Source organism: Methylococcus sp. S1M, assembly GCF_051295855.1.
GTDB classification, from domain to species: Bacteria; Pseudomonadota; Gammaproteobacteria; order Methylococcales; family Methylococcaceae; genus Methylococcus; species Methylococcus capsulatus.
The window spans coordinates 56,035-112,936 of sequence record NZ_JBPDXO010000008.1 but is presented as its reverse complement, the minus strand read 5'-3'; the positions used below and the strand labels follow the sequence as shown (position 1 = coordinate 112,936).

The window sequence follows — 56,902 nt, the reverse complement described above, 5'->3', positions numbered from 1 at the left end:
AGCGCCCGCTGATCACGGTGGCCTGCAACGAAGACATGACGGCCTCGGACCTGGTCGGCCGCTTCCTGCTCGACGCCAGCGGCACGCGCTGGCAGGACGGCCCCCTCACCCTGGCCGCCCGCATCGGCGCCATCTGCTATCTCGACGAGGTCGTGGAGGCCCGCCAGGACACCACCGTGGTCATCCACCCCCTGACCGATCACCGCCGCACCCTGCCGCTGGACAAGAAAGGCGAGCTGGTGCATGCCCACCCGGATTTCCAGTTGGTGATTTCCTACAATCCCGGCTACCAGAACCTGCTGAAGGACCTCAAGCAATCGACCAAGCAGCGCTTCGGTGCGCTGGATTTCGGCTATCCCGAGACGGCTGTCGAGGTCGATGTGGTGTCACATGAGACCGGCATCGATCCCAAGATCGCCGAAAAGCTGGTGCAGATCGCCCACCGCGCCCGGAACCTCAAGGGCCACGGCCTGGACGAAGGCATCTCGACCCGCTTGCTGGTCTATGCCGGCCACCTCATCGCCAAGGGTATCGAGCCCAGAGCGGCCTGCATGATGACGCTCGTTCGCCCTCTCACCGACGACCCGGATATGCGCGATACCCTCGACGCCGCCGTAGCGACGTTTTTCTGACCCCGGCAGACGGCGTCCGCCGCCAAAAAATCCGTGCCGCCGCCCAACGGCGGAGTCGCTCGACGCGCCGCTTTCCACGACATTTCCTCGGCGACACGGTAGAAAACCGGCCTAGGGTGCAACCACTCGGCCTGACACATGTCATACGGGTGTGGCCGATGTCACGTACCCCCTCTCCACTACAGGATGTATTTGCCTGTTCCAGCTCTACCACCGTCGCCAGGACGGTCACCCGGCGTCATCGAACTTGGTGAGTCCAAGAAGGAGTCGAGCAAATGAACACAAGATTTCTTGCCCCCCTATCCGGGCTGGTCCTGCTGGCCGCCTTGGGGGAGGGAACCACGGCGCAGGCCGCCACGCTGCCCGCGCCGGTACCCAACGCGATCGTCAGCGCGTCTTCCTCCTGGGGCACCGCGAGCGATTCCTGGGCCGGATACACCGGCGCCCTGCAAATCTGGGTGCCCGACGCGGTCAGCGGCGGCTGGACCCTGACGTTCCAGTCGGCCGGCCTCGGCCGGCAGGCACAGGCCTCTTCCTTCTGGAACGCCAACGCCGTTTTCGACCCTGTCACCAACACGTTCACCCTCACGTCGCCTTCCTGGGGCGGCGACGTGGCGGCAAACAGCGTCCTTGACGTCGGCTTCAACGCCAGTGGCGCGTTCGACACCTCGGTCGATCTGGCCAACTGCAAATTCAACGGCCAGCCCTGTGTGATCTCGGCCATGACGTCCCAGTCGGCCCAGCAGACCCTGGCCAACCTGAAAGCCGGCTACCAGGGCGGTGGATCGGCCACGCCGACACCCGCACCTTCGGCGACACCGTCCCCGTCTGCAACACCGGTTCCGGTCGCAAGCCCGAAACTGGAAGTGCTGTTTTCCATCAGCAGCTCGTGGGATGGCGGCTACAGCGGCAACGTCGCAGTCAAGAACCTGTCCTCGAAGACTTTGAAGGCCGGAGCCGGCGGCTGGCAGGCCCCGCTGAAATTTCCCGATGCAGCCACTGCCCAGGACGTGTTCAAGAGCGGACCTTGGAACTTTTCTGTCAACATCGCCGGCGACGGTACCGCAACGCTCAAGCCGAAATCCTGGGCGGCGGCCCTGGCGCCCGGCGACGTGGCGGCAAGCGGCTTCAACGGCGGGTCGCCGGCCAATCTGCAGAAGGCAGCCGCTGCGGATTCCACGGTGACGGTGCTGTTCGCACCCTCGGTGCCGAATTCGAACCCGACGCCGACCCCGAATCCGACGGCCACCCCGGCCCCGACTCCGGTGCCGACCACCCCGCCGACCGGAGGCGCCGGCGGGCTGCTGTTCAGTCCCTACAAGGATGTCACCATCTCGATGAACTGGAACAGCAACGTCATGTCGACCGCGGTGACCGGCACGCCGTCGCCGCTCCTGAGCGTGCTGCCGGCCAAGGTACCCGCAGTGACCTGGGCCTTCGCGACCGGCGAGTGCGGCAAGGAGAACTGGGCCGGCATCCAGCCCGATGTCCTGGTCCAGGCCAACCTGCAAGCCTTCGTCGATGCCGGCATCGACTACGTCGTCTCGACCGGCGGCGCGGCGGGCGCTTTCACCTGTTCCAGCGAAGCCGGCATGCGGGCCTTCATCGACCGCTACGCATCGAGCCGCCTGGTGGGCATCGATTTCGACATCGAAGCCGGCCAGAGCCAGGCCGCCATCGCCAGCCTGGTCCGGCAGGTGGCCGCAGTGCAGTCGGACTACCCCAACCTGCGCTTCAGCTTCACCGTGGCCACCTTGGGATCGTCCAACGGAACCGTCACGTCGAACCCCTACGGCGACCTGAACGTCACGGGGTACAACGTGGTCAAGGCGGTGCAGCAGTATGGCATCGCCAACTACACGATCAACCTGATGGTGATGGACTACGGCGCCGCCAACGCCGGCAACTGCGTGGTCGTGAACGGCAAGTGCGACATGGGTCAGACCGCCATCCAGGCGGCCAAGAACCTGAAGGCCAGGTACGGCATTCCTTACGAGCGGATCGAGCTGACCCCGATGATCAGCGTGAACGACGTTTCCGACGAGCTGTTCTCGCTGCAGGACACCGACACCATGGTGCAATGGGCGCTCGCCAACGGCATCGCCGGCCTCCACTTCTGGTCGGCCGACCGCGACACGCCATGCAGCCAAACCTCGGCCTCGCCGACCTGCAGTTCGGTCCCCGGCGTGCCGGCCTGGGGCTACACCAACCGCTTCATCGGCGACCTGGGCCTGTAACGGCCAGCCACGGTTGAAACGATGTCCCAGGGGGAGCGGACGAAAATCCGCTCTCCCTTTTCATTTGCGGCGTCATGACCCAAGCCGGACGCCCTGTTCTCCGTCGCCGGCCTTGAAATTCCGCCGAGCGAAGACCGCTGAACGCCGATCGAGGTTTCCGGCTGCGGCCCGCATGCCTCCGCCCAATGAGGCTGGCCGGCAAGTCAGCAAAGGAATGTAGAATGGTCCGTTTTCACCCGGGGGAGGAATTTCCGTATGCCTCTCCCGCACTCCGGACTTTCGGCTGCGATTCGGAAATCAGCATTGAAAACGACGGCGACGACAGCGTTGGGTCCGGCCGGTGACGAACCGGCGGATTTCGCGCGGGTAAAAGGCGGCATCCGCCGGAGGCTGCTTTTCACCATGCTGGGACTCCTGGTGAGCGGGGTTTTCACGCTCACCGTGGTGGGACTGATCCTGCAGAAGCAGTCGCTGGAGAGTGAATTGGCCAAGCGCGTCGAGTTGATGCGGGCCAATCTGCTGGAACGCGGGACGGCGTTTTCCAAGCTCGTCGAAAACGAAGTCGAAAACGACGTCGCGGCGTTCAACTTCTCCCACATACAGGAAGTCCTGAGTCACTCCCCACAGCTGGACTACGCGATCCTCACCAACACCGAAGGCGTCGCCTTCGTCCACACCCGCTCCCCCGATCTGCAGCAGGAAAAACTCCAGGGCGAGGCCGACCGTTACGCCCTGCGGCAGACTGGCCTGACCCACCGGGAATATCCGGACCAGAACGCCATCGAATTCATCCTGCCCATCCATTTCGGAGCCAAGCCGTGGGGCGTGCTGCGGCTGGGGTTCTCGCTCGAAACGCTGCGGCAGGAAATCGCCAACTCCAGGGCGGAGATCGAAGCAGCGACCCGGCGTGTCGTTCTGCTCGGCACCGGCATCGCCGGCATTTTCATAGTCATTGGCTCGGGCATCGTCGTGCTGGTTTCCAATGCACTGTCGCGTCCGCTGATCCGGCTGACCCGCTCCGTGCGCGCCCTCGCGCGCGGCAACTACGACGACGCCGCCCACCTGCTGGAAACCGAGCTGCCGCAGCGTATGGGACATGCGGCGCCCACCGACGAGATCGGCATCCTCGCCGGTTCGTTCGTCCAGATGGCCGGCGAGATACGCCGCTCCCATGAACAGCTGGAGGAATACAACCGCACACTGGAAGATAAGGTCCGAGTCCGCACCGAGGAACTGGTGGAGGCCTATCGCAAGCAAAAGGAGCTGGAGAACGAAATCCTGCAGGAATCCCTGCGGCTGGCGCGGGACATCCAGATGGGCATGATGTCCACGGCCTTCCCCCGCTTCGCCAAGGGCAGCCCCGTGGACTTGTACGCCATGGTCGACCCCGCGCGCGAGGTCGGTGGGGATTTCTACGATTTCCTGTATTTGGACGGCCGTACCCTGCTGATCGCCATCGGCGACGTCTCCGGCAAGGGGATGGCCGCGGCCTTGTTCATGGTCAAGGTCAAGACGATGATCCGGGCCGTCACTTCCGCCCACGGCTCACCCCGCGAGATCCTGCAGGCTGTGAACCCCGAGCTATGCAGGGAAAACGACGTCGGCATGTTCGTCACGGTATTCCTGGCCACCCTGGATGTGGAAACGGGTCGGCTGGTGTACAGCTATGGCGGCCACAACCGGCCGGTTCTGTTGGGGCGGGACGGCAGCGTGGAGATGCTGACGGGCGACACCGCCGTCGCCTTGGGCGTTTTCGACGACATCGAGTTCAGCGAACAGGAACGGGTGCTGCAGCCGGGCGCCGCCCTGGTGATGTATACCGACGGAGTGAACGAGGCCATGAATGGCGAAAGCGAATTATTTGGCGATTCGCGCCTGCTGGCCGCGCTGCGAGGCAGGACACGCGAGGATGCCAGTGAACTCGTCGACGCGGTCATTTCTCGGGTACGCGCCCACGCCGGCACCGCCGAGCAATCCGACGACATCACACTGATCGCAGTGCGCCGGGCTCCGTCTGCCGGCGTGGCCGTTTGAGGCGGGTGGATGCGCCGTAGCGACCACAGGAACCGGCATCCGGCATGGGCGGCGGCGCTGTGGCTGGCCGCTGCTGGAGCGGCATCCGCAGCGCGGGCAGAACAAGCGCCGGGCGACGCCGATATGGAAGGCGAACTCAAGTTTCTCGAGGCCGAGCGCGACACCTTGGTCACGGCTTCACGCACCAAGGAGCGTACCGACGAATCCATCGCCACCAGCACCGTCATCACTCAAGACCAGATCAGGCGCATGGGCGCCAGGACGCTGTCCGACGCCTTGCGCATCGTGCCAGGCATCGGCATCACCCAGACCGAATTCGGCATCGGTGCCATCGACGTGCGCGGGGTGCGTACCTCCTTTTCCGACAAGGTGCTGATGCTGCTGAACGGCCATCCCCTGGACCAGGACATGGCCAATCCCGGCAGCACCTGGGTCTATGACGACCTGGCCGTCGACACCATCAAGCGCATCGAGGTGGTGCGCGGTTCGGCTTCCGCCCTCTACGGCGCCAACGCCATGATGGCGGTCATCAACATCATCACCGAGGACGCCAAGGACACCCACGGCGTCCGTGCCTCGGCAGGTTACGGCAACTACGACACCCAGCAGTACCGGCTTTCGGCCGGCCAGCGGTTCGACAACGGCGAGGCCGTGGTGCACTTCAACTACCGGGGTACCAACGGCCTGCCGCGCAACGCGGGAGGAACCCAACGGGCGGTGACAGGGCCGGAAAAACGCTACGACCTGGAATGGCAGCTGGGGTATGAGGGTTTCAAGCTGGACGGCCGCTATATCGGCAAACGGCTCGACCCTTACGTCAGCCCGTTCGATCTGAACGCGGTCACCCAGAACAACCAGTACGACAACTACTTTCTGCGCCTCAGCCGGGACTGGACCGTGCGCGAGGACTTGAGCCTCAGCACCCAGCTCTATTACGATTCCTTCGACAGCAGCTACACGGGCACCGCCGGTGCCGGCTCGCGTCTCAATCCGCTGATCGCCTCCTGGGGCGGCGGCTCGAACGATTCCCGCACCGGGGGCGAGGTGCAGGCCAATTACCGGGTTTCCCGCAACAACAGCCTGATCGGCGGCGTCGCGCTGGCTCGGGAAGCGTACGACAATCCGTCCTATCGCCAAACGGTACCCTACAATCCCGATTTCAATATCAAGGCCACCAGTTCCGACATGTCGCGCACGCGCTGGAGCGTCTATCTGCAGGACATGTGGGAGGTCTGGCACAGCCTGCACCTGAGTCTGGGCGCGCGCTACGATCACTACAGCGACTTCGGCGGCACCTTCAACCCGCGCATGGGCTTCAACTGGGAGTTCGTCCGCGATTACTCCCTGAAGTTCTCCTACGGCACCGCCTACCGCGCGCCGGTGCTGGGAGAAATGGACCCCTACACCAACGTTCTGGCCATCGGCAATCCCAACCTGGACCCGGAACGGGAGCAAACCTTCGAAACCGGCCTCGTGGCGCACCCCTTGCGCGGGCTCACCACCCAGGCGGTGTATTTCCACAGCCGCATCGCCGACATGATCGACGCGGTACGGTACTGTCCGGCGCCCGGCGCCTGTCCCAAGAGCGAGGTCTTCCCCAACTTCAAGCGGTACGAAAACCAGGGCACGCTCGTCACCGACGGGGTGGAATGGGAGGGGCGCTACGATTTCCAGGGAGCCGATCACGGCAGCTATCTGCTGGCCAATTACACCTACCAGAACCCGCTGCTGAACGGGCAGACTGCGCCGGCCGTGCCGCACAGCCGGGTGAACCTCATCGCCAACTGGCGCTTCGACCGCCACTGGAACGGCTTCGCCAACCTGCTTTACAACGGCGCGGTCGCGGGCGATTCCTCGGTGTCTCCGGCTTCGCCGGATCTCGGCAGCTACGCGCTGCTCAACCTCAGCGTCCTCAACCAGGGCCAGCTCGTCAACGGCCTGGACATGGGCCTGACCGTCTACAACCTGCTCGGCAAGCAATACGCCGATCCCGGCGACTTCTCGGTGCCGGGCCGGACCTTTTACGGCCACATGAGTCTGCGGTTCTAGTCATGGCAGCCGAATCCAAGCACCGTACCCGATGGCTCCGGCGGCGCGCGTGGACGGCGGCTGCATTGTGCTGTGCCGCGGCGACCGCGCCGGCCGAAGACGCGGTGTTTTTTTTCAATCCCGAGAGCAGCATCGACAGCTATGCCATGCTCAAGACCGCGTTCGACACCTACCTCGCCCCGCTCGGACCCTACGTATTCCAGCCCTTCAACGTCCGGGCGACTTTCGAGCAGGCATTGGGGCAGAATTCGCGCGGCGTCTACATGCTCTCCGGCTGGCATTACGGCGAGATCAAGGGCCGCCAATCCCTGGACGCCGTGCTGGTCGGGGTCTCCAAGGGCGCGTTCCTGCAGCGCAAGATTCTTTCCGCCAAGGACGTGGCCGACGTGTCTGCCCTTAAAGGCGTGACCGTCGCCGGGACCGGCAGCGAGGACTACCTGCGAACCCTGCTGAAGCAGACGCTGGGGCCGGAGCGTCACGCCCTGGTCGACAGCTTCAAGGTGCTGAGCGTGCCCAAGGACATCGACGCGCTCATGGCCGTGAGCTTCGGCATGGCACAGGCCGCGATTTCCTCCGAAGCCAGCCTGCAGAAGCTGGCCGCGATCAATCCCAAGCAGCACAGCCAGCTGAAACCCTTGGCACAGAGCGAGAAGGCCTTCCTGCTGATCGCCACGGTTCCCCGCTCGTTCCGGCAGGAAGGCGCGCCCCTGGTCGAGATATTGGAAGACATGGACAAAAAGCCCGAGGGCGTCACCAACCTCAAGCTCCTCGGACTGGACGGCTGGAAGCGCGTCGAAACGCTGGAAGCGCCTTATTCCACCCAATTGCGCGCGCCGTGACCGCCATGTGCCGACGACACCCGCTAACGAAATGGGGTTTGCTGCTGGGGGCTCTGCTGACGCCTGCCGCCGTAACAGGGCAGGAGCCCGCCGGCAAGATCGTCGTGCTCAACACGGCCCGTTCGGTCGACCGCTACCGTCTGACCGAGGAGGAGTTCCGCCGGCAGATGGGAGGGCAGACCATCATCGACGTCAACCTGGAGGAGTCGGATCTCGATGCGGCGGGCCTGAACGACCTGATAGCGCGCGAACACCCCGACTTGGTTTACAGCATCGGCTCCCAGGCCTTCCACCTGGCCGGCGCCGCCGCGGGCGGCGCGCCGCAACTGTTCTCATCCGTCATCAACTGGCAACGGTTCCCGCAGCGGGCCGGCGTTTACGGCATCGCCAACGAGCTGTCGCTGTCCCAGGAACTGTCGCTGCTGCGCTATCTGTTGCCGAAGGCGGTCCGGGTCGGCGTCCTGTTCGACCCGAAATTCAACCGCGAACGGATCGCCGAAGCCAAGGCCTATTCCAAGGATGTGGGATTGACGCTGGTGGAGAAGTCCATCGACAACCCGGTCAACGACGAGGTGGACGACGCCTTGCTGGAACTCCTGCCACAGATCGACATCCTCTGGCTCGTTTCCGATCCCGGCATCTTGACGGACCGGGACAGGGTGGAAGGCATCTTCCAGGCAGCGGACGAAGCCGGCAAGCCGGTCTACGCCTACAGCGAGGTATTCATCGGCTTCGGCGCCAGCCTGGTGGCGGCCCCGGACATTCCCACCATAGGCCGCCAGGCGGCCACCTTGGCCCAGTCCCTTTTGCGCAAGGAAGAACCGGCGGCAGCGGTGCAGTTTCCGGCCGGCTCCAACATCATCCTCGATGCCTGCCATCTGGCCAAACTGAATACCGAATACAACCCGGATGCCCTGGATTCGGTCAACCGCCTGCTCGAATGCCACTGAGCCGTTTCGAGCAGGGCCCTGGAGCATCGGGAGTGGGCCGCTCGCCGAGAGCGGTTGGCGTGATCTCGCTGCTCTCCCATGGCCCCCGTCAAGAAAGGCGATGTCATTGAAGGCACGCGCGGCACGGAAATACGAGGCGACGACGCCCCTTGGAGCCTTTGCTGTCCTCGCCCTTTCCAGTAAGCTGCCTGACAATGGTATCCGAGACCAGTGAGGCCCCCATGAGCTTGAACTTGAGCGACTACCAAGAACATCTCGAACGACTCGATCCTCGCGTCAAGGACACGCTGGAGGCGAGCTTCCACGAAGCCGCACGGGTCATGTCGCCGGGCGCCCTCAAGAACTACATCGAGGGCGCGCGGGCCTTGTCGGAACTCGGGCGCGGCGCAGAGCTGGTGCTGGCCTATGTCCAGCAGATGCCGCTGGTGTGCAAGGAGGTCGGCGACGAGGTGATCGCGGACGTCGTCAGCGGCGTGATGAAACTGGCGTCCATGGTCAGCGGGGCGGTGATCGAGCGGCTGTTCGACAGCCTTCCCACCGCAGCCCGGCGGCTGGGCGACGGCGAGCTTTTGCGGCAGTACCTCGGCCTGATCCACCAGCTTTCCGCCAAGGCACCGCGGGGCCTGCGACCGATGCTGGACCACCTCGACCCGCTGTTCGACAAACTGACCCTGGGGGGACTGCGGCGCTGGGCATTGTGGGGCGCTCAGGCCCATGCCCGCGACTTCGAGACCCTGGCAAAATACTTCGCCCTGGAGACTGCCGACAGCCTGGCGGTGCTACAGCAGGAGCGGCGCGGCACCCTGTTCGTCGACACCCAGCGCAAGCTCAACTTCTACCTGCGCGCGCTGTGGGGCCGGGATTTCTACCTGCGCCCCACCTCTGGCGATTTCGAGACGCGCGAAGGCTACAAACCGTACATCGAACACGGGGTGATCTTCGTGCCCGATGCGTACGACGACTTCGGCCCGGTATCGGGCAAGGAACTCTACCGGGCAACCGCCGCCCATGCCGCCGCCCACCTGGCTTACACCATCCGCCCGCTGTCCGCGGAGCAACTGACGCCGGTGCAGATGTTCCTGATCGGTCTGTTCGAGGACGCCCGCGTCGAGGCGCTGGCGATCCGCGAATTCCCCGGGCTCAAACAGCTCTGGGCGCCTTTGTTCGAAGCCGCCCTCGGCAGCGACCGCAACGCCGACCCGATGGTACTCTGGCTGGAGCGGCTGGCTCACGCTCTGCTCGATGAACGGATAGGAGCCGACGATCCGATCGTGGCCGAGCTGCGCGAATCCTTCCATGCCGCGCTGGCCAAGGATCCGGCCGACAACCGGCTGAGCTGGGACCTGGGCGTCACCCTCTCCAACCGCCTCAAGGACCGGTGGGGCCTGCCCTCGCTGCGCGTCCTGGAAAGCTTCGGCGTGCCGTACCGGGACGACAACCGCTTCCTCTGGACCTTCGGCGAGACCGAATGGGCCGAGGCCGACCACATCGCCGCCGGCCAGCGCCAGGTACGCAGGAAGGTATCCCTGATGGAGATGATCGACGAGATCGATTGCGAACTGGCCGGGGACGACGCCCAGGAAATCTGGACCCTGGAAACACCGTTCTATCTCGATCAGGAAGGCTGCACCATCAACGAACTGGAAGGCAAGGAACCGGTCAGCGACCCTTACCACTATCCGGAATGGGACTACCAGGTCCAGTTGCACCGCCCCAACTGGGCCACCGTGCTGGAGCGGCGCCAGGCCAAGGACGACCCGGCTCTCGTCGAACGGGTCCTGCTCGAATACAAGCCCGTCGCCAGCCGCCTCAAGCACATCATCGACGCCCTGCAGCCGCAGGGTGTGATCCGCCAACGGCGGCGGGAAGACGGCGACGAGATCGACCTGAACGCCGCCATCCGGGCCATGATCGACATCCGCATGGGCGAGATGCCCGACCCCCGCATCAACATCCGCACGATCCGCAAGACCCGCGACCTCGCGGTACTGCTGCTGCTCGACTTGTCGGAATCCACCAACGAAACCTTGCCCGGCAGCGATCGGCCAATCATTCAGCTGGCACGCGAGGCCTGCACCCTGCTGGCCTGGGCCATCGACGGCATCGGCGATCCCTTCGCCATCCACGGCTTCGCCTCCGACGGCCGCCACGACGTGCAGTACTACCGCTTCAAGGATTTCGACCAGCCTTTCGACGACCAGGCCAAGTCCCGTATCGCCGGGATGAAGGGCGGGCTGTCCACCCGGATGGGCGCCGCCATGCGGCATGCCGCGCACCATCTGCGACATCGGCCCCAGCAGAGGAAATTGCTGCTCCTGGTCAGCGACGGCGAACCGGCCGACATCGACGAGCGCGACCCGCAGTATCTCCGCCTCGACACCAAGAAGGCAGTCGAGGAACTGGCCTCCTCGGGCATCATGACCTACTGCCTGACGCTGGACCCGGATGCCGACGCTTACGTCTCCCGGATTTTCGGCCCCAACCGCTATACGGTCGTGGACCGCGTCCAGCGCCTGCCCGAACGGCTGCCCATGCTGTTCGCCGGCCTGACGGCCTGAAAAAAACCCCGGCGCGGCGAAGCCGACGACTCCATCGTTCGGATCGAGATCATTTGAGAGCGAAAAACAATGGAAGTTCTAGTAAATTACTCTCGCCACGCATGGCTGATCGCGGACCGGGCCGGTCAAACGCCCGCGGAATGAAACCTGCCGACCAAAGAAAAGAATAATGGAACCGCTCAAACACCCGCCATACGGCATCCCTTCTCGTCCCTTCCGCCCGGACCGTTGCGGCGCCGAGTGAAACCAGCGACTGCCGGTCCCGGGCCATGTCCAAGGGGATGCGGACACGCCCACTGGCATAGATCACGCGGACCGGATGGCCCGCGAAGCCAGGCGTGCGCCCACCGAAACCTCTCAGTGGCAGCCCCATGTTCTTCAATTACCGCGGCTTTCTGAAAGCCCTGCGCCTGGCGTTGTTCCAGCGGCCCTTCCGGCTCAGACGCTGGTTCTACGTGCTGCTTTTTTCCGCCTTGTACCTCGCCTTCGTGGCTTTCGTGGCGCTCGGCCGCCTGCTGGATCACGTCTTTTTCCCCGGCTTCAGAAAAACCAGCGTCGAACGGCCGGTATTCGTGATCGCCCCGCCCCGGAGCGGGACCTCCTTCCTGCAGCGTGTGCTCTGCGCGGACGAGCAGCGCTTCGTGCACTGGAAGATGTACCAGACCATTTTTCCGAGCATCTGTTTTCAGGCCGTCTTCAACGGTCTGGCCTGGATCGACACCAAGTGCGGCGGCGTGATCCGGTGCCTGATGCAAGGCTGTGAGCGGAAGTGGTTCGGCGGCTGGGACGAGATGCACCGGATGCGCCTGGACCAGCCGGAGGAAGACCAGGCGCTGTTCCTCTACGCGTTCGCTTCCGAGGCGATCTTCATGCTGTTTCCTTTCGTGGAGCCGCTTTGGGAGGTGGGCTTTCCCGATGCCCTTCCGCCGGCATCCCGCCGCAAGCTGATGGCCTATTACCGTTCCTGCATGCAGCGCCATGTCTACGCCAACGGCGGCGGGCGCACCCTGCTGGTCAAGTCGACCCATGCTTCGGGCGCCATCGAGTCGATCGCAGAGGAGTTTCCGGATGCCCGATTCATCACCATCGTTCGTCACCCGGACGAAGCCATCCCGTCCCACGTCAGCCTGTTCGTTCCGGTCTGGCAGACCCATTCGCCGGAAATCGAAAGGGACGGGGCCGAGTCGAAAGCCTACGCCGCCCTGGCAGTCGAATGGTACCGGCATCTGGACCGGTTCCGCGCGCGGGTGGAGCCCGCCAATTATTACTGCATCGACTACCGCGATCTCCGGGCCGATCCGGGCCGCACGGTCGCCGCCCTTTACCGCCACTTCGGCTGGAACGTGACCGGATCCTACCGGGCGGTGCTGCAGGACTTCACCGAGCGGCAGCGCACCTTCCAGAGCACCCATCGCTATTCGCTGGAGGAATTCGGGCTGTCGAAACAGTGGATACGCCAGGAGCTGGGGCCGGTGATCGAAAGCCACGGCCTGGACGGAGAGGAGACCTCCAGCCAGAAGCCGCAGACGGAAAGCCTAGGGCAGACGCTTGTTCCAGGCGGGCACCGGCGATCCTCGGCGTTCGGCCAGCAAGCGGTAATACGCGGCATGCAGGAGCCCCAGGAGGATCAGGGCGAGCCCGTCGGCCACCACCACCGCCACCGCCTGCGTGCCGGCGAAGCTCTCGACGGCGACGATGATGGCCAGGGCGATGTTGCGGTTGGCTGTGCCGAATGCGATCACTCGCCTGCCCTGTGAGTCCGGCCCGCCGAAGGCGTAGCCCAGCCAGAACGACAGTTCTCCCGCCAGAACGAAGGCCAGCAGGGGTTTCCACCCGGTCGCGAGGAGGGTCCCGGATTCGATCCAGGTCACGAATGCCAGGGACACGGCTCCCGCCGCCTCCGCCAGGATATCCAGAGGCCGGACCAGATGGCCGGCCAAGCCGGGGAGTCCGAACCTGAGCGCCATGCCTGCGATGAGCGGCATGCTGACGGTGCAGAACAGCACCGCCAGAAGATTCGGATAATTGAACCTGAGCGTGGCGCCACCGCCCAGCGCCGCGAAACCGGCATCGAAAGCCAGCGGCGTGAGGACAATGGCGAACACGGGAAAAATCGCGGTCAAACCGGCCGCCAGCGCCAGATCGCCCCGCGCCATCTTAACGAAGACCGGCACAACCGGGGCGAAGGGTGCGGCGGCCAGCAAGAGCATCCCGGCCGCATATTCCGGCGGAAGAGCGAAGCCACGCGCCAGACCATAAGCCAGGAGGGGAACCGCGATGAAATTGAGCGGCAGTACGACGGACCAACGGCAGCCTCGAATCGCCGACACGACGGCTGCGACTTCGAGCCGCAGACCGACCGCCAGCAGCAGCCCTCCCAGGGAAGCCATGGTCAGGCCGCGGATCAGAAACTCAGGCTGTATCGGAAGAGTTTGGGGCACGGAAGATGAGAGGAAAAGGCAGAATCTGGCACCGTCTTTCCTGGCGGCTGGAATACCATTTCAATCGACGGCGGAACGAACACGCTAAAAGAATTTGAATATGAAACGCGCGCGAAGCCTATTAGATGGGGGTTTTCGGACCCACGGCCGACATACTTTCTTTTGGACGGCCAAAAGAAAGTACGCAAAGAAAAACCGCCCGGAGGCCGCGAAAGCTTCCTGCGCTTCTCGCTTTCGACGAGGGGCCATCGAAGGGGCTCCTGCCCCTCCATGGACGAGCCGCTTCCTTGCGGCTCCCCTTCGGGCTGTCCTCGCCGAAAGCTGCGATGCTCGGCGCGGCCTAACGGGATAGCTCAAAAAGGAGGCACGTTTTGATCACGCGAAAAATACGCCTGCGGACCCGCATCGACCGCCTGTTGTCCGTCTGGTTCTATTTTTCGATGCGCCATGCCGTGGCGGTGATCGCTTTTTCGATCCTCGCCGCCATAGCCGCCGTAAACTACACGATCCACAACCTCCGCATCAACACCTATCCCGGCAATGTGCTGTCGGACGAACTGCCGTGGCGTCAGGACAAACTGGCCTACGAAAGGGCCTTCCCGCAGTTCCGCGATTCCATCGTCATCGTCCTCGACGCTCCGACGCCGGACCAGGCGCGGGATGCGGCGGCCAGGCTCTATCACCGGCTGCGCGAGGATTCCGCCCAGTTCGAATGGGTGTTCTATCCACCGGAAAGCGGGTTCTTCCGCGAGAACGGCCTGCTGTTCGACGACGCCGCGGACCTGGAAAAAATGTCCGATCACCTGGCCAGGGTACAGCCATTCCTGGCGGAGGTGTCCGCCGACCGGAGCCTCCGCGGGGTGTTCTCGCTCCTGGAGCGGGCCCTGCGCACCGGCGAGGACAAGGACATCGATTTCGCCGCCGTGTTCGGCCGCCTCGCCGCGGCGCTCCGCGGCTATCTGGACGGCGCCGGAACGCCCCTGTCCTGGATCGAACTGATGGCCGGCGAGGACGCCAAGCCCGCCGACAGGCGCGTGCTGCTGGAGGTCATGCCGCGGATCGAATACAGCTCGCTGGCGCCCGGCGAAAATCTCATGGCGGCGATCCGCCAGACCGGCAAGGAACTGCGCCTGGAAGAAAGCGGCGTCGCGATGCGGCTCACCGGTGCCGCCGCCCTGTCCGTGGACGAACTCAAGAGCGCCAGCATCGGCGCCCAGATGGCGAGCCTCGGTTCGTTCCTGGGAGTCAGCCTGGTCATGCTGATCGGGTTGCGGTCGCTGTGGCTGGTGCTGGCGGTGCAGATCGGCCTGGTGCTCGGACTGATCTTCACCGCTGCCTTCGCCGCCCTGGCGCTCGGCCAGCTCAATCTGATCTCGGTCGCCTTCTCCGTCATGTACATCGGCATCGGCGCCGATTACGCCATTTATCTGAGCCTGCGCTACCGCGAGCTGGCCTGCCGCTCGCACAACCATCGCAGCGCCCTGAAACGCGCCGTCCGCCACGTCGGCGGATCGCTGGAAATCGGCACCCTGACCACCGCCGTCGGCTTCTTCTGCTTCGTACCCACCAGCTACCGGGGGGTCGCCGAGCTGGGGATCATTTCCGGCGCCGGCATGTTCATCAGCCTGCTGGTGACACTCGCCATCCTCCCGGCTTTCCTCGGCCTCCGACGCCCTTCACGTTACCTCGGCCCCCATGCGGGGCATGAGGAACCGCCGCGCTGGCAGCGGACTCTCCTGACTTTTCCGCTGCGCCATTCGCGGGGCGTTCTGGTCGCCGCGGCCATCGTCGCCGCCCTCGCCTTCGTGCCACTGAAGTCGGCCCGCTTCGACCAGAACCCGCTCAACCTCCAGGACCCCTCTGCCGAATCGGTCCGGACCTTCCGCGAACTGCTGGCCGACGGCTCCAATTCACCCTGGTTCCTGGCGGCGCTGGCCAAGGATGGCGGAGAAGCGGCGGCCATGAAGCAGCGGCTGGAAAGGCTGCCGGTGGTGGACAAGGTTCTGACGCTCGAGGATTTCGTGCCGGAAGACCAGGACGAAAAACTGGACCTGATCGACCAGATGGCGCTGACCCTGGGACCGCAGCCGGCATCGGGCGCCAGCAAGCCGCGGCCCGCGCCCGACGAGGAGGCCGCGGCCGTGCGCGGGTTCCTGGCGACCCTCACGGCTCACCTCTCGGCCCACCCCGACGCCGCCGACGCGCCGGCCGGCTTCCGCCTCGCGGCGGAACAGGCCCGGCTGGCCGAACGCATCCAGTCCACACAGGGCGAGGCCCGAACCGAAACCGTGGCGCGGATATCCCAGATCCTGGTGGACGGGCTCGACGGCCAGTTGGACCGGCTGGCGGACGCCCTGAAGGCCCGCCGGGTCGATATCGGCGACCTGCCGGACGACTTCCGCTCCCGCTGGATCACCAAGGATGGCATACGGCGGGTCGAAATCCGGCCGAAAGAGGACCTGCACGACCCGCAAGCCATGCGCCGTTTCGTGGACCAGGTCCGGCAGGTGGTGCCGCATGCCACGGGGGTGCCGGTGCTGTTCCTGGAATCCGGCGACGCCGTGGTGACGGCCTTCCTGCAGGCTTTCGCCTACGCCATCGTGGCGATCACCGTGATCCTGTTCCTGACCATGGAGAAAAAGATCGACGTGGCGCTGGTCCTGCTCCCGCTGCTGCTGGCCTCCCTGCTGACGGGAGCGGCCATGGCGCTGGCGAGAATCCCCTTCAACTTCGCCAACATCATCGCCCTGCCGCTGGTGTTCGGCATGGGGGTGGACAACTGCATCCACATGGTCCACCGCTTCCGCACCGCGCCGCCGAAGGACGGCATCCTCCTGCACACCAGCACCGCCCTGGCCGTCGTGCTGAGCGCGCTCACCAACATCAGCGGCTTCGGCAACCTCGCGGTGTCGCCCCATCTCGGCATGGCCAGCATGGGGATCATGCTGAGCATCGGCATCCTCGCCACGCTCTTGTGCAGCATGATCGTGCTGCCGGCGTTGCTGGCGCAGACGGAGCATCTGGGCCGGTTGAAACGATTTCCTTGCGATCGACTCCATGGGGAGACTCCCGGCCCAGCATGAACCAGCGGCCGATCTGCCGAACAGGAGCAAAACATGCGCAAGATCCTCGTTCGGGCCGAATGGGACGACCAGGCGAAAATCTGGATAGCGACGTCCGACAACGCAGCAGGGCACGCCGGAAGCCGGGATCACGACGCACGGCTGGCGGCGAGCGCCATCCGGACCAGTTCGGTGAGACGGCGGACGCCAGTCTTCTGGCGGATATGCTGGATATGGGAGCGGACCGTGGCGACGCTGACGCGCAAGCCAGCCGCGATCGCCTCTGGCGTCGCTTCTTCCATCAGCCCAAGCAGCACGGATTGCTCCGCCGCCGTCAGATGAAACAGCCCACAGAACGACCGCAGCGAATCCTTGTTGATTCCACGGCAATTGTCGATCACCACCAGATAGCGCGCACGCAGCGATGGCAACCCTGGCACGAAGACTTCGCTCAGCGGGGCGACCAAGGCGCTGAGTGTTTCCCCAGCCTCACCCGGCTTGGCCAGGGTGAAGGCGATTCGTGTGTGCCGGCCCTGATCCGCCAGATTCAGCGCTTCGTCGAAAGCTGGGCAGGCGCGCGTGCCCAGGCCGATGACCCGGCCATGGCGGATCCTGACCGCCGTCGGCATGGCATTGAGCAGTCGCTCGGCTGCAGGATTGCCCTGCAGAATCCTGCAGCCTGCGTCGAGCAGGAACACCGCCTGACTGAGCCAAGCGACGACCGCTTCGTTGAGGTCGCGGCCTCTCTCCAGTAGCCCCAGCCGAAACGCAATCCTGAAGGCCCGGTTGAGATGCCGTGAAACACTTTGCAGTTTCCTGCGGTCAGACTCATCGAAACCCTCCGAGCCCACGCCGCGGAAATAGCAAAGTACGACGTGCGGCATATCGGACTTGGCATCCCATAGATTGCTGCAAAGCACATCGCCGATGTCCTGACCGACCAGCCAGTCGTTGTAGAAGGCACTGCGGACTAGTTCCCGCCGCTCCACCAGCATGCTGCCGGCGAGCGTGTGGCCACCCTCGGCCAGGTTCTTGTCACGCGCCGCCTGCACCCAGATGTCGCGCTCGCCCCAGTAAGCCTGGTAGTTTTGACCGTAATCGCTTGGAATGTTGTAGCTCAGCAGGAAGGGGTTGGCGTAGTCGGTCAGTTTGAATCCGATCAGATTGAAGGCGCTGGCGTCGAGGTGGATACGCAGCTGATCGAGCGTTTTCTGCCAGCTCTCCGGATTCAGGGCGGACTCGTAGATGGCCTGAACCAGCTCGTCGTAAGCCGCTCCGCCCCAGCCCTCGGAGAACGCGGTTTCCGGCTTTGAATATTTCCCACTCATAAGGCCTTCCGCATGAGACGCCCGATTTGCCCGAATGGATCGAAAGCGCCTGACTGGTCAGCCCCTGATCCGAACCGGAGCCTATTACACTACTTTTTCTGCTGTTCCTTCTATCCGAAAAAGCGCGCGCCTCATCCGAACGCCGCTGGCGGACCGCCTTCGGCATCGCCCTACAGCCCGAAAAGCGCGGCGAAGCCGGGATAAATACCGGGACTCCGCTCGAAATCGTGCAGCACGCCGAACCTGTGGGCCGGGTCGATCCGGTACACCGTGCCGATGTTGGAGCGGCCACCATTCGCGGTGGTGCCGTAGAGCGCGCCATCCGGGCCGACCGTGATGCCAGCGTAGGGATACGCCCCTTGGAGCAGGTCGAATTCGTGCAGAATCCCGCAACGGCCATCGGCGCCGATGCAGTATACGGTCCCGGCGCCCGCCCGGCCGCCGCCACGCGTGGCACCGTACAGTCCTCCCTCGCCGAACGTCACGGCGGCGAAGGGCTGGGCTCCGTTCTTTCCGTCGAAATGGTGCAGCACGCCGAAACGACCATCGGGGAGGAGACGGTAGATCGTACCGGCGTTCGAACGTCCGCCGCCGACGGTCGTGCCATAGAACGCGCCGTCCGGACCGGCGATCAGGCCGGCGTAGGGGCAGGCGCCGCGTTTGAGGTCGAAAGCGTGTACGACGCCGAAACGGCCGCCCGGCTCGATCCGATACACCAGACCGGCCCCCCGGTCTCCGCCGCTCCAGGCGGTGCCGTAGAAGGTTCCGTCCGGCGCGAAGACCGGGGCGCCGTAGGGGTTGGCGCCGGCGGTTCCGTCGAAATGATGCAGTACGCCGAAGCCGCCGTCGGGATGGATCCGGTAGACGGCGCCCCGGCCGGCATGGGCGCCGGTCCAGGCCGCGCCGTACAAGGCCCCATCCGGCCCCGGCGTGACCGGCGCATACAGGTTCGCTCCGTGCATGCGCTCGAAGTCGTGCAGGAGGCTAAAGCGCCCGACCGGGTCGATCCGGTAGACCGTACCCTGGTCCGATTCGCCGCCATTGACAGTGGTACCGTACAGCGTGCCGTCGGGGCCGAAGGTCGGAGCGGCGTAAGGGTTCGCCCCCTGCGCACCGTCGAAGTCGTGCAGCACGCGGAAGGCGCCGTCCAGACCGAGCCGGAACACCGTGCCGCGGTCGGCGCTGCCGCCGCGCCAGGTCGTCCCGTACAACGCGCCGTCCGGGCCGAAAGTTGCCGCAGCATAGGGATGCGCGCCGCGCGCCATGTCGAAGTCGCGGCAGGCGCGTTGGTGAGGAATACCCGGCCCGGCATTCGCGGAATGACCGGTGTTCATGGCAAGGCCCAGGAAGCTTGCGGACCATCCGCTTCGCAAACGGCCAGCCCCACCGAAACCCCGACGGAAATTGCGGAGCCTGAAAGTTTGACAGCAGACATGTTCATCTCTCCGTTCAAGGTGTTTTCTCCATCGTTGCCGGGTTCTTCCCGATCTTCGACTTTGTGTGACGGGGCCTTGGCGAAATCCTGCAAAGGCACAGGGCAGGTGCGTAAGGCGATCCGCCGATACGCCAGGCAAAGGTGCCGTTTCGGCACGGCCTTCATCACTCCAACAAGCCCGGCGCATCGATCACCGGGCCTCCACTGGTTTGGGCGCTAACCTATCATCGGGTTCTTGCGTGGCACATCATCAATAGTGATGATGATTTTTCCGAAGAATTGTGATATCTACCTACCGAGTCGGCGCTTTTCCATGCCGCCATACCACCGGCCAGTACTCACATAAGAACAACAACGGAGCATCGCCCAGTGGGCCAGCGGACCGGGATCATCGCGTTGCTGGCGGCTTTGACGTGTCTGCCGGCCGTGGCCGAGGACAAGAAAAAGCCCGTCAAGAAAAAGAAAGGCGGGCAGGAATCCATCGTCCACCTGAGCCCGCTGGTGGTGTCCGGTACCCAGGATTACCCCTTCGGCCACCAGACCGACGAGCACGCCGTCACCGCCCTCGACAACCAGGCGCTGGTCCGCTCCGGCAAACGCGGGCTGGGAGATGTGCTGCAGGGGTTTCCGAGCCTCAACATGGTGTCGGTACCCGCCGGCGGGGTGACCTCCTTCACCCTGCGCGGCGCCAGCGGCTACGGGCTGATCCAGATCGACGGCATCCCCCTGCCGATGAGCAACACCGGCCAGTTCAACCTCGCCGGGATGCCCGCGGAAGCCTTCGAGAACACCGAGATGGTCCGCGGCTCCGGCGCCGTGCTCTACGGCAGCCATGCCTTGGGCGGCCTGATCCGGCTGTCGACCCGCGACCTGCTCGCCACCACCGGCTCGGCCCACGTCGAAGGCGGCAGTTTCGGCGCCCTGCGCGACACCGTGGCGGGCAGTTGGGCCGGCGAACAGAGCCGGATCAGCGGGACCTACAGCCGGGACGATTTCTTCGACGGCACGCCCTACGTCAACCCGCGGTTCGGGGACGGCTACCGCAAGCCGGCCAACGCCAGCCTCGCCACCCTGCGCGGCAGCACCAAACTGGGCGATACGGGGGAATCCGAAAGCAGCCTGGTGTATTCCAACTCCCACAGCGGCTACGGCAAGTACGTCCTCACGCCGGAACACGTCCTCGATTTCGTGGACGACCCCAACGCCTTCATCAACCAGGAAACCTGGCTGGCGCAGAACCGCAGCCGGATCGCGCTCCACGAGCACTGGCAGAGCGGGCTGCAATTCGGCTTCACCCAGCAGCAGAAGACGGTGCGCTCCGGCGTCACGGATAGCGGCATGCTCAGCCACACCTATCTGGCGCGCTGGGAGAACCTGCACCAGTGGATCACGCCGGACACCGGCACCTGGCACCTGGCACCTGACCTGGGGCGGCGAAGGCTGGTACGAGGACGGCTCCACGCCGGACGGCCGATACCGCAGCCAGCGCGCCACCGGTGCCGCCGTCGGGCGCCTGGAAATGAAGTCCGACCGCTACTCGGGCGTGGTCGGCTTCCGCACCGACAGCTACGAGCAGTACGGCGTCCACACCACTTTCCACGCCGGCAGCCAGTACCGGATTCTGCCCGAATTCGCGGTCTTCGCGGACGGCGGCATCGGCTACCGTCTGCCCAGCTTCCCGGAGCTGCTCACGCCCTTCATCGGCAACCCCGAACTGCGCCCCGAGCATGGCGCCAGCGGCCAGGCCGGGTTCAACTGGGACGTGACTGGCTCGACCCAGCTTTCGCTGACCGGCTACTACAACCGCTTCGACGACCTGATCATCCTGGCCCGGCTGCCCATCGGCCTCTACCGCTCGGAAAACATCCCCCGCACCCGCATCATGGGCCTGGAGATGCAAGGCGCCACGGCCTGGAACGCGCAATTCAGCAGCGGCATCGACTACACCCTGACTTCGAACGAAAACCTGGACACCGGCGACCCGCTGCCGCACCGCCCCGACAACATCGGCCGTTTCTGGACCGAATGGCGCGGCCAGACTTGGCCCCTGCGCCTCTGGACCGAAGCCATCTACCGCGGCCCGAGCTACTCCGACGGCCGCAACATCTACATGGACGACGCCCTGCTCATCAACATGACGCTGAACTACGTCGTCGATCCCCGCCTCACCCTCTACGTCCGCGGCGAAAACATCACCAACAACCAGACCTCCGATACCTACATCCTCGGCGTCCCCGGCGCCGCGGTGTATGGAGGGATACGGGCGGGTCTGCCTTGACGGGGTTCGATTATTTCACTTCGGGCCCCTGCCCGTTCGATGACCGGCTTTCCAACGGCCCCGTCAGCTATGGCCATCCATCGCTTGAACCAGGGATTTCAATCGCCCCGCGATCTCTACCGGATGAGCCGGCGCCGGTGACAGCCTGCGTAACGCTTCCGGCAGGCGACCGAGCTGTTCCATCGCATGGGATCGGAGGGTCTGCAAAGGCGGGCTTGCTGCGAGTCGGCGGCCGCCGCGCATCACCGGGCGCAGCAGCGGTTCGCCGGGCTGCGCGTCGTCGACCAACGTCAGGCTGTCCCGCTGCATTTTCCCCTCGGCGTCGTAATACCGGTAAACCTGTTTCCGGCCAGGCCAGGTCGCCTTGCCTTCCGAACGCTTGCGCCGGGGGATGCCGGCGTATTCCTGGAGTTTGTAGGCGCAGTCGAGATAGGGTGCGTCGGACGAGGTATCCATGCGGGTGCCGATGCCGTAGCCGTCGATCGGCACGGCTTCCACGGTGTGCGCGGCCAGGAGGTATTCGTCGAGGCTGCCGCTGGCGAAGATGCTGACCTGGCCGAGGCCGCCGCGGTCGAGGATACGCCGGACCCGGCGGGCGTGCTCGGCCAGGTCGCCGCTGTCCAGGCGCACGCCCTGGATGCGGATTCCTTTGGCAGCCAGGCGTTCGGCCAGGGGGATGAGCTTTTCCGCTGCGGCTTCGGTGTCGTAGGTGTCGATCAGCAGCACCAGGTTGTCCGGCTGGGCGAGGGCGAAATGCTCGAAGGCGGTGAGTTCGTCGTCGTGGGCCTGGATGAAGGAATGGGCCATGGTGCCGTACAGCGGGAAGTCCCAAATCCGGCCGGCAAGTACGTCGGAAGTGCCGGCGAACCCGGCGAGGCAGGCGGCGCGGGCCGCCAAGAGTCCCGCCTCGGCGCCGTGGGCGCGGCGCAGACCGAAATCCACCAGCAGTTTGCCCGGCGCGGCCAGGGTCATGCGCGCCGCCTTGGAGGCGATGAGAGTCTGGAAATGCAGCAGGTTGATGAGCCGCGTTTCGGCCAGCTGGGCCTCGGGAAGGGGTGCCGTCACCCGCAATATCGGCTCGCCGGGAAAGAACACCGTGCCTTCCGGCATGGCATCGACGTCGCCGCTGAAGCGCAGCGCGGCCAGGGTGTCGACGAAATCCGGCGTGAACCGTCCGCTGGCGCGCAGCCACTCGATCTCGTCGGGCCGGAACCGCATGCCTTCCAGGAAATCCAGGGCCTGCTCCAGCCCGGCCGCGACCAGGAAGTTGCGTTTGGGCTCGGCTCCACCGGGAAGCTTGCGCACGAAGAATTCGAACACCGCAGTCCCGTTCATGCGTTGGGCATGATAGCCCTGCAGCATCGTCAACTGATAGAGGTCGGTGAGCAGGACGCTGTCGATCGGCAGACTCATTCGAAATCCTTGCAGTCGGCGAATTCCGCACCTTCCTCCCTCATCCGGGCCAACGCGCGGCGGCCGTCTTCCGGCTCCGCGTCGACGGCGCGCACCGCGTCTTCGAGAACGACGACGTCGAAGCCCAGACGCCGGGCATCGAGCACGGTACGCAACACGCAATAGTCGGTCGCCAGGCCCCCGATGAACAACCGGCGAACGCCGATTTCCTGCAGGAGGTAGGCCAGATCCGTGCCTTCGAAACTGGAGTAGGCTTCCTTGTCCGGCCACGTCGCCTGGGACACGACGGGAACGTCCTCGGGTAGCGCGAGACCGGGCGCGAACTCCGCTCCCGCGCTGCCGGCCACGCAGTGCGGCGGCCAGGGTCCGCCCTGGGCATGGAACGAGCAATGGTCCGGCGGATGCCAGTCGCGCGTGGCGATGATGGGCAACCCTTCCTGGACGAAGCGTGCGATGTGCCGATTCAGGACCGGAATCACCTCGTCCCCACCGGGGACGGCAAGAGTGCCGCCCGGCAGAAAGTCGTTCTGCACGTGGACCACGATCAGGGCATCACCCGGCGAAAGACGGTAGGGGTAAGTCTTGGTGTTCATTTCAGCCACTCCTTCACGAGGACGAAATGATACGCCGGAGCGAAAGCGGACGGATTGAGTTTTCCGAGGTCCGGCCCTATAAATGCCACATCCTTGAAATGCAGGAAGGAAAACGCCGTGCCGAGATACGATTATTTTTGTGAAGCGAACGACAGTGTCGTGGAAGTCAGTCATCCGATGAACGATCGCCTGACGACCTGGGGAGAAGTGTGCGAGCGCGCCGGGCTGGCCGTGGGCGATACCCCGCTCGATACCCCGGTCAGGAAGCTGATCACCGGCGGCGGCATCGTCCGCTCCGGCGCCCTCAAGAACCCGGAAGCGCCTCCCTGCCAGAGCGGCGCGCCCTGCTGCGGCGCCGGAGCCTGCGGACTCGACTGACGGGCGGAGAAGGACTTTTAGGGCGCGGTCCGGTTGGCCCGCGCCTCGTCTTCGAACTTCTGCCGGTATTTCAGGATTTCGTCGACGATCTGTTCCGCGGTCTTTTCGATGTCTTTACCGGTCGCATTCTTCTCCATCACGAACTTGGCGGCGGCGACATAGGGATTCATGGTCACCACCGCGCCCGGCATCTTGCTCGGGTCCTTCACCGTGCCGAACATGATGAAGGGCTGGCGCGGGTCCTGGCCGGCGAGATCGCTCACGCCGACCTGCACGTCCATGGAGGTCGCCCCGGCTCCGAAACCGATTACCGCGCGCTTGAGCCGGCTGCCTTCATCGACCTCGGTGAACATGCCCTGCACCAGCCAGCCGTCGCGCGGCAAGGCCCCGGTCGTGGAAGCGATGCGTCGCGCCGGAACGCCCTTGTCCGACAGGCTCTTCACCAGCGCGGCGGCCATGGCGTCGACGATTTCACGGGCCCGGTCGCCGGGACTTCCTGCACCCAAGGTACCCCTCAAGCGCTGGCCGAGCCCGCCCAGCAGGCCCGGGCGCTGGGATTGGGACTGCCCCGGCAGCAATCCCTTGACGCCGGGATCGCTCTGGATGTTTTCGGCATCCAGCGTGAAATCGGCGACATACACCGTCCTCGGCCCTTCGCCGGGCCTGACCGCGCCGAGCTGTTCGTTGCGGACATCTACACCGCCCAGAAGCTTACGGCTGCGATCCGCTCCGCAACCGCCGACCGCTACACTCAAACAAACCAGAGCCATAAGGGAAATACGGCGCACCATTTACGCTCCTCGAGATTTCAAAAAGCCGAGAAATTCGGGCATCCTCCGGCCGAGGATGACGCCCGCCGGACTCGACCCACCACAGATCCCGCGTTCAGTCGCACTCCCACAGATCCAGCGCAACCCGGTCGTGCCGCTGCGGATCGTATTTGACCGGAACCGTGCGGCCCGGCTGGACCAAGGGTACCTCCAGCCGGGGGATGAGGGCCTCGGTTTTCGCCTCGAACGGCGGACCTCGGTCCGGCTGGACTTCCAGCACGAATTCGGCCACCGGATTCTGGTTGATGGTGATGCCGGTATCCGCGAGGCCGACGATCCGGGCGGTTGCGGGACTGCCGTCGCGCAGAATCTCGCAGGACTCGCTGCGCCCGCTGAACCGGTCGACGATCGTCGTGCAACCCGCAACCGATGCGACCAGGGACGACAGCAACCCTCGCCGAAGCGAGGCCGGTATTTTCATCACGTTCGGGCTTGCACGAAATAGGCGACGAAGTCAGGCCCGGTCCGGATCAAAAAAACCAATGGTGCTGACCAGGCCGGGATAGGCGGGAGGATGCTTTCTCGACGACCGCTCTATTGCGGACCTTCTTCAAGGACATCGAGGACGAACCGCTCCAGAGTGATGGCGTTGGCGGAAGCCGTGGAATCCTGTGTGACCGCCTCCGGCCCTTCCGCCCGCTTGGCCGCCAGCAGCAGCGGGGTTGCGACGTAGGTGCCGGCAGCTCTCAGATTCATGCTGGTCCCGGAGAGAGAAATGATCAGGCCCAAATCGTAGGCACCCTTGAGGTTGCCGTTGTCCAGGACCTTACCCGCAAATGAATTGCGGGTGACCGTCACGCCGCCGCCGCGCTGTTGCACCGCGGCGATCAGCTCCCGGAAATCGATGTCGACCTGGAACCTGGACGAGGTCAGCATCGACCAGACGCCGTGCAGCTGAATGGGCTTACCGCTGTCGAGCGGGTTGTTGATCGTCATCAGGAAGTTGTCCTGCCCGTTGGCCGCCGGGGAGAACTGCATGGGCAAGCCGAGTTTGAGCAAGGCATTCAAAACGGCGACGTCCGGACTGGTAAGCGAGACCTTGGCGACATGCGGAGCGTTCAGTTTGATGGCCGTGGGACCGTGCGGCGTGTAGAGTCCGTTCGGCTCGGCGGCGCCGGCCGGCGGAGACATCGCCAATGAACTTGACAGTGCAAGGAAAACGACGAGGAACGGGATTTTCTTGAACACGGCTGCGTCTCCTGGACTGAGGCTCATGATTCCGGCATTCGTGCATCCCTTGGCCGGTGTCGACCTTTCGCGTGAAACTGGAAATTCTCGTGTGGGTTACCTCTGGCCGCCCCGACTATAGACCCGGACGGGGGAACCCGCAACACACCGTGAGGCAATGGTCCTCGAGCACTCAGCCGGGCAGATAATCCGGATCCAGCACCTCCACGAGATCGAAAGGCGGCTGAGTCGGGAAGGCTTCCAGGGTCAGCCCCGTTTCCATCATGGCGCTGAAGCGAGCGTTGTCATAGGTCTCGAGAAAACAGACATGGAGAGCGGGTTTCAGGCTCGGGTTGGCGTCGATCAGCTTGGCAAGGCGCCTGCGCTGGTCGAGGATGGCCGACTCCCATCGCTGGCCGTGCAACTCGGGCTGGTACCTCCATTTCAGCAGATGCGTCAGCAGTACCTCGAGGCGTCGGGTCAGTTGCAGTCGCGCACTGCGGCCCATGGCCTCGATCTCCTCGCACAGATGCTCGGTATCCAGTTCGGAGAACCGACCCGCTTTCAGCAGTTCGGATTGTTGCTGAGTCCAGCCGAAAAAATCACGTTCGTAGAGACTGGCGTTCACACGATGACCCTCGTCGTCAGGAGCGCGGGACGGAAATTACCGCCCCGCGGATTGCCGCTCATCCCCTCAGGTGCGCTAGGACTTCGTCCAGCATCTTCTTGGCATCGCCGAACAGCATCCGGTTGTTCTCCTTGTAGAACAGCGGGTTGTCGACGCCGGCATAGCCGGATGCCATGGAGCGCTTCATAACGATGGAAGTACCCGCCTTCCAGACCTCCAGCACCGGCATGCCGGCGATGGGGCTGTTGGGATCCTCCTGGGCAGCGGGATTGACGATGTCATTGGCGCCAATGACCATCGCCACATCGGTGTCCGGAAAATCCTCGTTGATCTCGTCCATTTCCAACACGATGTCGTAAGGCACCTTGGCTTCGGCCAGTAGCACGTTCATGTGTCCGGGCATGCGGCCCGCCACCGGATGGATGGCGAAACGCACATTGACGCCCTTGTCCCGCAGATATTTGGTGATTTCATACACGGTATGCTGGGCCTGCGCCACCGCCATGCCATAGCCGGGCACCAGGATCACACTGCGGGCGCTGCGCAACAGCTCCGCGGTTTCCTCGGCACTGATCGGCTGCACCTCGCCCTCCGGCCGGATACCTGGGCCGGCGGTGCCACCCTCGGTGCCGAACCCCCCCGCGATGACCGAGAGGAAGTGGCGATTCATGGCGCGGCACATGATGTAGGACAGAATCGCACCGGACGAGCCCACCAGCGCCCCGGTAACGATCAGGAGATCGTTCGACAGCATGAAACCCGTGGCCGAAGCGGCCCAGCCCGAATAGCTGTTGAGCATGGATACCACCACGGGCATGTCGGCGCCACCGATCGCCATGACCATGTGGATGCCGAACAGCAGCGCGATCCCGGTCATGATGCTCAGGGGCACGATGCCGGTCGCAGTCGAATCGGCGTCGAGAAACTGTTTGCCGACCACGATGACAGCGATCAACAGCCCCAGGTTGAGCCAGTGGCGTCCCGGCAGCAGGACGGGTCTGCCGGTGATCTTGCCGGACAGCTTGCCGAAGGCGATGACCGATCCGGAAAAGGTCACGGCGCCGATCAGTATCCCGATGTAGATTTCCGTTTCGTGGATGGTCTTCTCGACGCCGCTGAAGTGCGCGCTCGGGTCGAAGTAGTTGGCGAAACCGACCAGGGCTGCCGCGAGGCCGACCAGGCTGTGCATGAGCGCGACCAGTTCCGGCATCTCGGTCATTTTGACCTTGATCGCGGCATATACGCCGACACTGCCGCCGACCAGCATGGCGATCAGGATTGGCACGTAGCTGGTGACTTTCGGCTCCAGCAAGGTCGCCACGATGGCGATGGCCATGCCTCCAATGCCGTAGAAATTCCCTCGCCTCGCCGTTTCCGGATGGCTCAGCCCGCCCAGACTGAGGATGAACAGGATGGTCGCGCCGATGTACGCGACCGTAACCAAACCTTCAGACATGATCCTCTCCCGTCCTTGCTATCTTCTGAACATGCGTAGCATGCGCTGGGTCACCCAGAATCCACCCGCCATGTTGACCGCCGTCAGAGCGATGGCCAGCCCGGCCAGCGTCATGATCAGCGTGCCGGGCGAGGAAATCTGGATCAGTGCGCCGATCGCGATGATGCTGGAGATGGCGTTGGTGACGCTCATCAGGGGGGTGTGCAGTGCCGGCGTCACGTTCCAGATCACCATGTAGCCGACGAAGCAGGCGAGCACGAACACGGTGAAATGTTCGATGAAGGCGGCAGGGGCATTGGCCCCGATCAGGTAGAAGATCGATGCGCCGATGGCGATAGCCAGGCCGGTTCTGGCCCAGGCCGGCAGTAGCGGCTTCTTTTCCACCACGACGGGTGGCGCGGCCGTAGCCATCTGAGGTGGAGCCGCGCTGAGCTTGGGCGGCGGGGGCGGCCAGGTGATGGTCCCATCCTTGATCACCGTCGCCCCACGGATCACTTCGTCGTCCATGTCCACCACGATGGTACCGTCCTTCTGTGGGCACAGCTCTTCGAGCAGACGCTGCAGGTTGGTGGCGTAGAGCGTACTGGACTGCCGCGCCAAGCGGCTGGGCAGGTCGGTGTAACCGATGATGGTGACATCGTGGCGCACCACGACCTCGCCGGGGACGGTCAGCTCGCAGTTGCCCCCCTGTTCGGCCGCCATGTCGACGATCACGCTGCCCGGTTTCATCGACTTGACCATACCCGCGGTGATCAGCGTGGGTGCGGGCTTGCCGGGAATGAGAGCGGTGGTGATGATGACATCGACATCCATGGCCTGGCGGGCGATCATCTCGGCCTGGGCCTTCTGATAACCTTCACTCATCACCTTGGCGTAACCGCCGACGCCGGTACCCTCCTCCTGGTATTCCACTTCCACGAACTCGGCGCCCATGGACTTGACCTGGTCCTTCACTTCCGGCCGGGTGTCGTTCGCCCGGACGATGGCGCCCAGACCGCTGGCGGCCCCGATCGCGGCCAGCCCTGCCACACCGGCGCCGATGACGAAGACCTTGGCCGGCGGCACCTTACCGGCCGCCGTCACCTGGCCGCAAAAAAAACGGCCGAAATGATGGGCCGCTTCGATCACTGCACGGTAGCCGGCGATGTTCGCCATGGAGCTCAGGGCGTCGAGTTTCTGCGCCCTGGATATCCGCGGAACACTGTCCATGGCCAGCACGGTCCCGCCGGTGGCGGCCAGCCTGTCCATCAGCTCCGGGTTCTGGGCAGGCCAGATGAAACTGATCAGGCAGCCGCCTTGCCGCATCAGTTCGATTTCGGCAAACGAAGGCGCGCGTACCTTGAGTACGATATCGGACCCCGCCCAGAGCTCGGCGGCGTTTTCGACCACGGCGACACCCGCTTCCCGGAAGGCGTCGTCGGAGAAATTCGCCGCGTCCCCGGCACCCGACTCGACCGCGACCTCGAATCCAAGTTTCATTATTTTCTCGGCCACCTCCGGTGTGGTCGCTACCCGGCGCTCCCCGGGGAATATCTCCTTCGGTATTCCAATTCGCATGCAGCCACTCCTTATCCCTGTTCTGGTTGGAAGATGGGCCTCGCATGAAAGCCGCCCGCAAGCGGCGCGCCGTCACCCCGAGGAAACACCCCATCTCGTGAGTCTGGATTGACAAAAGCAAATCGGGCGCCGAGCGCCCGCCCTCTTAATACCGGCAAAGCGGAGCCGGGTCAACCTTTTTCCAGACAGAAAAACGGGAAGGATCAGCGGAAGCGGGGTAGACGCTCGGCCAGCCCCATGGCGTGGCGGGCCAGCAGGTGCTTGGCCGGCGGCAGGCAATCGAGCGTGAGCAATCCGATGTTGCGCATGAGCGCGAGCGGCGGGAAATCGCTGGAAAACAGCCGGATCAGACTGTCGGTGAAGGCGACGGTGCTGCCCAGATCACGCTGACGAGCCTCGGCATAGCTGTGGAGGAAAGCCGGGTCGCCGATGTCCTCGCCGAACCCCTGTTTCACGATCAGGCGCTCGGCGAGCCGGGCGGCATCGCGCAAGCCCAAGTTGAAGCCCTGTCCCGCCACCGGATGGAGCTGATGCATGGCATTGCCGATCAGCACCACCCGGTCGTCGGCCATGCGGCCGCCACGGATCAGCCTGAGCGGAAAACCCTGACGCGGACCGACCGGGCCCAGCGTCCCCAGCCAGTAGCCGAAAACATCCTGCAGGCGGGCCAGAAATTCTCCTTCGGGCACGGCGCGCAGCTCCTCGGCGTCGGACGGCGCCAGCGTCCATACCACCGAGCAACGCCGCCGCCCGAGGGGCAGCACGGCCAGCGGACCCGACGAGGTGAAGCGCTCGTAAGCGACGTTGCGGTGTTCGAGTTCGCAGGAGACCTCGAACACCAAGGCCGTCTGTCCGTATTCGCGCACGATCTGGGGAATTTCCAGCAAGCGGCGGACCGTGGAGTCGCTGCCGTCGGCGCCGACGACGAGACGGGCGGACAGCGTCAGCGCCTCTTCGCCGCGCCTCAGGCTGACGTGGACCGAGTCCGGCCCAGCCCGCAGCCCGATCAGACGGGCGGGCTGGATCAGCTCGACCGATCCCGCATGCAGGGCGCCAATGACGGCATCCTCGACGTCCCGCGCCGTGGCCACATACCCCAAGGCGGCGACGCCCTCGCGTTCGGCACTGAGCCGGGTCTTGCCGAAATGGCCTCGGTCCGAGACATGGATGTGGCGGATCGGTGTGGCTTTCGGCTCGACCGCGGCCCAAACGCCCAGCGTCTCCAGGATACGGGCGGTGCCACGGGCCAGTGCCAGCGCGCGCGCGCCGGCGGGAGCCGCCTGGCGCTCGGCCTCCGTACTGCTCTCCACCACGGCCACCTTGAGCGGTGAACCGGCCAAAGCCAAAGCGAGGCAGCCACCGGCCAGTCCGCCGCCGATGATGAGGACGTCGTAATCGAAATTCGTCATGACCGCATCAGCGCTTCGATCTCGGCGACCGTCTTGGGCACGCCGGAAGTCAGTATCTCACAACCCGCTTCGGTCACCAGGACATCGTCCTCGATGCGGATGCCGATGCCCCGGAACCGCGGATCAGCCTCCTTGCAATCCTCCGGCACATAGAGCCCCGGCTCGACGGTGAGCACCATCCCTGGCTCCAGCCTGCGCCAGTGGCCGCCGGCCTTGTAGTCGCCCACGTCGTGGACGTCCATTCCCAGCCAGTGGCCGGTGCGGTGCATGTAGAACTTTTTGTAGGCCTCGCTCTTGATGAGCCTGGCCGGCTTGCCTTCGAGCAACCCCAGGTCGACGAGCCCTTTCGTCAACACTCGCACCGCGGCATCGTGGGGATCGTTCCAGCGCCTGCCTGGCCTGACTTCTGCTATCGCCGCCAGCTGCGCTTCCAGCACCAGTTGGTACAGGGCGCGCTGGGCTTCGCTGAAGTGACCGTTGACCGGGAAGGTGCGGGTGATGTCGGCGGCGTAATGGTCGTGCTCGGCGCCGGCGTCGATCAGCAGCAGATCGCCATCGCGCAGCACCGCGTCGTTGGCGGTGTAGTGCAGCGTGCAGGCATTGTTGCCGCCGGCGACGATGCAGGGATAGGCGGGTGAGCGCATGCCGTGGCGGGTGAATTCGTGCAGGATTTCCGCCTCGATCTCGTATTCGTACATGCCGGGGCGGCAAACCCGCATGGCCCGTTTGTGTGCCTCGGCGGACACTTCGGCGGCCCGCCGCATCAGGGCAATCTCATGCTCAGACTTGAACAGCCGCTGCTCGTGCAGGAGCTTGTCGAGGGAGACGAACCGTTCCGGCACGCCGACGCCGCTGCGCGCCCGGCTGCGGATGTTGTTGATCGCCCGCATCACCTGGGCGTCGAATTCGGACTGATGCCCGATGGGGTAATACACGGTTTCGTGGTTTTCCAAAAGGCCGGGCAGCACCGCGTCGAGCTCGGTGATCGGATAGGCCTCATCCGCCCCGAACACCGCGCGGGCACCCTCCAGCCCGGCGCTGCGCCCCACCCAGACGGCCGTCTTGGCGTCGAATTCACGGCAGAACAGCACGAACTCGCCCTCTTTCCGGCCGGGGATGAACACCGCCAGCGATTCGGGCTCGGCGAAGCCGGTGAGGTAAGCGAAGTCGCTGTCCTGACGGTAGGGAAACTCCACGTCACGGTTGCGCACCACGGCGGGCGCGCCGGCGATCAGGGCGACGCTCCGCTTCTTCATGCGATCGAGCAGACGCTGGCGCCGCTGCTGGAATTCGGACAGAGGCAACACGGGCTGTTCAGTGGAGTTGGGGAGAGGCATTCTGCTCGAACTCGCTGCGGACGAGTTGGACCCCCGCGCGGACGAATTCGGTCAGCTCCGCATAGGCCTCCTCGTCGGTTTCATCCGCGTGTTCGGCGTCGAGACGGGAAAGCTGGAGGATGTCGTCGAGTACCTCGCGGCACTCGCCGGGCCAGTCGCTGCCGCCGAGCTTATAGCCCAGACCGTACAGGAATCCCTGGCACCATTCCCCCAATGCGCGGGCGCGGTCGGTCATCGGATGGTCATCGTCCGGCAGGTACAGTTCGAAGCTGAAGTCGAAAGCATCCAGTTGCTCGCGCGTCCGCTTGCAGAGGGTTTCGCAAGACGCCCGCTCGTCCGGAGCCAGTCCCGCCTTGTCTTCACCGAACACGGCGTTCAGCCACTGCCCGCAATCGAGCCGGCCGTCGACGCACAAAAGGCCCGCCAGCGTGCCGTGGGCTTCGGCGGCACTGGCAGGAACGTGATGATTGAGGAATATCGCCTGGATTTCCTCATAGGAAGGACTCTCGTGCATGGAGATGACTTGTCGAACTTGCGGATGTTTCATTATGCTACCACCCCTTGGGACAAAGTCGGTACCCAAGCCCGGACGGCCATCCCGCAACCTTCAAGATTTCTCCCCAGCTCCAGGAAATACGCGCCATGAGCGAACATCGCCCCATCAAAGTGCAGCTTCTCGGCAAGGAATATCCCATCGGCTGCGCCGAAGATGAGCAGCACGATCTGCTGATCGCCGCCCGTTTCCTCGACGAGAGAATGCGCAAAATCCGAGAGACCGGCCGGGTGATCGGCACCGAACGCATCGCCATCATGGCGGCCTTGAATATTGCCCACGAACTGGTCCAGGCTCAGCAAGAAATCCGGCTGCTGAACCAGAGCCTCGCCAGTCAGCATGCCATGGGTTCACTCGGATCGGGCGGCGGCTGGAACGGCTGACCCCGGGAACATGGTTTTTCTAACGTGTCAAGTCTCTCACGTGCGCCATTGGTTCGGGTACAATGACCGCCAGTATTCCCTGTAACGCTCGAAGCATGCTGGGTTACTCTTTGAGCCTAATCTAAAACCCCGGGACTTCCGGGTGTTCGATGTGCGCAAGTCCGCTCCGAGCGGAAAGCCTGATTCGGCATCCTCTGGTCCCACCTGAACCGTTTGGTTCAAGGGCGAAAGCATGCTACGGCGCAAACGGGGAATACTCTTTGCCACCCGCCTTCCATGAACACGCTTGCCGATATCCGGACCCGCATCCGTGAGTGGCGACGTGCCCAGTCTCCTGCCCATGTCCGCCGCACCAGCCTCTTGATAGCCGGCCGTTGCATCGATGCGGGCTGGCTCGATGGCGCTGCCCGCATAGCAGCCTATTTACCCAATGACGGCGAGGTCGATACGACGGCGCTGTTCGAATACCTCTGCGAGCGCGGCCGCACCGCGTTCATCCCCCTTCTGCGGAAACACACGCTCTGGTTCGGTCCCTACGTTGGCCAGGCGGCATTGCGTCCCAATCGCTATGGCATCCCGGAACCCGCCATCGACGGCCGGATGATCACCGACGCCAGGGAGCTCGATCTCGTGTTCGTGCCCCTGGTGGCATTCGACCCGCGGGGTCATCGCCTCGGCATGGGCGGCGGTTACTATGACCGAACCTTCGCATTCCGGCTCGCAGAACCTGCGCGTGCCTCCCCTCGCCTGATCGGCCTCGCTTTCGAAGGTCAAAAGGTCGAACGGCTGGAGGCACGACCCTGGGACGTCCCGCTCGATACCGCGGTTACCGAAGCGGGCATCTACCACTTCCCTGGCCGTGGGTCCGCTTCCCCGTGAGCCATGCTGGAAAATTGCCGGAAGGCGGAGTATTTTTGCCTTTGCGGCAGGCCGGTCGATCTTTGCCGGCCGCCATGGAGAGCCGTTTATGCCCACCCGCCAGAACATCCGCAACAGCCCTTTGCATGGCAGGACGGAACCCCTGGTCCATATCGTCGATGGTCAGCCGGCGGTGCGCGATGCGCTGAAAGTCCTGGTCGAATCCGAGGGCCTGCCGGCACGCTGCTTCGCCACCGGGAAGGACTTTCTGGATTACTGCACGCCCGATACCCGTGGATGCATTCTGCTGGACCTGCGACTCCCGGAAATCTCTGGCCTGGAACTGCAGAAGACGCTGAGTAACAAAGGAATACGAACTCCGATCATTTTCATCACGGGCGAGGGTGATGTGCCGGCGCTGGTGGAAGCCTTCCGCAGCGGGGCCTTCGATTTCATCGAAAAACCTTTCGAAAATGCGAACTTCATGAGCCGGTTGCGGGAAGCCATCGCCCTGGACTTGAAGAGCCGGGAACACCGGCGCCGACAGGCGGAAGCCGCAGCGCAGTATGCCCGCCTCAGCAAGCGGGAGAAGCAGGTGCTGCACTGCACCGTCAAGGGTTATTCATCCAAGGACACGGCGAAATCTCTCGCCATCAGCCACCGGACCGTCGAAATCTACCGTGCCAACGTGATGCGGAAAATGCAGGCTGAGACCCTGGCGGACTTGGTGCGAATCGCCCTTCTGCTCGAAACCGACTGAGCCTCAATCGGGTGTGGGGATCGATAACCTCTCCTGCATCGCCAACACCTCCTTCTCCGCCTCCAACCAGTCTTCCAGTGCACTGCCTCCGACGAAACCGCGCTTTTCGGCACGCAAATACGCCGCTTCCGCGATCAGCGCATGCAGCATGTCGGGATCGGGCGGCAGAGGCGCGATCTCCGGCTCGTCGCAGGAAACGGGTTTGATGGGTCGCGACAATACGGTTGCTGCCATGGTGTCTCACCTCTTCATCGGATCAGAAAAAAATTTCCTCCTCGTTTCCTCCTTGTCACAGCCTTCCGGCCAGATCTCCGGCCCCCCAGGGGCCCGGCTCCCCGATCAGCGCACGAGCGGCTTCCACCCGATCCCAGACGTTCCACAGTAGTACGCCGCGCACACGCCCCTGATCCAGGTAGTAGACCACCCCTTTGTGATAGGGCTCGGACCAATCTTCCACGGTCTCCAACCTCGAATCCAGTTCCCCTACCGCTTCGTAACCCAGATCGAACAAATCGGAATAAAAGTAGGGAAGATGCCGGTAGGGCCTTGCCTCCCCGGCCATGTTGCGCCCGGCCAGCCGCCCCATGGTACGGGCATTGTCCTCGTGCTCCACGTGCATCCGGCACCCAAGCACCGGGCTGAAAAAAGACGCGGCATCGCCAGCGGCGTACACGTCGGGGTGCCCGGCCTGCAGAAAGTCATTGACGACGATGCCCCCCTCTACCGGCAACCCGGCCGCTTCGGCAAGCCGAGTCTCCGGCTCGATACCGATGCCGGCGACGACGCCGTCTACCACGAGGACTTCTTCACCGGTCTTGCCGAGCGCGAGCCGGAGTCCGTCGCCCTCCCGAACCAGGCCAGTGACCGTGCGGCCGCTCAGCAGTTCGACGCCCTGGTCCCGGTAATAGCCATCGAGAAACCGGCACAGGTTTCCCGGAAATACCCGGGCACCGATGCATGCCTCCGGAAAGATCATCACGACGTCCTTGCCGATCGAGGCCAGGGCGGCGGCGATCTCCGACCCGATGAAGCCACCGCCGATGATGGCGAACTTCCGTCGCGTCTCGGTCAGCGTCCGCAGCCGGAAGTAATCGTCGACGGTACGGAAGTACAGGATGTCGTCGCCGCCAAACGGAAAACGACGCGGCCGTCCGCCCGTGGCCAGCAGCAGCTTCTCGAACCGGTAGATCGTGCCTTCGTCATCGGTGACGGATTTTTCAGCCAAGTCGAGACGGGTCACGGTCCGCCCCAGGAAAGCGCTGATCCCGCAGGTCTCCGTGCCGTACCATATCTGGTCGAAGGATTTGCCCAGCCAGAGCCCCTTGGACAGGAGCGGGCGCTTATAGGGAAGGTGCGGTTCCGAGCCGATGAGGCCGATCGAGCCCTGCGCGTCGATCTCGCGAATACCCCGGATCGCTGCATCCGCCGTCATGCCGCCCCCGATGACCAGGTACTTGCAACTGTGCACGATCGCTCTCCTCACTCCACTGTCGAAAAAAGTCAGAGCCACGGTGCAAAAAGTCCGTCCAGACGACCGGGCGAAGCCGGCGCACGGAGCCTCGGTATCCTGGCCCCATGACCTGCGCTATCGATGCGGCGGCCCGCATGAACGTCCCGCTCCGCCTCCCGCACGCCGACCGCTGCCACGTCTGCGATCGATTGGGTGATGTGCCGCGATCCCTCCCCCAGCGATACCGACGCACTGCCTTCCTTCGGCTCGAACGACAGGCGTCGCAACCGCACCTCGCGTACGACGCCCCCTTCCTCCGCGACAGGCGGCCACATCGTGATCCGCCGCCGGCGGCTTGTCTCCGGGGCTGGTCGCCCCCCTGTGCCGACGGCTGAATTCCTCGCAGAATCCGACCCAATCGGCAGGAGCGACATGCCGGGTGTTCATTTCATCGACCGCCCAGAGACGTCAATCCACGCAGCGGACCTTCAGGGCGCTGACCTGGTCGTGCAAACCGTATTCACCGAGGTGATGCACCTTGTGTCCGGCGGTGAAAGTCGCAACCTGGCTGCGATAATTCTCGTCCTTGCCTCCCCAGCTCCGGATTTCCTGTTCATGGTAAACCGGGCCGGAGGGAACAGCGAAGTTTTCGCTCCCGTACACACTCACCTCCGCCCCCGGGCCGACTTCCAGACTTTCGATCGCATCGTTCCAGTCTGCACCCTCAAGATTCTTCAGGCTCGCCATCTCCACTGGTCCGAACACCCGGACTTTGGTCCCCGTATAGTCCGGCCCCCTGTAAATGTCCACCCAGCAGCCGCCGGAACGGGGTGCCGCCTGGGCGGTGGAGCCCACCAGCAGCCACACGAACGCCACCAGCCCGACAGGCCCGACCGATGTCGCTTTCTTCATATGTCCTCCATGCCGCCGGACAGCCGGCCGGCTCCGTCAGGGGAATGCCGGAATCGTCGGCTCGGTGCCTTCAAATTCGGCTTCCGGATGATGTTTTTGCACCCGTTGATGAATCTCTTCCACCCGCTCGCGCGGCACGTCCACCATCAGCAGGAGTTCGCCTTTTTCGACCGCGCTTTGATAATTCTTGAGCCGGGAATTCTCCACGTCCAGCCCTATCATGCCGGCCAGCCAGGAGCCGATGCCGGCTCCCGCCAAGGCGATGGCCAGCACCGCGCCACCTCCGAGTACCATGCCGGTCGGCAGAGCGACCGCCACCAGACCCGCCATGGTGCCGGTGATGCCTCCGATGGCCAGACCGCGCTCCATCGCCGGAATGAAATCGCTCTTTTGAAACAGGGACGCCTCGGGAAGATCGCCCAATGGCGTTCCCACCTTGGCCAGGATATGAATGTGCCGCTCCTCGACCCGCGCCAGCAGCAGTTCGTCGACGATCGCATGCGCCAGCTCGACGGATGGGACCAGGAAATAGATGCGCTTCATCGCCACTCTCGTCGGTCATGGGGTACGGGGGGTTGGTGAACGACCTCTTCCTGCGCCATGACCTCCTCGACGCCCGGCTTGCCTTCCACCACCTTGGCGACATCGCGCTCCGCCGGCTCGAAACCGGGTCGCCTGCTTTTCGCTCTCGATTTCCACCTCGTTGAACATCACCGTGGCCGGCTTCGCCATGAGGTCGGGCGCAACCAGCGCCCGCAGGGCGTTGTCGCCGCGCTTCCGATGGGTGAGGGGGATACGGAATGCCCGCTCCGCATCACTCCCACGGCGTTCCGTGATGATATCGATGTGCGCCAGTTCGTTGCCTTCGCCGGCGAGGGCCTCGCCCCTCAGAACCCGATCGATCTCCAAACCGTTCATCTTCGGATTCTCCTGTATGTCTGCCGGGGGGACGAACCACGGGTCCCACGAACGGCGGGATCAGCCGTCCGTCCTCTTCGAGTCTTCTAATCCCGACACCATCGAGACGCCAATACGAACTGCTACCTAAGTAGATCTACGTAGACAATGGCGGCACTATGGGAATCCGCTGACCCACCACGGCAAGCGCGGTATCATTGCCGCCTTTCTCACCTGCCGTGCAAACAGCCATGCCCTGGATCCATCTGATGATTGCGATAATCGGGGAGGTCGTGGGCACCTCGGCGCTGAAGTCCACGGAAGGCTTCAGCCGGTTCTGGCCTTCGGTGACCGTCATCGCGGCGTATGCGGTCGCCTTCTATTTCCTCTCGCTCACCGTCGACAAGATTCCGGTGGGTATCTCCTATGCGATCTGGTCGGCACTGGGCATCGTGCTGGTCTCGCTCATCGCCTGGATTCTCCACGGCCAGGCCCTGGACCGCCCCGCCATCGCCGGCATGGGACTCATCATCGCCGGCGTCCTGGTCTGCACGCTGTGGTCGAAGTCGGCCAGCCACGGATGAGCGCCGGCGAGCGGCGCACCGAAACCGCTGGCGTATTCGCGCACGGAGTCATTCCTTGGCGCCGGCGTCGCTCAGGAGCTTTGCGATCTCGGTGTGGCCCCGCGTGCGTGCGAACTGCAAGGCGTTGGATGTCGGCTTGGCGCCTCTTGCAAGCAACAGCTTGACCATTTCGAGCTGTCCCCGGCCCGCCGCCAGACCGATCGCCGCACCGCCCCCGGCGTTCACATCCATGCCCGCGTCGAGGAAGAGCTCGACGGCCGTCTTGTCGCCGGCGCCGGCGGATTTGGCGAACTGCTGTTCGGAATACTCCACGCCCATCTGATGCAGCGCCGTCCTTGCCTGGGCCGGGTCGGCAGCTGCAAAGGATGTTGGAGCATGAGACACCGCCAGTGCCCCGGCGAACAGCATGAGGCCGAGAGAGGACTTGTCGTGGCGCGAACGGCCGATTGTCATGAGACGACTCCTTGAGTCAAAGGTCACATAAAACGCCCGGCGTGATTCCGCCGGAACTCCTTCTGCGCGGACGAAAGGCGCCCGGATGCTCAGCGCCGCAGCAGCAGGGTGCCGATGCCCTGGTCGGTGAACAGCTCCAGCAGCACGGCGTGGTCGACGCGGCCGTCGATGATGTGGGCGCTGTTGACACCGCCGCGCAGCGCATCCATCGCGCAGCGTACCTTGGGGATCATGCCGCCGCTGATGGTGCCGTCCTCGATGAGGGCATCGACCTCCTTGAGCGACAAGCCGGTCAGAAGCGCACCGTCCCGGCCCAGGATACCCTGGGTGTTGGTCAGCAGGATCAGCTTCTCGGCCTTGAGCACTTCGGCCATCTTGCCGGCGACCAGATCGGCATTGATGTTGTAGGAGCAGCCGTCCTCACCGACGCCGATCGGGGCGATCACCGGGATGAAGTCACCGTTGACCAGCATGTCCACCACCGCCGGATCGATGCTAGCGACTTCACCGACATGGCCGAGATCGATGATTTCCGGGGCGTCGGACAGGGGCTGGGACATGCGGATCTTGCGCGCCCGGATCAGATCACCGTCCTTCCCGCTCAAACCCACGGCGGCGCCGCCCTGACGGTTGATGAGGTTGACGATTTCCTTGTTGACCAGGCCGCCCAGCACCATCTCCACCACGTCCATGGTTTCGGCGTCGGTGACCCGCATGCCCTGCACGAATTCGCTGGTTTTCCCCAGACGCTGCAGCAGATTGCCGATCTGCGGCCCGCCGCCGTGCACGACCACCGGGTTGATCCCGACCAGTTTCAACAGCACGACGTCGCGGGCGAAGCTGTTCTTCAGGTGATCGTCGATCATGGCATTGCCGCCGTATTTGACGACGATGGTCCTGCCCTTGAAGCGCCGGATGTAAGGCAGCGCTTCCGTCAGGACATGGGCGATCCGATTGGCGAAGGAGATTTCCAAGGGTTCCTGTTGTTTCATGGGTCGAACCAAGGCGTCGATGTGTCTAGAAAGGCAGCTCGAGACCGGGCCGCACCTTCAGCAGAAGCGCCCGGAAGCGCTGCTGGATGCGGGCCAGCCCTTCGGCGGTATCGGCTTCGAAGCGGATCACCAGGGAAGGCGTGGTATTGGAGGCGCGTACCAGCCCCCAACCGTCGGCGAAATCGACCCGCAGGCCGTCGATGTCCGTGATGCGACCATCATCGAAATCGGCCAGGGCACGCATTCTTTCGACGAAGGCGAGGTTCTCGCCCTCCTGCAACCGCACACCGAGTTCAGGCGTGTTGACGCTGTCCGGCAGTTCCGCGAACACTTCCGCGGTGGCGCGAGAATCGGCAGACAGGATTTCCACCATCCGGGCGCAGGCGTAGATGCCGTCGTCGAAGCCGTACCAGCGCTCCCTGAAGAAGAAGTGGCCGCTCATCTCCCCCGCCAGCAGAGCGCCGGTTTCCTTCATCTTGGCCTTGATCAGGGAATGGCCGGTCTTCCACATCAGCGGGCGGCCCCCGTGACGCAGGATGTAGCCCGCCAGATGACGGGTGCATTTGACGTCGTAGATGATGTCCGCGCCCGGCTCGCGGGACAGCACGTCGGCGGCGAACAGCATCATCTGCCGGTCCGGCCAGATGACGTTGCCGGCCGAGTCGACCACGCCGAGCCGGTCGCCGTCGCCGTCGAAGGCCACGCCCAGATCCGCGCCTTCCCGCTTGACCGTTTCGATCAGCGCCGCCAGGTTCTCCGGCTTGCTCGGATCGGGATGATGATGGGGAAAATTGCCGTCGACGGTGCAGAACAATTCGACCACTTCGCAATCCAGGGCCCGGAGGACCTGTGGCGCCACCACCGCCGCCACGCCGTTGCCGCAATCGACCACGACTTTGAACGGCCGGCCGAGCTGTACGTCGTCCACGATACGCCGTTGGTAATCGGACAGCAGATCCCGACGCTCGATCTCCCCCTCCCCGGTCCGGAAGTCCCCCGTGTCGATGCGCTGCCTCAGTCTCTGAATATCCTCGCCGGCCAGCGTCTGTCCTGCCAGCACGATCTTGAAGCCATTGTAATTCGCGGGATTGTGGCTGCCGGTCACCATCACACCGGAACGCCCCGCCAGCACATGGGTGCCGAAATAGAGAACCGGCGTGGGCGCCAGCCCCAGATCGGTGACCTGGCAGCCGGCCATCCGCAGCCCCTCCGCCAGCGCGGCGCCAAGCGCGGGGCTGCTCAACCGCCCGTCGCGGGCAACGACGACCTGCCGTTCGCCGCGGTCGAGCGCTTCGCTGCCGACGGCCCGGCCGATCGCTCGGGCCGCAGCCTCCGTCAAGGTGTCGCCGACGATGCCGCGAATGTCGTAGGCCCGGAACAGGGTGGGGGCCATGGATGGAACCGGCTGAATTTCCATGGGACTCTTCTCCTCGTTGTGATCATCGGTGAGCGCCGGACAGCGCAAAGGAACAGCTTCTGGCGCATCCGCCCGCACCCCGATTTCCGGCGGCCTACCCGGCACCCTCAGTCGCTCGAGCAGGTCCTGCATTTCCCGCAGCCGCGCACGGCCGGTGAGTCGGCTTGCCGACGCCCCCCCTTCAAGTCGAGCCGACACCAGCTCCATATCGTGCTGCATCGCCTTCCCCAGCACGGAAACCGCCCGGAGCAGCACCGCCAGAATCAGCAACAGCGCCGGTCCAGCGGCCGCGAAGGCCCACCACAACGGAGACTGGTCTGGCGGCGGACGCCAGTAAGCGATCCGCCAGCCGCGGCTGCCCAGCACCGATGCCTCTCCGTCTGGCGGTCCGGCCCGCCGGGCGCGGTCCCCCGTGAAAACCAGGGGAAGCTCGCCCTGCCTGAGCTCCAACGCGGCACCGAAGGGCATCGGAACCAAACGCATGGCATCGAGCAGGATGTCCGGCGACAAGCTGGCCAGCAACACCCCCTCCCCTTCGGCCAGCGGAATCGCGAGCGCAATGTGCACATTCGGACTGTTGGCAGCATGCATGGCCGGCACGGACTGGCCGAGCCGGGCATCGCGGACCGCCTCGAGGTCGGCATAGCCCATCGCCGGCGCGCGGCCGGTATCTAACAGCTCGCTGTGATTGGGTATCAGGCGTACCAACAGCGAACCCGGCAGAGAACCGGTGAGCCGCGCTTCCTCCGCCGCGATGGCCGCCGGATCGCCAGCCGCCAGTGCCTCGGTCAGCCGGGCATCGCCCGCCATGCCGCTCAGGGCGCGGAAGGACCAGCCCAGGCGGTCGCGCACATTGAAGGCCGCGGCATCCGCCGCCGCCGACATCGCCTGCCGGCTGGAGACTTCGATGCGGTGCCGCTCGACCGCCACCAGACCCGCTGCGGTCGCGGCGACCGTCAGCATCGACACCAGACCGACCGCCCCAAGGAGTCTGCGGATGCTCAGCGAGGGCACGGCTAATGCCGGCCGGTATGGCCGAAGCCGCCCTCGGCCCGCCGGCTTTCGGCGAACGCTTCGACCTGCTCGAACGACACCTGGGCCACCGGCACGAACACCATCTGTGCGATCCGCTCACCCACGGCGATTTCGAAGGGTTCTGGCCCCCTGTTCCAGCAGGACACCAGCACCTGGCCCTGGTAGTCGGAATCGATCAGACCCACCAGGTTGCCCAGGACGATCCCGTGCTTGTGGCCGAGTCCGGAGCGCGGCAACAGTACCGCCGCCAAATCCGGGTCGCCGATGTGGATGGCGAAGCCGGTCGGGATCAGTCGGGTCTCGCCCGGCTGCAACACCAGGGGGGCATCGAGGCAAGCCCGGAGGTCGAGGCCGGCAGCACCCGGCGTGGCATAGTGGGGCAACGGGATTTCGTTGCCAAGGCGGGAATCAAGGATCCTGATCTGTATTTTCGGCATAGTAGCGATCGGCTATCAATCGAATCAGTCGGCGGGCGATCTCGGTCTTGCTGGCCAGCGGCAAATGGCACTCTCCGCCCCGCCAGCACACGAACAGGGCATTTTCATCCCGCTCGAACCCCCCCGGAGCCCCGCTACCGACTTCGTTGGCGGCCACCATATCGGCGCCTTTGGCTTCCAGCTTGGCGCGGGCGTAGGTCTCGACCTCGCCGGTCTCGGCGGCGAATCCCACGACAAAGGGTCTGTCCGCCAAGGCTGCGACGCTGCGGAGGATATCTGGCGTCCGGATCAGGGTCAGCTCCAGCTGCTCGCCGTGTTTCTTGATCTTGGTGTCGGCCACCCGACCCGGCGTGTAGTCCGCCACGGCGGCGGTGCCGATGTAGATATCCGCCCCCCCGGTCCGGGCCATGACGGCCGCATGCATCTCGGCGGCGGTTTCCACCCGCACGGTTTCGACCCCGGCCGGCGCATCGAGTGCCACCGGCCCGCTGACCAGGGTGACTTCCGCGCCGGCGTTCCGCGCCGCAGCAGCCAGGGCGTAGCCCATTTTGCCGGAACTGCGGTTGCCGATGAAACGCACCGGGTCGATGGGCTCACGGGTCGGACCCGCGCTGATCAAGACCCGGATGCCTGAAAGCAGGCGCTCCGCCGCCAACGCCTCGGCAAGATCGAGGACGAGCCGGGCCGGTTCCCGCATCCGGCCCGGCCCCGTCTCACCGCAGGCCTGATCGCCTTCGTCGGGTCCCAACAGGACGGCACCCCTTCCCGCCAAGGCGGCGGCGTGAGAGCGGGTCGCCGGGTGCAGCCACATCGCGCGGTTCATCGCCGGCGCAAGAAACAGGGGTACTTCCGCGGCCAGACACAGGGTGGCCAGCAGGTCGTCGGCCAGCCCCAGGCTGATCCGGGCCAGGAAATCCGCCGATGCCGGAGCGACCAGGATGGCGTCCGCCCAGCGGGACAACTGGATGTGCCCCATCGCCGCCTCGGCGCCGGGCACGAACATGTCGTACGCGACCGGATGACCGGAGAGGGCTTCGAACGTCAAAGGCTGGACGAACCGGCAGGCCGCCGGCGTCATCGCCACCCGCACCTCGGCCCCGGCCAGACGCAGCCGACGGCTGACCTCTGCGGCCTTATAGGCCGCAATGCCGCCGGTCACGCCGAGGAGAATGCGCTTGTGGTGGAGATCGACCAAAGACGGAAATCTTGAGGAAGGGGCGGTTTGGGGCGACATTATGGCAAGTTTAATCCAGCCCTTCTATGCTTGAAACGACCCGACACGGAAGAACGCCAAAACCATGCCCATCACCGACTGGCCCGCCGACGAACGCCCGCGCGAACGGCTGCTGAAGCTCGGCCCCGCCGCGCTGTCCGATGCCGAATTGCTGGCCATTTTTCTGCGCACCGGGATCGCGGGCAAAAGCGCGGTCGACCTCGCCCGCGACCTGCTCCAGGAATTCGGCTCGCTGTCCGCCCTGCTCAACGCGGACCACCAGCGCTTCGTGCGATCGGCCGGACTGGGCACGGCCAAGTACACACAGATTCAGGCCGTGCTCGAACTCGCGCGGCGCCATTTCGAAGAATGCCTGAAGCGCGAGGATGCGCTCACCAGCCCCGATCTGACGCGGCAATATCTCTCGAACTGGCTGAAAGGCAAACCTTACGAGGTGTTCGTCGGACTGTTCCTGGACAACCAGCACCGGGTGATTCGTGCGGAAGAACTGTTCCGCGGCACCATCGACGGGGCCTCGGTGTATCCTCGGGAAGTGGTCAAGCAGGCCCTCGCCGAGAACGCGGCGGCCATGATCTTCGCCCACAACCACCCCTCCGGCATCTGCGAACCCAGCGACGCCGACCGAATGCTCACGCAAAGGCTGAAGCAGGCGCTGGGGCTGGTCGACATCCGCGTGCTCGACCATTTCATCATCGGCGACGGCATGCCTTATTCCTTTGCCGAGCGGGGGTTGCTCTGAGCCCATGACCGGCGCGAAATCGAGCTGCCCCTGCGGCAGCGGCCTGACGTATTCGGACTGCTGCGGCGCCTTCCATACCGGCCCGAGCACCGCCCCCACCGCCGAAGCGCTGATGCGTTCGCGCTACAGCGCCTACGCATCGAAAAACGAAGCCTATCTGCTGCGGACCTGGGATGCCCGAACCCGGCCAGCGGCGTTGAACATCGCCGCCGATACCACACGCTGGCTGAGGCTGGACATCCTGCTCACCCGCCTCGGCGGCCCGTCGGATACCGAGGGTAAAGTCGAATTCCGGGCGCATTACCTCGCCGGCTCACGCCGCGGAACCCTCCACGAAACCAGCCGGTTCGTACGGCAGCAAAGCGCCTGGGTCTATCTCGACGGCGAAATCCATCCCGACAGCGGCGAAACCGCCGTCGGCCGGAACGGGCCCTGCCCCTGCGGCAGCGGGAGGAAATTCAAGCATTGCTGCGCCGTGTAGGGGAGCAGCATCGGATCCCTCCCGATTCAGGTGAAGGACGGCCCTCGTCCCCCGGCTCCGCCGGTTCGTCATAAACCTGACCGCCAAGCCATGGCGACCAGACGGCCCAACCTTACCTCGGCATGCCGATCAGGTACAGCCCCAACCCCACCATGACTGCCCCGCTGACCAGTTTGAGCCAGCGGCCCTCGTTTTCCTGGAGCCGGCGCTGGCTCAGGGTGACGACGCCAATGCCGAGCACGATGACGTCGTCCAGCATGTAGGCGAGGTTGTACAGCAGGAGATACGCGTAGTATTCGGCGCCGCCCAACTGCCGCAGGGTCAGGATCCGGGTGTACAGGGCCGGGAACCCCGAGGTGCAAAGGAGTTCGACGAACTGCACCAGGACGGCGAGCACGATGGCACCGACCATGGCGCCCCAGAGGTTTTCCGCCTGCAGGATGCGCCGCATGCGGGCGTAGATGCCCGGCTTGGCGCTCGCCGGTATGGACAGCGAAATGCCACGGCCGTAGGCCCAGAAGTCCTTGAGGTGGATCGATCCGGCCAGAAGGGCGATCGCGGCGATGACGAGCTCCGATACCCGCGAAACGCCTATCCACACGAACAGATTGAGCCAGGCGGCCATGAATGCGAAATAGGCGATTCCTTCCACCGCCACGAAGGTGCCCGCGATCGCCAGCATATGCAGCCGGTCTTTCATCGGCGCCAGCAGCGAGATCATGAGGATCAGCACCCACAGCGAACACGGATTGAAGCCGTCAAGGAGTCCCAGGACGACGGTGAAGACGGGCAATCCAGCCTGTTCGAGGGTGATGCGTCGCCGGAACAGCTCGACCGCGAAGACCTCGGAAGCTGCAGGAGCCGCGGTTTCCGGGCCGCAGCTCAGGGCCGCTTCGGCTTCGCAGCTCTGCGACCCGGCCGGTCCGGCCAATCCCGCGTCGCCCAGCGCAGCGACGATCCGCTGCCCGTCCCCTGATTCATCCGAATAGCCGACGATCCACTGTCCCCGCACCAGAAACGAAGGAACCCGCGGAGTCTCGCGGTGTTCGGCCGCCAGCGCCTGCAACCGGGCCAGAGCGCGCGGGTCTCGCGTGACGTCGCGGACCAAGATACGCAGGCCGGGATGCTCGCGGCCAAGCGTCGCGAGAAAAGCTTCGGCTCGCTCGCAATGCGGACAGCCTTCGCGGACGAAAGCTTCGACGTCCGCCGGGGTCGGCTGAACCATTGCACCGCTTGGAGAGCCTTCCGCTACTGCGGCGCCCGGCAGCGCCATGCAGACGGCCAGCACCCACAGCGAAGGCCAGCGCTTCCAGCCGTGTCGAAGCCCCATGCGTCGCTCAGTCGATGCAGAGCACCCGCTTGCCGGTGGTATGTCCGGCTTCGATGATGTCGTGTACCCGAGCGGCCTCCTCGAGCGGATGGACACCGCTCACGTACAGTTCGAGCTTGCCGTCATCGATCCATTCACCACAGGCACAGAGGATTTCCACGTGGTGGTCCCGCGCTGCGTCCAGCTTGCGCAGCATCGGTACCAGCATCAGTTCGAAGCCGATCCTCAAGTTGCGCATCCGTGCTTCGGCCAGGGAGGTGGCGCCGGTGTCGAGCAGGGTCACCAGGTCGCCGAAATGGGCGGTGCATTCGACGCTGCGGCGAAACACCTCGGGACCGACCGTGTCCAGCACCAGATCGGCGCCTCGCCCGCCGGTCAGAGCGTTGACCTCGGCGACGAAATCCTGAGTCCGGTAGTCGATGGTCTCATCGGCGCCCCAGCCCCTGGCCAGCGCGGCCTTTTCTTCGGAGCCCACGGTGGCGATGACCCGCGCCCCGCGCAGTTTGGCCAATTGCACGGCGACATGGCCGACGCCGCCGGCGGCTGCATGGACCAGGACGGTCTGGCCGGGCTGCAGCCGTCCCCGATCGTACAAGGCACCCCAGGCCGTGATCAGGACCAGCGGACCGGCCGCCGCACCGGCGAACGCGCTCGATGCCGGCATGGGCGCCGCCCAGCGCTGATCCAGCACGGTATATTCGGCATAGTTCCCCTGCTCGGCGCCGAGGCCGCCGTTGCAAAACCAGACCCGGTCCCCGATCCGAAAGCGGTCGACCTCCGCCCCGGCTTCGACCACCTCGCCGGCTCCATCGCAGCCGAGGACCGCCGGCAGGGCATCGTCGTAGAACAGCCCGCGGCGGCGAACCTTGGTGTCGATGGGATTGACCCCCGCCGCCCGGAGCCGCACCTTGATCTGGGTCGGCGCCGTCAACGCCGGTTCGGGCAGGTCGCGCAGTTCCAGCACCTCGGCGGCTTCGCCGGGCCGGGTCATGACGATGGCTTTCATGGATGTCCTCTCCGTTGGGTTCGTTGGCGGTGATCGGCGGCGGCCATGGCGTCGTCCGGCAACCGGTATCGGGAATGCGGCCGCCGCACGCCCAGGAAGCGGCTCAGCCAGTACGGTTTGCTCAGGCTGGAAATCATGACGCCGGCATGGCTGCTGGAGGCATGGACGAAGGATTCGTTGCCGATGTAGATGCCGACGTGGGAATACGAGCGTCCGTCGGTCCGGAAAAACAGGAGGTCGCCGGGAAGGCGGCAATGCTTGGGAACCTCCGGCAGCTTGCTCGCCATCTCGCGGGCTGTGCGCGGCAGGTCGATGCCGTGTCGCCGATAGACGTGCTGGACGAAACCGCTGCAGTCGAATCCCTGTGCCGGTGAGGCTCCGCCCCACACATAGGGCACCCCCTGCAGACTCAGCGCATAGGGCACGACGTGGCCATTGGCGGCAGCCGGTGCACTCCGCGTCACCTCGGGCGTGCTCGCGCAGCCGGACAGCAGCGCGGGAAGCAGCAGCAAGACGAAACGCATGAGCGGAACCACGGCCATCGGCAGTTGAAGCGTTCTGAGTCACGGGCCGCCATTATCCGGACATTCCGCAGCGGGAGAAAGGGCGAGGACCGACTCGGCTCAGGGCGCCTCGGCCAGGAAGATCGCCCGACGCGGCGCGGGATGGCCTTCGATCGTGCGGGACGGATCGTCCGGATCGAGGAAGTCCGCCAACGACTGGAACCGCATCCAGCCGGTCGAGCGCTGCTCCTGGATCGTGGTCGGGGACACGTCGATCAGCCGGGCCTGGCGGAAGCCCGCGCGCGTCAGCCAGGACGACAGCGTCGGCGGCGACGGAACGAACCAGACGTTGCGCATCTGGGCATAACGCCCCTCGGGCACCAGCACCCGGCCCGCCTCGCCTTCGACGACCAGGGTTTCCAGCACCAGCTCGCCGCCCGGCCGCAGACAGCCTTTCAATTCCACCAAATGGTCGAACGGCGAGCGGCGGTGATACAGCACGCCCATCGAGAACACCGTGTCGAAGGCCCGGGTTTCCGCCGGAAAGTCCTCGATACCCAAAGGCAGCACGGCGACCGGCCAGTCCCCGGCGAAATGCCGCACCGCGAGAAACTGCACCACGCTGAGCAGAGTGGGATCGATACCGATCACCGACTTCGCACCGGCCCCCAGCATGCGCCAGGCGTGATAGCCGTTGCCGCAGCCGACATCGAGCACCCGCCGCCCCGCGAGCGGCGCGATGGCTCCCTCCAGCCGCCGCCATTTCAGGTCGGAGCGCCATTCGGCGTCGATGAAGATGCCGTGAATGTCGTATGGCCCCTTGCGCCAGGGGTGGAGCCGGCGCAGAGCGGTTTCGATGGAGCGGCGGGTAGCACCGTCGCAATCCGTATCGCCTTCTATCCTCACGGCGTTCTGGGCGAAATCCAGCCGCGTGGGGACGACCTTCGGCAACTCCCCCAGGAGCTGCATCCAGGCCGGCCAGTCGCCGTGGCGCCCTTCCTGAAAACGGGCCTCGATCCTGGGCAGAAGAAGCTCGACCCAGCCCGGAAAAGACCGGGGGGCCAGCAGCCCGGCAAACAGATCGCGATCGCTCACGCCCCCCCCGCCCGGTCCGCCGGGCCGGCCGTGCTAGAATCCGCCGAGGCCTCGGCACGGTGCCGAGCCGCACCACGACACGGAGGAATCAAGACATGGCCGGCCCCGACATCGAAGCCGTCAAGTCCTATCTGCTGGATCTTCAGGAGAGCATCTGCAATGCGCTGGAAACGGAAGAGCCGCGCGCCCGTTTCGTCGAGGACCGCTGGGAGCACGCCGCCGGCGGCGGCGGTCGGACCCGTGTCCTGAGCGGCGGAGAAACCTTCGAACAGGGCGGCGTCAACTTCTCCCATGTCCGCGGCGCCAGCCTGCCGGCCTCGGCGACGGCACACCGGCCGGAACTGGCCGGCCGCGGATTCCAGGCCACCGGCGTGTCGCTGGTCATCCATCCGCTGAATCCCTATGTCCCCACCTCGCACGCCAATGTGCGGTTCTTCCTGGCCGAGAAGGAAGGCGAGACACCGATCTGGTGGTTCGGAGGCGGCTTCGACCTCACACCTTTCTATCCGTTCGAGGAAGACGTGATCCATTGGCACAGGACGGCCCGGAGCACCTGCCTTCCGTTCGGGGAAGACGTCTATCCCCGGTTCAAGCGCTGGTGCGACGAGTATTTCTTCCTGAAGCATCGCAACGAGACCCGCGGCGTGGGCGGCCTCTTCTTCGACGACCTGAACGAATGGGGATTCGAGCGCAGCTTCGCTTTCCTCCGCAGCGTGGGCGACCATTACCTGAAGGCTTACCTCCCCATCGTCCAACGGCGGAAGGCGATACCTTATGGGGAGCGGGAGCGGGAGTTCCAGCTTTACCGGCGCGGACGCTACGTCGAATTCAACCTGGTTTACGATCGCGGAACCCTGTTCGGACTCCAGTCGGGGGGGAGAACCGAGTCCATCCTCATGTCACTGCCCCCCGTCGCCCATTGGCGCTACGACTGGCGGCCGGAGCGAGGCAGTGCCGAGGAAAACCTCTATCTCAACTACCTGAAACCCAAGGAGTGGCTCGAATCATGATTCCTTGTGGGCCAACGGCTCCTTGAACGCGTTGGCATTGCGCTGCACCAGTTCCTTGATCAGCGGCTCCAGACCCGTCTGAGCGACCTGCTGGGTGAAACTGGTGCGGTAGTTCTGCAGCAGGCTGATGCCTTCGATCAGCACGTCGTAGACCTTCCATTCACCCCCCGTCTGGACCATACGGTAGTTGACCGCGATCGGCTGCGCGCCTTCCTGCAGGACCTCGGTCCGGACCATCGTCTTGCCGGGCTCGGCGCCTTCCTGCATCGGCAGATAGCGGATGTTCCAGTTGGAATACTCGGTAAACGCCGTGGTGTAGGTCCGGACCAGGAGCGTCCTGAACTCCTTCTTGAACCGCTCCCTCTGATCCGGCGTGGCCGTCTTCCAGTACTTCCCCAGCACCAGGATGGAGACCCGCTCGAAATCCACGTGTGGATCGATGATGCGTTCGACCAGTTCGGTCGCCTTGCGGAAATCCTCTTTGTACTCGGGCTTTTGCAGTGAACTCTGAAGCTGGTTCGAGGTCTGCTGAATCACTTGCTGCGGAGGCGAGAGTTGCTCGGCAAAGGCCGATGCTGCAGACACCCCGCATAGCAATAGCACGAATTGCAAGCAACTTGCGTAACGCAATACGGCCTTGGCATTCATGAAAGACTCCTGAAGGGAATGAGGGGAAAAAAACAGGGGCGTCAAGCACGCGGTATCATAGCGTGCAAGCCTTGAGTACACTATACCATTCGATTCGGAAACCACCCAGTTCAAGGACATGCCCGAGACCCGCCCCGGACGCTTCCCGTCCATCCGCCTCCGCCGCATGCGCAGGGATGACTTCAGTCGCCGCCTGATGCGGGAAAACCGGCTGACGGCGGACGACTTGATCTACCCCTTGTTCGTCACCGAGGGCAGCCGGCTCCGCGAACCGGTAACATCGATGCCCGGCGTGGCGCGCCTCAGCCTGGACCTTCTGCTGGACGAAGCAACGGCCGCGTTCGAGCTGGGCATTCCGGCGGTCGCCCTGTTTCCCGTGATCGACGCGGACAAGAAGGATCTGGAGGCCAGCGAGGCCTGGAACCCGGAAGGTCTGGCCCAGCGCGCTGTCAGGATACTGAAAGCCCGGCTCCCCGAACTGGGCGTCATCACCGACGTCGCCCTGGACCCCTTCACCTCGCACGGCCAGGACGGACTGATCGACGAGGACGGCTACGTGGTCAACGACAAGACGGTGGAAACCCTGGTGAAGCAGGCACTGTCCCACGCCGCCGCCGGCGCCGACGTGGTCGCCCCTTCCGACATGATGGACGGGCGCATCGGCGCCATCCGCCAGGCGCTCGAAGCCGAGGGGTTCGTCAATACCCGCATCCTCGCCTACTCGGCGAAGTACGCCTCCAGCTTCTACGGTCCGTTCCGCGACGCGGTAGGCTCGGCCGCGAACCTCGGCGGCGGCAACAAATACAGCTACCAAATGGACCCCGCCAACGGCGACGAAGCCCTGCGGGAAGTCGAACTGGACTTGCAGGAAGGCGCGGACATGGTCATGGTCAAGCCCGGTATGCCCTACCTGGACATCGTGCGGCGGGTGAAGGATCGCTTCAGCGTGCCCACCTATGCCTACCAGGTCAGCGGCGAATACGCCATGCTGAAGGCCGCTGCGCAAAACGGCTGGCTGGACGAGCGCGCGGTCGTCCTGGAGTCCCTGCTGGCATTCAAGCGCGCCGGCGCCGACGGCATCCTCACCTATTTCGCCAAGGACGTGGCGACCTGGCTGAAATGACCCAGCCCGACCGATACGCCGTGTTCGGGCACCCGATCGAACACAGCCAGTCACCCCGCATCCATGCCCTGTTCGCCGCCCAGACCGGCCAGGACCTGATCTACACCGCCGAGGACGTGCCACCCGACCGGTTCGAATCCTGCGTCCGCGCGTTCTTCGACGGCGGTGGCCGCGGCCTCAACTGCACCATCCCGCTCAAGGAGATGGCCTGGCTGCTCGCGGACAACCGCAGCGCCAGGGCAAAGCGGGCGCGTGCGGTCAACACGCTGCTCCTGCGGGGCGATGGCTCGATCTTCGGCGACAACACCGACGGCATCGGTCTGCTCCGCGACCTGCGGGACAACCTCGGGCTGAACCTCGCGGGCACGAAAATCCTCATACTCGGCGCCGGCGGGGCGACGCGGGGAATCCTGGCGCCCCTGCTGGCCGAGCGGCCGGACCGGCTGGTCATCGCCAACCGCACCGTCGCCACGGCGGAAACCCTGACCGTGGAATTCGGCGACCTGGGCCCCGTCGAAGGCTGCGGCTTCGCTGCATTGGCCGGTCGCCGCTTCGACCTGATCATCAACGCCACCGCCGCCAGTCTGAGCGGCGAACTCCCGCCGCTCCCCGCCGACATACTCGCCCCCGGCGGCAGTTGCTACGACCTGGCCTATGCCGCCGAACCGACGCCCTTCGTGCGGTGGGGCCAGGAAAAGCAAGCGGTCGTCAGTGCCGACGGCATCGGCATGCTGGTGGAACAGGCCGCCGAAGCCTTCCTGCTCTGGCGCGGTGTGCGCCCGCAAACACGCCCGGTGATCGAGACGCTCGAAGCCGAGCGACGAACCGCGAAGTGATCCGACGGAGCAACACTCGAAGAAAAATCCGGCCGGGAACGCGTCCTACCCCGTCAAAAGGTGGAGCCGTTCCATCCCCAGAATCCCCCGGCGACATCGGTGAACTCGATATAGACGCGCGCCGGCGCTATCCCGGCGGAATCCTGCAGCAGCGAACACAGGGTCTGGGACAGGGCCTTGGTCTTGCCGGCGGGGAGGCCGATGCTCTTCAGTTCCACGAAAGCCGCCGGCTCGTCCGTGCCGGCAAAAAGCATGGCCGGATTCGAGGTGAGTTCCACCATCACATAGCGTTCCGGCTTGCCCAGTTCGCTGGCCATTCTTTGGGAAGCCGCAGCCAGCAGCGCTTTCGACTTCCCCGGTTCGATCTCACGGTTCATATGGATTTTCAGGTATGGCATGGTGTTCTCCTTTTTGACGACAGCTCAAAGAGGCCACGGCTTCACGCAGTCAAGAATGCGCTGCGTTTGGCCAAGCAGGATTTCGATCTGCTGGGCGGACAAGGACTTGACGCTTTGGCTCCTCAGATGCGCTTCGAATTTCTGCAGGGACGCAAGCGCCGAGGCGTTATCCCTCTCCCCAAAGAACTTTTTCGCCGCCTGCAAATGTGTAACCGCGTCCCCGCTGTGCTCTTCGAATGGAAAAGCTTGACTTGGAACCAGTCGATGCAGCAAACGCATAGACGTTACAGGGCGCAGTGGCAATGGAGGATCAATGGAAGAAGCAGAGAGTGGCTGCGGCAGGTATCCAAGCATGTCGGAAATGATAGGGCGCGGATCCAGAGTCACATAGAGTTTGGTATGGGTGCGGATACCTTCTGGCCAAAGGTCGAGATAGATGTCGTGAATCCCGCAATCATCAGCGTCGTAGATCGTTTTGAGATGATAGAAACTGCCGCCCCGGATATGGGAAACGGTTTCGTACTCAAAGGCCTTGCCTTCCTTTTCCGGATTGCCATCGTAGAAAAGGGCGGTGAGGTGATCGTGGTCGTTTTCGGCATGTACGTTCGCTCGGACGGTCACTTTATCTCCGAGGAGCGCGATTCGCTTCGAAAGCTGGATCCGATCGAGTCGCACATCTCCGCTGCCATTGCCGGCGTGGCTCGCGCCTGGGGCATTGGGCGGGGCGACATAGAACAAACTGGGATAGAAACCGACGTTGTTGCTGTACGCTTCGACCAGCCCTGCGGCATCGGTGATGCTGGTAAACGTACCAGGTAGTTGGTAGAGACCGTGGCCGGGCATCTCCCCGATGAGGTTGCCTTGGGCGTCCTGCATCCATACGAGCACCCAAAACGCGAGATATTGATCGGCATGGGCGGTGGTGTCCAGTTTGTCGGTGCTGGCCAAGACCCAGTTCGGCTGCTGCTCCTCGACTGAGTTGGTTTGCGAATTGAACCCCGGGATCGGCGCGAGCGAAACCTGATCGATCAGGAAGGCATCGCCGGCCGGTATTTTCGTCGTCTCATCGAATGGCTGGCCGTAGAATCGAACCTGCACCGAACTTCCCGGCGGCACATCGGTCGTCGAATAGTTGTAGACGCGGGCCTGCAATCGCACTTTTTCGCCCGCGCGCGCCTTCGCGATCTGTGGACCCTCCCCGTTTGCTTCCCCGGGCGAGATCAGCAAACCTTTCATCCATAAGAATTGACTGGTCCAGAGACCATCAGGATCCCAATCCGGGGCGTTAAAGTTCGCACACCAGGTTCCGGGCAACCCGGGCTGGACCAACAGGCAATTGGGAGCAAGCTTGTTACCCTGGACGATGGTCCAGCGAGCCGGATGGTTCAGCGCGACGTCGGGCAGTGAATAGGGGTTTGTCTGCCACCACGAACCGCTGTTTGGGTTCGTTGGATCGGCTGTATATTCCGCGCGCAGGATGCCGTTCGTCTGCACGTCGGTACCGAGATCGAGCTGTTGCGTGTCCGGATCCGGCTTGGTGCCAAAGATGTACGAACCTACCATATATTGGTAGTTTTGGGGGTCAAGAAAGGTACCGGGTTTGATGATACCGACCCCCGTGGACGCCCCCACTGAAATGGTCGAGGTATTGAGATTGCTGATCGATTTGCTGCCATTGTACGAAAAGTTGAACGAGCCACCGGCTCCCACCTTGGCGTTTCGCGAAATGCTAAGGTCCAGGAACCAGGAATAGTTGTGAGCCGAACCCACGGTCACGGTACTGCCTTGACCGGCCGACCAGTTCGTTTTTTGCGTCTGCTGAGAGCCGTCGGTGGCGAAAAGCTGCGGGGAGTTCGAAGTCAATAAATCGATGTTCGGTTCGAATTTTTGGAGCTGCTGCAAACTCCAAGGATAGGAGAAAACATTGAAGGGTTCGTGTACGGGCTGGTACCACTCCACCTTGGCGCCGTCCAAATGAGCATAGCTGACATCGCTCGGCCCGGAAAACATCACATTGAGCTGCACCAGTTCGCTGGGGCTGCACAGAGGCGTCGGCGAGCCTGGCTTCGGCGGGCAAACATACTGTCCGATGACTGGATAGACGTATATGTTTTGCGTTTCATCTTTGATCCAGATATCGTCATCTATGGTGGTCTGCACACTCAAATCAAACGCGTACTTGGAGTATTTATTATATTTTTTTGCCACCGAATCCTGCCACTGCTGAGTAGATCCGGCTTTTACTGTGATCGATATAGTAGATACGTCTGGCACGCCCCACGAGTAAGATCCAGAAATACTTTCTGTAATGGAATGACTGAAGCTGGTGGTGCTTTCTGACGAGGATTGATTGGATTGCGATTGCTCCATCTGGTAGGTGCTGGAGAAACCCTTATGACCAGATAGATTCAACACTTCAGGTTGCGTTCCATCGGCCGGGGTGATCCAGTCCACGTGCTGGGGCGGCATGGAGAGGATCGTCAGGGGCTGCGTGAAAGTCGAAGTGAGCTTCGTCGGATTCCCGAGCAAGGCGGAGCGGCCTTGGGTATCGCCCGCCATCAGATGCGAGAAGCCGCCTTGTGGTCCGGTAAATTGGACATTCCCGCCCGGAACCGGCGACAGCGCATAATCTTTGGACGGGTCTACGTGGAACAGCCAAAGCTGGGCTTGATACACGGGCTGGTGGACAGGGGGAGGATTATAAGTGCCCTTGTACCAAAGTAGCGCGATCTCGAGCTGGATCGGCTGGTTCTGCTCGATTTCCTGATCGAAGTTGCCGACGGCGACCGAATAGATTCCAGCGGAGTATACGGGATTTCCCTCCTGATCGTGTTCCAATAAGCTAAAAATCTGCTCCCTGGGTTTATAGATGTTGAGATTGCTGTCGAGGGTAAACACCGCGACATGCGCATATTCTCCTGGCGTTTCCGTGGTGGTGGCGACGATCTGCTCCGAGTCACCAAAAAAGTCGAGATTGTCGCTCACCATCGCAATCTTCCAAACGCCGTTACCGGTCGCGCCCCAGTTTTCCGTATCGGCCACCGCGATGCTGTATACGGTGGGATTGGTGCTGGCCACTTCGACCTGCAGCGAACGCAGGTCCACATGATCTGTGTCGCCAAGGCTGTATTTGTACATGAGGACGAGATCGGAAAGC

The 56,902-nt window shown here is 64.2% G+C and carries 51 protein-coding genes, 1 other RNA gene and 2 pseudogenes (2 of these 54 running past the window's edge); 22 read left to right on the top strand and 32 right to left on the bottom strand.

The window, feature by feature from the left end:
- From ACSHWJ_RS13670 to ACSHWJ_RS13635, 8 genes are all read left to right on the top strand, one after another.
- Window positions 1-632, top strand: the 3' portion of a protein-coding gene (locus tag ACSHWJ_RS13670; protein ID WP_017365521.1) for a CbbQ/NirQ/NorQ/GpvN family protein. It extends 169 nt beyond the left edge of the window; 632 of the gene's 801 nt are visible here — the last part of the coding sequence; its start codon lies off the left edge, out of view; its stop codon occupies window positions 630-632.
- Window positions 633-907: 275 nt separating this feature from the next.
- Entirely contained in the window at window positions 908-2,869 is a 1,962-nt protein-coding gene (locus ACSHWJ_RS13665) for a cellulose binding domain-containing protein (RefSeq protein WP_432539911.1), read from the top strand.
- Between the two features lie 303 nt (window positions 2,870-3,172).
- Window positions 3,173-4,903, top strand: a complete 1,731-nt coding sequence (locus tag ACSHWJ_RS13660) for a PP2C family protein-serine/threonine phosphatase (RefSeq protein WP_256996551.1) — start codon at window positions 3,173-3,175, stop codon at window positions 4,901-4,903.
- A gap of 9 nt (window positions 4,904-4,912) precedes the next feature.
- The gene (locus tag ACSHWJ_RS13655) at window positions 4,913-6,952 is read left to right on the top strand and encodes a TonB-dependent receptor plug domain-containing protein (protein WP_256996552.1); all 2,040 of its coding nucleotides are present in this window, start codon (window positions 4,913-4,915) and stop codon (window positions 6,950-6,952) included.
- Between the two features lie 2 nt (window positions 6,953-6,954).
- Window positions 6,955-7,791, top strand: coding sequence for a phosphate/phosphite/phosphonate ABC transporter substrate-binding protein (locus ACSHWJ_RS13650; RefSeq protein ID WP_218798331.1), 837 nt, complete (start codon window positions 6,955-6,957; stop codon window positions 7,789-7,791).
- Window positions 7,792-7,829: 38 nt separating this feature from the next.
- Window positions 7,830-8,741, top strand: coding sequence for an ABC transporter substrate-binding protein (locus ACSHWJ_RS13645; protein ID WP_041361339.1), 912 nt, complete (start codon window positions 7,830-7,832; stop codon window positions 8,739-8,741).
- 233 nt (window positions 8,742-8,974) lie between these two features.
- Window positions 8,975-11,299 carry a nitric oxide reductase activation protein NorD gene (locus ACSHWJ_RS13640; protein ID WP_256996553.1) on the top strand — a complete coding sequence of 775 codons (2,325 nt, stop codon included), beginning with the start codon at window positions 8,975-8,977 and terminating at the stop codon, window positions 11,297-11,299.
- A gap of 371 nt (window positions 11,300-11,670) precedes the next feature.
- On the top strand, window positions 11,671-13,056 hold the full coding sequence (locus tag ACSHWJ_RS13635) for a sulfotransferase family protein (protein WP_218798333.1): 1,386 nt from the start codon (window positions 11,671-11,673) through the stop codon (window positions 13,054-13,056).
- A 111-nt stretch (window positions 13,057-13,167) separates the two neighbouring features.
- On the opposite strand, the pseudogene ACSHWJ_RS13630 reads toward ACSHWJ_RS13635, so the two are convergent.
- A pseudogene (locus tag ACSHWJ_RS13630) lies at window positions 13,168-13,740 on the bottom strand (bile acid:sodium symporter); the annotation flags it as partial.
- Window positions 13,741-14,111: 371 nt separating this feature from the next.
- On the opposite strand from ACSHWJ_RS13630, the gene ACSHWJ_RS13625 reads away from it, so the two are divergent.
- A complete protein-coding gene (locus ACSHWJ_RS13625; protein WP_218798334.1) occupies window positions 14,112-16,823 on the top strand; it encodes an MMPL family transporter in 2,712 nt (903 codons plus the stop codon).
- 128 nt (window positions 16,824-16,951) lie between these two features.
- Here ACSHWJ_RS13625 and ACSHWJ_RS13620 read toward each other — a convergent pair whose 3' ends face one another.
- Together ACSHWJ_RS13620 and ACSHWJ_RS13615 are read right to left on the bottom strand one after the other, a co-directional pair.
- Window positions 16,952-18,130 carry a helix-turn-helix transcriptional regulator gene (locus tag ACSHWJ_RS13620; RefSeq protein ID WP_218798335.1) on the bottom strand — a complete coding sequence of 393 codons (1,179 nt, stop codon included), beginning with the start codon at window positions 18,128-18,130 and terminating at the stop codon, window positions 16,952-16,954.
- A gap of 170 nt (window positions 18,131-18,300) precedes the next feature.
- Window positions 18,301-19,464 (bottom strand): choice-of-anchor tandem repeat GloVer-containing protein, encoded by a 1,164-nt coding sequence (locus ACSHWJ_RS13615; RefSeq protein ID WP_218798336.1) that lies wholly within the window; start codon window positions 19,462-19,464, stop codon window positions 18,301-18,303.
- Window positions 19,465-19,934: 470 nt separating this feature from the next.
- Here ACSHWJ_RS13615 and ACSHWJ_RS13610 point away from each other — a divergent pair.
- Window positions 19,935-20,351 (top strand): annotated as a pseudogene (locus tag ACSHWJ_RS13610) (Plug domain-containing protein); the annotation flags it as partial.
- A 205-nt stretch (window positions 20,352-20,556) separates the two neighbouring features.
- Complete coding sequence (locus ACSHWJ_RS13605; RefSeq protein ID WP_218798465.1) at window positions 20,557-21,843, top strand: TonB-dependent receptor plug domain-containing protein; 1,287 nt, start codon at window positions 20,557-20,559, stop codon at window positions 21,841-21,843.
- A 63-nt stretch (window positions 21,844-21,906) separates the two neighbouring features.
- On the opposite strand, the gene ACSHWJ_RS13600 is transcribed toward ACSHWJ_RS13605, so the two are convergent.
- Window positions 21,907-23,256, bottom strand: coding sequence for a nicotinate phosphoribosyltransferase (locus ACSHWJ_RS13600; protein ID WP_218798338.1), 1,350 nt, complete (start codon window positions 23,254-23,256; stop codon window positions 21,907-21,909).
- The gene (locus ACSHWJ_RS13595; protein ID WP_218798339.1) at window positions 23,253-23,849 is read right to left on the bottom strand and encodes a nicotinamidase; all 597 of its coding nucleotides are present in this window, start codon (window positions 23,847-23,849) and stop codon (window positions 23,253-23,255) included. The genes ACSHWJ_RS13600 and ACSHWJ_RS13595 overlap by 4 nt, the downstream gene beginning before the upstream one ends.
- A gap of 117 nt (window positions 23,850-23,966) precedes the next feature.
- Between ACSHWJ_RS13595 and ACSHWJ_RS13590 the strand changes: the two genes are divergently transcribed.
- Window positions 23,967-24,227, top strand: coding sequence for a hypothetical protein (locus ACSHWJ_RS13590; RefSeq protein ID WP_010961965.1), 261 nt, complete (start codon window positions 23,967-23,969; stop codon window positions 24,225-24,227).
- A 17-nt stretch (window positions 24,228-24,244) separates the two neighbouring features.
- Here ACSHWJ_RS13590 and ACSHWJ_RS13585 read toward each other — a convergent pair whose 3' ends face one another.
- The 9 genes from ACSHWJ_RS13585 to ACSHWJ_RS13545 all read right to left on the bottom strand — a co-directional run bounded on the left by ACSHWJ_RS13585 (window position 24,245) and on the right by ACSHWJ_RS13545 (window position 33,125).
- Complete coding sequence (locus ACSHWJ_RS13585) at window positions 24,245-24,982, bottom strand: DUF4410 domain-containing protein (RefSeq protein ID WP_432539912.1); 738 nt, start codon at window positions 24,980-24,982, stop codon at window positions 24,245-24,247.
- Between the two features lie 130 nt (window positions 24,983-25,112).
- Window positions 25,113-25,478, bottom strand: a complete 366-nt coding sequence (locus ACSHWJ_RS13580) for a hypothetical protein (RefSeq protein WP_187148238.1) — start codon at window positions 25,476-25,478, stop codon at window positions 25,113-25,115.
- 113 nt (window positions 25,479-25,591) lie between these two features.
- Window positions 25,592-26,245: a hypothetical protein gene (locus ACSHWJ_RS13575; RefSeq protein ID WP_432539913.1), complete on the bottom strand. Its 654-nt coding sequence runs from the start codon at window positions 26,243-26,245 to the stop codon at window positions 25,592-25,594.
- Between the two features lie 172 nt (window positions 26,246-26,417).
- Window positions 26,418-26,852, bottom strand: coding sequence for a DUF29 domain-containing protein (locus ACSHWJ_RS13570; RefSeq protein WP_218798342.1), 435 nt, complete (start codon window positions 26,850-26,852; stop codon window positions 26,418-26,420).
- A gap of 58 nt (window positions 26,853-26,910) precedes the next feature.
- Window positions 26,911-28,308, bottom strand: coding sequence for a Re/Si-specific NAD(P)(+) transhydrogenase subunit beta (pntB, locus tag ACSHWJ_RS13565; RefSeq protein WP_218798343.1), 1,398 nt, complete (start codon window positions 28,306-28,308; stop codon window positions 26,911-26,913).
- A gap of 18 nt (window positions 28,309-28,326) precedes the next feature.
- Window positions 28,327-29,865 (bottom strand): Re/Si-specific NAD(P)(+) transhydrogenase subunit alpha, encoded by a 1,539-nt coding sequence (locus tag ACSHWJ_RS13560; RefSeq protein WP_432539914.1) that lies wholly within the window; start codon window positions 29,863-29,865, stop codon window positions 28,327-28,329.
- A gap of 203 nt (window positions 29,866-30,068) precedes the next feature.
- A complete protein-coding gene (ubiH, locus tag ACSHWJ_RS13555; protein WP_432539915.1) occupies window positions 30,069-31,274 on the bottom strand; it encodes a 2-octaprenyl-6-methoxyphenyl hydroxylase in 1,206 nt (401 codons plus the stop codon).
- Window positions 31,271-32,578, bottom strand: coding sequence for a Xaa-Pro aminopeptidase (gene pepP / locus ACSHWJ_RS13550; RefSeq protein ID WP_432539925.1), 1,308 nt, complete (start codon window positions 32,576-32,578; stop codon window positions 31,271-31,273). Before pepP ends, ubiH begins: the two co-directional genes overlap by 4 nt.
- A 10-nt stretch (window positions 32,579-32,588) precedes the next feature.
- On the bottom strand, window positions 32,589-33,125 hold the full coding sequence (locus tag ACSHWJ_RS13545) for a YecA family protein (protein ID WP_010961974.1): 537 nt from the start codon (window positions 33,123-33,125) through the stop codon (window positions 32,589-32,591).
- A 128-nt stretch (window positions 33,126-33,253) separates the two neighbouring features.
- On the opposite strand from ACSHWJ_RS13545, the gene ACSHWJ_RS13540 reads away from it, so the two are divergent.
- The 4 genes from ACSHWJ_RS13540 to ACSHWJ_RS13525 all read left to right on the top strand — a co-directional run bounded on the left by ACSHWJ_RS13540 (window position 33,254) and on the right by ACSHWJ_RS13525 (window position 35,165).
- Complete coding sequence (locus ACSHWJ_RS13540; protein ID WP_010961975.1) at window positions 33,254-33,547, top strand: cell division protein ZapA; 294 nt, start codon at window positions 33,254-33,256, stop codon at window positions 33,545-33,547.
- Between the two features lie 73 nt (window positions 33,548-33,620).
- Window positions 33,621-33,804: non-coding RNA, 6S RNA (gene ssrS / locus ACSHWJ_RS13535), on the top strand.
- Window positions 33,805-33,823: 19 nt separating this feature from the next.
- Window positions 33,824-34,426, top strand: coding sequence for a 5-formyltetrahydrofolate cyclo-ligase (locus ACSHWJ_RS13530; RefSeq protein ID WP_432539916.1), 603 nt, complete (start codon window positions 33,824-33,826; stop codon window positions 34,424-34,426).
- A gap of 88 nt (window positions 34,427-34,514) precedes the next feature.
- Window positions 34,515-35,165 (top strand): response regulator transcription factor, encoded by a 651-nt coding sequence (locus tag ACSHWJ_RS13525; RefSeq protein ID WP_218798346.1) that lies wholly within the window; start codon window positions 34,515-34,517, stop codon window positions 35,163-35,165.
- Between the two features lie 3 nt (window positions 35,166-35,168).
- Here the strand turns inward: ACSHWJ_RS13525 and ACSHWJ_RS13520 are convergent, their stop codons facing one another.
- From ACSHWJ_RS13520 to ACSHWJ_RS13495, 6 genes are all read right to left on the bottom strand, one after another.
- On the bottom strand, window positions 35,169-35,399 hold the full coding sequence (locus ACSHWJ_RS13520; RefSeq protein WP_017365546.1) for a DUF2934 domain-containing protein: 231 nt from the start codon (window positions 35,397-35,399) through the stop codon (window positions 35,169-35,171).
- Window positions 35,400-35,454: 55 nt separating this feature from the next.
- Window positions 35,455-36,633, bottom strand: a complete 1,179-nt coding sequence (locus tag ACSHWJ_RS13515) for an NAD(P)/FAD-dependent oxidoreductase (protein WP_218798347.1) — start codon at window positions 36,631-36,633, stop codon at window positions 35,455-35,457.
- Between the two features lie 32 nt (window positions 36,634-36,665).
- Window positions 36,666-36,950, bottom strand: a complete 285-nt coding sequence (locus ACSHWJ_RS13510) for a hypothetical protein (RefSeq protein ID WP_143708559.1) — start codon at window positions 36,948-36,950, stop codon at window positions 36,666-36,668.
- 133 nt (window positions 36,951-37,083) lie between these two features.
- The gene (locus tag ACSHWJ_RS13505; protein ID WP_041361343.1) at window positions 37,084-37,527 is read right to left on the bottom strand and encodes a hypothetical protein; all 444 of its coding nucleotides are present in this window, start codon (window positions 37,525-37,527) and stop codon (window positions 37,084-37,086) included.
- A gap of 36 nt (window positions 37,528-37,563) precedes the next feature.
- Window positions 37,564-38,070 carry a hypothetical protein gene (locus ACSHWJ_RS13500; protein WP_010961979.1) on the bottom strand — a complete coding sequence of 169 codons (507 nt, stop codon included), beginning with the start codon at window positions 38,068-38,070 and terminating at the stop codon, window positions 37,564-37,566.
- A gap of 15 nt (window positions 38,071-38,085) precedes the next feature.
- Window positions 38,086-38,445: a formaldehyde-activating enzyme gene (locus ACSHWJ_RS13495; protein ID WP_256996555.1), complete on the bottom strand. Its 360-nt coding sequence runs from the start codon at window positions 38,443-38,445 to the stop codon at window positions 38,086-38,088.
- Window positions 38,446-38,675: 230 nt separating this feature from the next.
- Between ACSHWJ_RS13495 and ACSHWJ_RS13490 the strand changes: the two genes are divergently transcribed.
- Window positions 38,676-39,008, top strand: coding sequence for an SMR family transporter (locus ACSHWJ_RS13490; RefSeq protein ID WP_017365551.1), 333 nt, complete (start codon window positions 38,676-38,678; stop codon window positions 39,006-39,008).
- A gap of 48 nt (window positions 39,009-39,056) precedes the next feature.
- Here ACSHWJ_RS13490 and ACSHWJ_RS13485 read toward each other — a convergent pair whose 3' ends face one another.
- The 5 genes from ACSHWJ_RS13485 to coaBC all read right to left on the bottom strand — a co-directional run bounded on the left by ACSHWJ_RS13485 (window position 39,057) and on the right by coaBC (window position 44,576).
- Window positions 39,057-39,461 carry an ankyrin repeat domain-containing protein gene (locus ACSHWJ_RS13485; RefSeq protein ID WP_218798348.1) on the bottom strand — a complete coding sequence of 135 codons (405 nt, stop codon included), beginning with the start codon at window positions 39,459-39,461 and terminating at the stop codon, window positions 39,057-39,059.
- An 89-nt stretch (window positions 39,462-39,550) separates the two neighbouring features.
- Window positions 39,551-40,453 carry an acetylglutamate kinase gene (gene argB / locus ACSHWJ_RS13480; protein ID WP_218798349.1) on the bottom strand — a complete coding sequence of 301 codons (903 nt, stop codon included), beginning with the start codon at window positions 40,451-40,453 and terminating at the stop codon, window positions 39,551-39,553.
- A gap of 25 nt (window positions 40,454-40,478) precedes the next feature.
- A complete protein-coding gene (locus tag ACSHWJ_RS13475; RefSeq protein ID WP_432539917.1) occupies window positions 40,479-42,884 on the bottom strand; it encodes a phosphomannomutase/phosphoglucomutase in 2,406 nt (801 codons plus the stop codon).
- A gap of 2 nt (window positions 42,885-42,886) precedes the next feature.
- A complete protein-coding gene (gene dut / locus ACSHWJ_RS13470) occupies window positions 42,887-43,342 on the bottom strand; it encodes a dUTP diphosphatase (protein WP_017365555.1) in 456 nt (151 codons plus the stop codon).
- Window positions 43,314-44,576, bottom strand: a complete 1,263-nt coding sequence (coaBC, locus tag ACSHWJ_RS13465; protein WP_432539918.1) for a bifunctional phosphopantothenoylcysteine decarboxylase/phosphopantothenate--cysteine ligase CoaBC — start codon at window positions 44,574-44,576, stop codon at window positions 43,314-43,316. Before coaBC ends, dut begins: the two co-directional genes overlap by 29 nt.
- A gap of 64 nt (window positions 44,577-44,640) precedes the next feature.
- Between coaBC and radC the strand changes: the two genes are divergently transcribed.
- Together radC and ACSHWJ_RS13455 are read left to right on the top strand one after the other, a co-directional pair.
- Entirely contained in the window at window positions 44,641-45,315 is a 675-nt protein-coding gene (gene radC / locus ACSHWJ_RS13460) for a RadC family protein (protein ID WP_017365557.1), read from the top strand.
- 4 nt (window positions 45,316-45,319) lie between these two features.
- Window positions 45,320-45,796 (top strand): YchJ family protein, encoded by a 477-nt coding sequence (locus ACSHWJ_RS13455; protein ID WP_218798350.1) that lies wholly within the window; start codon window positions 45,320-45,322, stop codon window positions 45,794-45,796.
- 112 nt (window positions 45,797-45,908) lie between these two features.
- On the opposite strand, the gene ACSHWJ_RS13450 is transcribed toward ACSHWJ_RS13455, so the two are convergent.
- The 4 genes from ACSHWJ_RS13450 to cmoB all read right to left on the bottom strand — a co-directional run bounded on the left by ACSHWJ_RS13450 (window position 45,909) and on the right by cmoB (window position 49,730).
- Entirely contained in the window at window positions 45,909-47,126 is a 1,218-nt protein-coding gene (locus ACSHWJ_RS13450; protein WP_218798351.1) for a glutaredoxin family protein, read from the bottom strand.
- A 7-nt stretch (window positions 47,127-47,133) separates the two neighbouring features.
- Entirely contained in the window at window positions 47,134-48,132 is a 999-nt protein-coding gene (locus ACSHWJ_RS13445; RefSeq protein ID WP_432539919.1) for a zinc-dependent alcohol dehydrogenase family protein, read from the bottom strand.
- Entirely contained in the window at window positions 48,129-48,674 is a 546-nt protein-coding gene (locus ACSHWJ_RS13440) for a C40 family peptidase (RefSeq protein ID WP_017365561.1), read from the bottom strand. Before ACSHWJ_RS13440 ends, ACSHWJ_RS13445 begins: the two co-directional genes overlap by 4 nt.
- A gap of 81 nt (window positions 48,675-48,755) precedes the next feature.
- The gene (gene cmoB / locus ACSHWJ_RS13435; RefSeq protein ID WP_218798353.1) at window positions 48,756-49,730 is read right to left on the bottom strand and encodes a tRNA 5-methoxyuridine(34)/uridine 5-oxyacetic acid(34) synthase CmoB; all 975 of its coding nucleotides are present in this window, start codon (window positions 49,728-49,730) and stop codon (window positions 48,756-48,758) included.
- Between the two features lie 95 nt (window positions 49,731-49,825).
- On the opposite strand from cmoB, the gene hemF reads away from it, so the two are divergent.
- Window positions 49,826-50,740: an oxygen-dependent coproporphyrinogen oxidase gene (gene hemF, locus ACSHWJ_RS13430; protein WP_218798354.1), complete on the top strand. Its 915-nt coding sequence runs from the start codon at window positions 49,826-49,828 to the stop codon at window positions 50,738-50,740.
- Here hemF and ACSHWJ_RS13425 read toward each other — a convergent pair.
- Entirely contained in the window at window positions 50,735-51,388 is a 654-nt protein-coding gene (locus tag ACSHWJ_RS13425; protein WP_010961993.1) for an MlaC/ttg2D family ABC transporter substrate-binding protein, read from the bottom strand. The genes hemF and ACSHWJ_RS13425 overlap by 6 nt on opposite strands.
- 118 nt (window positions 51,389-51,506) lie before the next feature.
- Between ACSHWJ_RS13425 and hemB the strand changes: the two genes are divergently transcribed.
- Complete coding sequence (hemB, locus tag ACSHWJ_RS13420; RefSeq protein ID WP_333687361.1) at window positions 51,507-52,511, top strand: porphobilinogen synthase; 1,005 nt, start codon at window positions 51,507-51,509, stop codon at window positions 52,509-52,511.
- Window positions 52,508-53,347, top strand: a complete 840-nt coding sequence (gene aroE, locus ACSHWJ_RS13415; protein WP_017365565.1) for a shikimate dehydrogenase — start codon at window positions 52,508-52,510, stop codon at window positions 53,345-53,347. Before hemB ends, aroE begins: the two co-directional genes overlap by 4 nt.
- 53 nt (window positions 53,348-53,400) lie before the next feature.
- Here aroE and ACSHWJ_RS13410 read toward each other — a convergent pair whose 3' ends face one another.
- Both ACSHWJ_RS13410 and ACSHWJ_RS13405 read right to left on the bottom strand, forming a co-directional pair.
- Window positions 53,401-53,745 (bottom strand): phenylpyruvate tautomerase MIF-related protein, encoded by a 345-nt coding sequence (locus ACSHWJ_RS13410; protein WP_010961996.1) that lies wholly within the window; start codon window positions 53,743-53,745, stop codon window positions 53,401-53,403.
- Window positions 53,746-53,769: 24 nt separating this feature from the next.
- Window positions 53,770-56,902, bottom strand: partial view of an FG-GAP-like repeat-containing protein gene (locus tag ACSHWJ_RS13405; protein ID WP_333687364.1) — the 3' portion only. The gene runs 821 nt beyond the window's last position; 3,133 of the gene's 3,954 nt are visible here — the last part of the coding sequence; its start codon lies beyond the right edge, outside the window; the stop codon is at window positions 53,770-53,772.

What these genes read in the sequence shown, in the direction of transcription:
- ACSHWJ_RS13665 (WP_432539911.1), top strand. Translation starts at nt 908, where the DNA reads ATGAACACAAGATTTCTTGCCCCCCTATCCGGGCTGGTCCTGCTGGCC.
- ACSHWJ_RS13655 (WP_256996552.1), top strand. Translation starts at nt 4,913, where the DNA reads ATGCGCCGTAGCGACCACAGGAACCGGCATCCGGCATGGGCGGCGGCG.
- ACSHWJ_RS13650 (WP_218798331.1), top strand. Translation starts at nt 6,955, where the DNA reads ATGGCAGCCGAATCCAAGCACCGTACCCGATGGCTCCGGCGGCGCGCG.
- ACSHWJ_RS13635 (WP_218798333.1), top strand. Translation starts at nt 11,671, where the DNA reads ATGTTCTTCAATTACCGCGGCTTTCTGAAAGCCCTGCGCCTGGCGTTG.
- ACSHWJ_RS13620 (WP_218798335.1), bottom strand. Translation starts at nt 18,130, where the DNA reads ATGAGTGGGAAATATTCAAAGCCGGAAACCGCGTTCTCCGAGGGCTGG.
- ACSHWJ_RS13615 (WP_218798336.1), bottom strand. Translation starts at nt 19,464, where the DNA reads ATGAACACCGGTCATTCCGCGAATGCCGGGCCGGGTATTCCTCACCAA.
- ACSHWJ_RS13600 (WP_218798338.1), bottom strand. Translation starts at nt 23,256, where the DNA reads ATGAGTCTGCCGATCGACAGCGTCCTGCTCACCGACCTCTATCAGTTG.
- ACSHWJ_RS13595 (WP_218798339.1), bottom strand. Translation starts at nt 23,849, where the DNA reads ATGAACACCAAGACTTACCCCTACCGTCTTTCGCCGGGTGATGCCCTG.
- ACSHWJ_RS13580 (WP_187148238.1), bottom strand. Translation starts at nt 25,478, where the DNA reads ATGAAAATACCGGCCTCGCTTCGGCGAGGGTTGCTGTCGTCCCTGGTC.
- pntB (WP_218798343.1), bottom strand. Translation starts at nt 28,308, where the DNA reads ATGTCTGAAGGTTTGGTTACGGTCGCGTACATCGGCGCGACCATCCTG.
- ACSHWJ_RS13560 (WP_432539914.1), bottom strand. Translation starts at nt 29,865, where the DNA reads ATGCGAATTGGAATACCGAAGGAGATATTCCCCGGGGAGCGCCGGGTA.
- ubiH (WP_432539915.1), bottom strand. Translation starts at nt 31,274, where the DNA reads ATGACGAATTTCGATTACGACGTCCTCATCATCGGCGGCGGACTGGCC.
- ACSHWJ_RS13545 (WP_010961974.1), bottom strand. Translation starts at nt 33,125, where the DNA reads ATGCACGAGAGTCCTTCCTATGAGGAAATCCAGGCGATATTCCTCAAT.
- ACSHWJ_RS13540 (WP_010961975.1), top strand. Translation starts at nt 33,254, where the DNA reads ATGAGCGAACATCGCCCCATCAAAGTGCAGCTTCTCGGCAAGGAATAT.
- ACSHWJ_RS13530 (WP_432539916.1), top strand. Translation starts at nt 33,824, where the DNA reads ATGAACACGCTTGCCGATATCCGGACCCGCATCCGTGAGTGGCGACGT.
- ACSHWJ_RS13525 (WP_218798346.1), top strand. Translation starts at nt 34,515, where the DNA reads ATGCCCACCCGCCAGAACATCCGCAACAGCCCTTTGCATGGCAGGACG.
- ACSHWJ_RS13520 (WP_017365546.1), bottom strand. Translation starts at nt 35,399, where the DNA reads ATGGCAGCAACCGTATTGTCGCGACCCATCAAACCCGTTTCCTGCGAC.
- ACSHWJ_RS13510 (WP_143708559.1), bottom strand. Translation starts at nt 36,950, where the DNA reads ATGTGGCCGCCTGTCGCGGAGGAAGGGGGCGTCGTACGCGAGGTGCGG.
- ACSHWJ_RS13505 (WP_041361343.1), bottom strand. Translation starts at nt 37,527, where the DNA reads ATGAAGAAAGCGACATCGGTCGGGCCTGTCGGGCTGGTGGCGTTCGTG.
- ACSHWJ_RS13500 (WP_010961979.1), bottom strand. Translation starts at nt 38,070, where the DNA reads ATGAAGCGCATCTATTTCCTGGTCCCATCCGTCGAGCTGGCGCATGCG.
- ACSHWJ_RS13495 (WP_256996555.1), bottom strand. Translation starts at nt 38,445, where the DNA reads ATGAACGGTTTGGAGATCGATCGGGTTCTGAGGGGCGAGGCCCTCGCC.
- ACSHWJ_RS13490 (WP_017365551.1), top strand. Translation starts at nt 38,676, where the DNA reads ATGCCCTGGATCCATCTGATGATTGCGATAATCGGGGAGGTCGTGGGC.
- ACSHWJ_RS13485 (WP_218798348.1), bottom strand. Translation starts at nt 39,461, where the DNA reads ATGACAATCGGCCGTTCGCGCCACGACAAGTCCTCTCTCGGCCTCATG.
- argB (WP_218798349.1), bottom strand. Translation starts at nt 40,453, where the DNA reads ATGAAACAACAGGAACCCTTGGAAATCTCCTTCGCCAATCGGATCGCC.
- dut (WP_017365555.1), bottom strand. Translation starts at nt 43,342, where the DNA reads ATGCCGAAAATACAGATCAGGATCCTTGATTCCCGCCTTGGCAACGAA.
- coaBC (WP_432539918.1), bottom strand. Translation starts at nt 44,576, where the DNA reads ATGTCGCCCCAAACCGCCCCTTCCTCAAGATTTCCGTCTTTGGTCGAT.
- radC (WP_017365557.1), top strand. Translation starts at nt 44,641, where the DNA reads ATGCCCATCACCGACTGGCCCGCCGACGAACGCCCGCGCGAACGGCTG.
- ACSHWJ_RS13455 (WP_218798350.1), top strand. Translation starts at nt 45,320, where the DNA reads ATGACCGGCGCGAAATCGAGCTGCCCCTGCGGCAGCGGCCTGACGTAT.
- ACSHWJ_RS13450 (WP_218798351.1), bottom strand. Translation starts at nt 47,126, where the DNA reads ATGGGGCTTCGACACGGCTGGAAGCGCTGGCCTTCGCTGTGGGTGCTG.
- ACSHWJ_RS13445 (WP_432539919.1), bottom strand. Translation starts at nt 48,132, where the DNA reads ATGAAAGCCATCGTCATGACCCGGCCCGGCGAAGCCGCCGAGGTGCTG.
- ACSHWJ_RS13440 (WP_017365561.1), bottom strand. Translation starts at nt 48,674, where the DNA reads ATGGCCGTGGTTCCGCTCATGCGTTTCGTCTTGCTGCTGCTTCCCGCG.
- hemF (WP_218798354.1), top strand. Translation starts at nt 49,826, where the DNA reads ATGGCCGGCCCCGACATCGAAGCCGTCAAGTCCTATCTGCTGGATCTT.
- ACSHWJ_RS13425 (WP_010961993.1), bottom strand. Translation starts at nt 51,388, where the DNA reads ATGAATGCCAAGGCCGTATTGCGTTACGCAAGTTGCTTGCAATTCGTG.
- hemB (WP_333687361.1), top strand. Translation starts at nt 51,507, where the DNA reads ATGCCCGAGACCCGCCCCGGACGCTTCCCGTCCATCCGCCTCCGCCGC.
- aroE (WP_017365565.1), top strand. Translation starts at nt 52,508, where the DNA reads ATGACCCAGCCCGACCGATACGCCGTGTTCGGGCACCCGATCGAACAC.
- ACSHWJ_RS13410 (WP_010961996.1), bottom strand. Translation starts at nt 53,745, where the DNA reads ATGCCATACCTGAAAATCCATATGAACCGTGAGATCGAACCGGGGAAG.